Source organism: Clostridium sp. Cult3 (genome assembly GCF_021655115.1).
Classification (GTDB): Bacteria; Bacillota; Clostridia; order Tissierellales; family Tepidimicrobiaceae; genus PPXY01.
The window spans coordinates 1-57,671 of record NZ_PPXY01000019.1; the positions used below are offsets into that span (position 1 = coordinate 1).

Annotated in this window: 53 protein-coding genes and 1 tRNA gene (1 of these 54 running past the window's edge); 12 read left to right on the plus strand and 42 right to left on the minus strand. The window is 33.5% G+C overall.

Annotated features, from left to right (window positions below; all coding sequences use genetic code 11):
• Positions 1-360: 360 nt before the first annotated feature.
• Positions 361-1,737, minus strand: coding sequence for a 23S rRNA (uracil(1939)-C(5))-methyltransferase RlmD (gene rlmD, locus C3E88_RS04140; protein WP_236908900.1), 1,377 nt, complete (start codon positions 1,735-1,737; stop codon positions 361-363).
• A 171-nt stretch (positions 1,738-1,908) separates the two neighbouring features.
• On the opposite strand from rlmD, the gene C3E88_RS04145 reads away from it, so the two are divergent.
• Positions 1,909-2,787 carry an alpha/beta fold hydrolase gene (locus C3E88_RS04145; RefSeq protein ID WP_236908901.1) on the plus strand — a complete coding sequence of 293 codons (879 nt, stop codon included), beginning with the start codon at positions 1,909-1,911 and terminating at the stop codon, positions 2,785-2,787.
• Positions 2,788-2,795: 8 nt separating this feature from the next.
• Here the strand turns inward: C3E88_RS04145 and C3E88_RS04150 are convergent, their stop codons facing one another.
• From C3E88_RS04150 to C3E88_RS04160, 3 genes are read right to left on the minus strand one after another with little or no spacing between them, the layout of a single operon-like run.
• Entirely contained in the window at positions 2,796-4,583 is a 1,788-nt protein-coding gene (locus tag C3E88_RS04150; protein WP_236908902.1) for an ABC transporter ATP-binding protein, read from the minus strand.
• A complete protein-coding gene (locus C3E88_RS04155) occupies positions 4,570-6,384 on the minus strand; it encodes an ABC transporter ATP-binding protein (protein WP_236908903.1) in 1,815 nt (604 codons plus the stop codon). The genes C3E88_RS04150 and C3E88_RS04155 overlap by 14 nt, the downstream gene beginning before the upstream one ends.
• Positions 6,353-7,483, minus strand: a complete 1,131-nt coding sequence (locus C3E88_RS04160; RefSeq protein WP_236908904.1) for an ArsR/SmtB family transcription factor — start codon at positions 7,481-7,483, stop codon at positions 6,353-6,355. The genes C3E88_RS04155 and C3E88_RS04160 overlap by 32 nt, the downstream gene beginning before the upstream one ends.
• A gap of 198 nt (positions 7,484-7,681) precedes the next feature.
• Here C3E88_RS04160 and C3E88_RS04165 point away from each other — a divergent pair, with 198 nt between their 5' ends.
• Complete coding sequence (locus tag C3E88_RS04165) at positions 7,682-8,794, plus strand: M20/M25/M40 family metallo-hydrolase (protein WP_236908905.1); 1,113 nt, start codon at positions 7,682-7,684, stop codon at positions 8,792-8,794.
• 70 nt (positions 8,795-8,864) lie between these two features.
• The gene (locus C3E88_RS04170) at positions 8,865-10,100 is read left to right on the plus strand and encodes an aminopeptidase (protein ID WP_236908906.1); all 1,236 of its coding nucleotides are present in this window, start codon (positions 8,865-8,867) and stop codon (positions 10,098-10,100) included.
• 28 nt (positions 10,101-10,128) lie between these two features.
• Here the strand turns inward: C3E88_RS04170 and C3E88_RS04175 are convergent, their stop codons facing one another.
• From C3E88_RS04175 to C3E88_RS04200, 6 genes are all read right to left on the minus strand, one after another.
• On the minus strand, positions 10,129-10,620 hold the full coding sequence (locus C3E88_RS04175) for an ECF transporter S component (protein WP_236908907.1): 492 nt from the start codon (positions 10,618-10,620) through the stop codon (positions 10,129-10,131).
• A 173-nt stretch (positions 10,621-10,793) separates the two neighbouring features.
• Positions 10,794-12,221, minus strand: a complete 1,428-nt coding sequence (locus C3E88_RS04180; protein WP_236908908.1) for an MATE family efflux transporter — start codon at positions 12,219-12,221, stop codon at positions 10,794-10,796.
• 139 nt (positions 12,222-12,360) lie between these two features.
• Complete coding sequence (locus C3E88_RS04185) at positions 12,361-14,358, minus strand: helix-turn-helix domain-containing protein (protein WP_236908909.1); 1,998 nt, start codon at positions 14,356-14,358, stop codon at positions 12,361-12,363.
• A 54-nt stretch (positions 14,359-14,412) separates the two neighbouring features.
• Entirely contained in the window at positions 14,413-14,826 is a 414-nt protein-coding gene (locus C3E88_RS04190) for a bacteriohemerythrin (RefSeq protein WP_236908910.1), read from the minus strand.
• Between the two features lie 101 nt (positions 14,827-14,927).
• Positions 14,928-15,254 (minus strand): P-II family nitrogen regulator, encoded by a 327-nt coding sequence (locus C3E88_RS04195; protein ID WP_236908911.1) that lies wholly within the window; start codon positions 15,252-15,254, stop codon positions 14,928-14,930.
• Between the two features lie 12 nt (positions 15,255-15,266).
• Entirely contained in the window at positions 15,267-15,968 is a 702-nt protein-coding gene (locus C3E88_RS04200; RefSeq protein WP_236908912.1) for a DUF1538 domain-containing protein, read from the minus strand.
• A gap of 224 nt (positions 15,969-16,192) precedes the next feature.
• Here C3E88_RS04200 and C3E88_RS04205 point away from each other — a divergent pair, with 224 nt between their 5' ends.
• Positions 16,193-16,882: a hydrolase gene (locus C3E88_RS04205; RefSeq protein ID WP_442870633.1), complete on the plus strand. Its 690-nt coding sequence runs from the start codon at positions 16,193-16,195 to the stop codon at positions 16,880-16,882.
• A gap of 41 nt (positions 16,883-16,923) precedes the next feature.
• Here C3E88_RS04205 and megL (C3E88_RS04210) read toward each other — a convergent pair whose 3' ends face one another.
• Both megL (C3E88_RS04210) and C3E88_RS04215 read right to left on the minus strand, forming a co-directional pair.
• The gene (megL, locus tag C3E88_RS04210) at positions 16,924-18,108 is read right to left on the minus strand and encodes a methionine gamma-lyase (protein WP_236908914.1); all 1,185 of its coding nucleotides are present in this window, start codon (positions 18,106-18,108) and stop codon (positions 16,924-16,926) included.
• Positions 18,089-19,018 carry a DMT family transporter gene (locus C3E88_RS04215; protein ID WP_236908915.1) on the minus strand — a complete coding sequence of 310 codons (930 nt, stop codon included), beginning with the start codon at positions 19,016-19,018 and terminating at the stop codon, positions 18,089-18,091. The genes megL (C3E88_RS04210) and C3E88_RS04215 overlap by 20 nt, the downstream gene beginning before the upstream one ends.
• A gap of 129 nt (positions 19,019-19,147) precedes the next feature.
• Here C3E88_RS04215 and C3E88_RS04220 point away from each other — a divergent pair, with 129 nt between their 5' ends.
• Complete coding sequence (locus tag C3E88_RS04220) at positions 19,148-20,461, plus strand: aminotransferase class V-fold PLP-dependent enzyme (protein WP_236908916.1); 1,314 nt, start codon at positions 19,148-19,150, stop codon at positions 20,459-20,461.
• Positions 20,462-20,484: 23 nt separating this feature from the next.
• A complete protein-coding gene (locus C3E88_RS04225; RefSeq protein WP_236908917.1) occupies positions 20,485-20,961 on the plus strand; it encodes a DsrE/DsrF/DrsH-like family protein in 477 nt (158 codons plus the stop codon).
• Positions 20,962-20,996: 35 nt separating this feature from the next.
• On the opposite strand, the gene C3E88_RS04230 is transcribed toward C3E88_RS04225, so the two are convergent.
• From C3E88_RS04230 to C3E88_RS04245, 4 genes are read right to left on the minus strand one after another with little or no spacing between them, the layout of a single operon-like run.
• Positions 20,997-21,656: an ABC-2 transporter permease gene (locus C3E88_RS04230; RefSeq protein ID WP_236908918.1), complete on the minus strand. Its 660-nt coding sequence runs from the start codon at positions 21,654-21,656 to the stop codon at positions 20,997-20,999.
• A gap of 12 nt (positions 21,657-21,668) precedes the next feature.
• On the minus strand, positions 21,669-22,301 hold the full coding sequence (locus tag C3E88_RS04235; protein WP_132028600.1) for an ABC-2 transporter permease: 633 nt from the start codon (positions 22,299-22,301) through the stop codon (positions 21,669-21,671).
• A 4-nt stretch (positions 22,302-22,305) separates the two neighbouring features.
• Entirely contained in the window at positions 22,306-23,160 is an 855-nt protein-coding gene (locus C3E88_RS04240) for an ABC transporter ATP-binding protein (protein ID WP_132028603.1), read from the minus strand.
• A gap of 2 nt (positions 23,161-23,162) precedes the next feature.
• Positions 23,163-23,537, minus strand: a complete 375-nt coding sequence (locus C3E88_RS04245; RefSeq protein ID WP_132028606.1) for a GntR family transcriptional regulator — start codon at positions 23,535-23,537, stop codon at positions 23,163-23,165.
• 225 nt (positions 23,538-23,762) lie between these two features.
• Between C3E88_RS04245 and C3E88_RS04250 the strand changes: the two genes are divergently transcribed.
• On the plus strand, positions 23,763-24,317 hold the full coding sequence (locus C3E88_RS04250) for a biotin transporter BioY (protein ID WP_236908919.1): 555 nt from the start codon (positions 23,763-23,765) through the stop codon (positions 24,315-24,317).
• Positions 24,318-24,370: 53 nt separating this feature from the next.
• Positions 24,371-25,051 carry an NAD(P)H-hydrate epimerase gene (locus tag C3E88_RS04255; protein ID WP_236908920.1) on the plus strand — a complete coding sequence of 227 codons (681 nt, stop codon included), beginning with the start codon at positions 24,371-24,373 and terminating at the stop codon, positions 25,049-25,051.
• 4 nt (positions 25,052-25,055) lie between these two features.
• Here the strand turns inward: C3E88_RS04255 and C3E88_RS04260 are convergent, their stop codons facing one another.
• The 7 genes from C3E88_RS04260 to C3E88_RS04290 all read right to left on the minus strand — a co-directional run bounded on the left by C3E88_RS04260 (position 25,056) and on the right by C3E88_RS04290 (position 31,797).
• Positions 25,056-26,093 (minus strand): HD-GYP domain-containing protein, encoded by a 1,038-nt coding sequence (locus tag C3E88_RS04260; RefSeq protein ID WP_236908921.1) that lies wholly within the window; start codon positions 26,091-26,093, stop codon positions 25,056-25,058.
• Positions 26,094-26,196: 103 nt separating this feature from the next.
• Entirely contained in the window at positions 26,197-27,183 is a 987-nt protein-coding gene (locus C3E88_RS04265; protein ID WP_236908922.1) for a biotin--[acetyl-CoA-carboxylase] ligase, read from the minus strand.
• Positions 27,184-27,288: 105 nt separating this feature from the next.
• The gene (gene fni / locus C3E88_RS04270) at positions 27,289-28,326 is read right to left on the minus strand and encodes a type 2 isopentenyl-diphosphate Delta-isomerase (protein ID WP_236908923.1); all 1,038 of its coding nucleotides are present in this window, start codon (positions 28,324-28,326) and stop codon (positions 27,289-27,291) included.
• Between the two features lie 11 nt (positions 28,327-28,337).
• Positions 28,338-29,285, minus strand: a complete 948-nt coding sequence (locus C3E88_RS04275) for an LCP family protein (protein ID WP_236908924.1) — start codon at positions 29,283-29,285, stop codon at positions 28,338-28,340.
• Positions 29,286-29,361: 76 nt separating this feature from the next.
• A complete protein-coding gene (locus C3E88_RS04280) occupies positions 29,362-29,970 on the minus strand; it encodes a DNA-3-methyladenine glycosylase (protein ID WP_236908925.1) in 609 nt (202 codons plus the stop codon).
• 123 nt (positions 29,971-30,093) lie between these two features.
• Positions 30,094-30,672: a DJ-1 family glyoxalase III gene (locus C3E88_RS04285; RefSeq protein WP_236908926.1), complete on the minus strand. Its 579-nt coding sequence runs from the start codon at positions 30,670-30,672 to the stop codon at positions 30,094-30,096.
• 120 nt (positions 30,673-30,792) lie between these two features.
• Positions 30,793-31,797: a hypothetical protein gene (locus tag C3E88_RS04290; RefSeq protein ID WP_236908927.1), complete on the minus strand. Its 1,005-nt coding sequence runs from the start codon at positions 31,795-31,797 to the stop codon at positions 30,793-30,795.
• 196 nt (positions 31,798-31,993) lie between these two features.
• Between C3E88_RS04290 and C3E88_RS04295 the strand changes: the two genes are divergently transcribed.
• Entirely contained in the window at positions 31,994-33,373 is a 1,380-nt protein-coding gene (locus tag C3E88_RS04295) for an aldehyde dehydrogenase (RefSeq protein WP_236908928.1), read from the plus strand.
• A 54-nt stretch (positions 33,374-33,427) separates the two neighbouring features.
• Here C3E88_RS04295 and C3E88_RS04300 read toward each other — a convergent pair whose 3' ends face one another.
• Positions 33,428-37,711 (minus strand): 2-hydroxyacyl-CoA dehydratase, encoded by a 4,284-nt coding sequence (locus C3E88_RS04300; protein ID WP_236908929.1) that lies wholly within the window; start codon positions 37,709-37,711, stop codon positions 33,428-33,430.
• Between the two features lie 279 nt (positions 37,712-37,990).
• Between C3E88_RS04300 and C3E88_RS04305 the strand changes: the two genes are divergently transcribed.
• A complete protein-coding gene (locus C3E88_RS04305) occupies positions 37,991-38,848 on the plus strand; it encodes a CPBP family intramembrane glutamic endopeptidase (protein WP_236908930.1) in 858 nt (285 codons plus the stop codon).
• An 86-nt stretch (positions 38,849-38,934) separates the two neighbouring features.
• A tRNA-Val gene (locus tag C3E88_RS04310) sits at positions 38,935-39,012 on the plus strand.
• Between the two features lie 43 nt (positions 39,013-39,055).
• Here the strand turns inward: C3E88_RS04310 and C3E88_RS04315 are convergent.
• From C3E88_RS04315 to C3E88_RS04335, 5 genes are all read right to left on the minus strand, one after another.
• Entirely contained in the window at positions 39,056-39,610 is a 555-nt protein-coding gene (locus C3E88_RS04315) for a LysM peptidoglycan-binding domain-containing protein (protein ID WP_236908931.1), read from the minus strand.
• Positions 39,611-39,724: 114 nt separating this feature from the next.
• Positions 39,725-40,486, minus strand: a complete 762-nt coding sequence (locus C3E88_RS04320; protein ID WP_236908932.1) for a LysM peptidoglycan-binding domain-containing protein — start codon at positions 40,484-40,486, stop codon at positions 39,725-39,727.
• Between the two features lie 34 nt (positions 40,487-40,520).
• Positions 40,521-41,438, minus strand: coding sequence for a TIGR01212 family radical SAM protein (locus C3E88_RS04325; RefSeq protein WP_236908933.1), 918 nt, complete (start codon positions 41,436-41,438; stop codon positions 40,521-40,523).
• A gap of 41 nt (positions 41,439-41,479) precedes the next feature.
• On the minus strand, positions 41,480-42,280 hold the full coding sequence (locus C3E88_RS04330; RefSeq protein WP_236908934.1) for a M55 family metallopeptidase: 801 nt from the start codon (positions 42,278-42,280) through the stop codon (positions 41,480-41,482).
• Positions 42,281-42,332: 52 nt separating this feature from the next.
• Positions 42,333-43,619 carry a S41 family peptidase gene (locus C3E88_RS04335; protein WP_236908935.1) on the minus strand — a complete coding sequence of 429 codons (1,287 nt, stop codon included), beginning with the start codon at positions 43,617-43,619 and terminating at the stop codon, positions 42,333-42,335.
• 226 nt (positions 43,620-43,845) lie between these two features.
• Between C3E88_RS04335 and C3E88_RS04340 the strand changes: the two genes are divergently transcribed.
• On the plus strand, positions 43,846-45,054 hold the full coding sequence (locus tag C3E88_RS04340; protein WP_236908936.1) for a DUF438 domain-containing protein: 1,209 nt from the start codon (positions 43,846-43,848) through the stop codon (positions 45,052-45,054).
• 206 nt (positions 45,055-45,260) lie between these two features.
• Here the strand turns inward: C3E88_RS04340 and C3E88_RS04345 are convergent, their stop codons facing one another.
• From C3E88_RS04345 to C3E88_RS04405, 13 genes are all read right to left on the minus strand, one after another.
• Entirely contained in the window at positions 45,261-45,941 is a 681-nt protein-coding gene (locus C3E88_RS04345; protein WP_236908937.1) for a Crp/Fnr family transcriptional regulator, read from the minus strand.
• 16 nt (positions 45,942-45,957) lie between these two features.
• Complete coding sequence (locus C3E88_RS04350) at positions 45,958-47,829, minus strand: heavy metal translocating P-type ATPase (protein WP_236908938.1); 1,872 nt, start codon at positions 47,827-47,829, stop codon at positions 45,958-45,960.
• A gap of 21 nt (positions 47,830-47,850) precedes the next feature.
• On the minus strand, positions 47,851-48,066 hold the full coding sequence (locus C3E88_RS04355) for a heavy-metal-associated domain-containing protein (protein WP_236908939.1): 216 nt from the start codon (positions 48,064-48,066) through the stop codon (positions 47,851-47,853).
• A gap of 119 nt (positions 48,067-48,185) precedes the next feature.
• A complete protein-coding gene (locus tag C3E88_RS04360) occupies positions 48,186-48,992 on the minus strand; it encodes a putative bifunctional diguanylate cyclase/phosphodiesterase (RefSeq protein WP_236908940.1) in 807 nt (268 codons plus the stop codon).
• Entirely contained in the window at positions 48,946-49,485 is a 540-nt protein-coding gene (locus tag C3E88_RS04365; protein ID WP_236908941.1) for a transporter substrate-binding domain-containing protein, read from the minus strand. The genes C3E88_RS04360 and C3E88_RS04365 overlap by 47 nt, the downstream gene beginning before the upstream one ends.
• 243 nt (positions 49,486-49,728) lie before the next feature.
• Positions 49,729-50,928: a methionine gamma-lyase gene (gene megL, locus C3E88_RS04370; protein ID WP_236908942.1), complete on the minus strand. Its 1,200-nt coding sequence runs from the start codon at positions 50,926-50,928 to the stop codon at positions 49,729-49,731.
• A gap of 25 nt (positions 50,929-50,953) precedes the next feature.
• Positions 50,954-51,892, minus strand: coding sequence for a sugar-binding transcriptional regulator (locus tag C3E88_RS04375; protein ID WP_236908943.1), 939 nt, complete (start codon positions 51,890-51,892; stop codon positions 50,954-50,956).
• 200 nt (positions 51,893-52,092) lie between these two features.
• Positions 52,093-53,256 carry an iron-containing alcohol dehydrogenase gene (locus C3E88_RS04380; protein WP_236908944.1) on the minus strand — a complete coding sequence of 388 codons (1,164 nt, stop codon included), beginning with the start codon at positions 53,254-53,256 and terminating at the stop codon, positions 52,093-52,095.
• A 90-nt stretch (positions 53,257-53,346) separates the two neighbouring features.
• A complete protein-coding gene (locus tag C3E88_RS04385; RefSeq protein ID WP_236908945.1) occupies positions 53,347-54,399 on the minus strand; it encodes an S-methyl-5-thioribose-1-phosphate isomerase in 1,053 nt (350 codons plus the stop codon).
• Between the two features lie 112 nt (positions 54,400-54,511).
• A complete protein-coding gene (locus tag C3E88_RS04390; RefSeq protein WP_236908946.1) occupies positions 54,512-55,153 on the minus strand; it encodes an L-fuculose-phosphate aldolase in 642 nt (213 codons plus the stop codon).
• A 100-nt stretch (positions 55,154-55,253) separates the two neighbouring features.
• The gene (locus C3E88_RS04395; RefSeq protein ID WP_236908947.1) at positions 55,254-56,543 is read right to left on the minus strand and encodes an amidohydrolase; all 1,290 of its coding nucleotides are present in this window, start codon (positions 56,541-56,543) and stop codon (positions 55,254-55,256) included.
• A gap of 33 nt (positions 56,544-56,576) precedes the next feature.
• Complete coding sequence (locus tag C3E88_RS04400) at positions 56,577-57,392, minus strand: alpha/beta hydrolase (protein ID WP_236908948.1); 816 nt, start codon at positions 57,390-57,392, stop codon at positions 56,577-56,579.
• 17 nt (positions 57,393-57,409) lie between these two features.
• On the minus strand, positions 57,410-57,671 hold the final stretch of the coding sequence (locus C3E88_RS04405) for an ABC transporter permease (RefSeq protein ID WP_236908949.1). Its footprint extends 671 nt past the window's final position; 262 of the gene's 933 nt are visible here — the last part of the coding sequence; its start codon lies off the right edge, out of view; it ends in the stop codon at positions 57,410-57,412.

A 57,671-nucleotide genomic window follows, 5' to 3' on the forward strand; every position in this document is an offset into this window, starting at 1 on the left:
GTATCCGACTAAGGAGAAAAAATCGCTTGGCTGCGTATTTTAGCGATAGCGATCTTCGCAGCCATTTTTTCTCCGTGTCGTGATACTTCACGAATCTTGTATTGGAGGTGGCGTTCTTCCCCAAATATGTCGGGACTGGGCACATAAGTACGACACCTAATACTACTAATCTTCATCTTCAGTATATCATTAACCTACCATAGTATCAATCAAAATTAACCATTTACTCTTCCTATATCCCCACTTATCCAATGTCATCTGTCAAATGCCCTATTTTTAAGGGTCAAAAAAGGGTGATTTTTCACCGATTTTTGACCCAAATTTCGCCCTCAAGCCACTATATGTTGTGGTCAAGTCTTATTATTTCTCCTCCGAACCACAATACGTCATCAGAATTATACTCTCAACGTGAGGCGTTCTCGGGAACATATCCATTAGCTTCACCTTATCTATTCCATATCCCCTATCCATAAACACCTTCAAATCCCTAACCAATGTAACAGGATTACAGGATACATATACAAAGGTTTTAGGAGCAAAATCGATTATTTTATTTATTGCCTTAGGATTAATCCCATCCCTTGGTGGATCTATTATTATTAGATCAGGGATCTCTTTTAGATTATCCACCTCTTTTAAAACATCTCCTGCAATAAACTCCACATTGTCAAGACCATTTAGCTTGGCATTCTCCCAAGCCATATCTACAGCTTCTTCAACGATTTCTATCCCTATCACCTTTTTAGAAACTGGTGATAATATCTGAGCTATGGTGCCTGTGCCAGAGTATAAGTCGAATACTACATTATTCTTTTCATCTCCAACAAATTCCCTCACTATAGAATACAATTTTTCAGCACCAAAGGTATTGGTTTGAAAAAAAGAGAAGGGGGATATCTTAAACTTCAAGCCTAATATTTCCTCTATTACATAATCCCTACCATAGATTAGATTTAGCTCATCTACTTTAATAGCATCGGCTAAACTATCATTTTTAGTACAGAATATACCTACGATATTCCCTTGAATATCTTCACTCCCAAGGAGCAAATCCTTAAATTCCTCTATATCTATCTCCCCTTGAGAACTAGTTACTAAGTTTATCAATATTTCTCCTGTTGATAAGGCTTTCCGAATTACCAAATGCCTCAATACCCCGGTATGACTTTTTTTGTTATAGTGAGGTATACCTTTTTCTCTAAAATAATTTAGCACTTCCTTAAGTATGACTACAAAATCCTCATCTACAATATTACATCCTGTAACTTCAACAATTTCATAAAATTTTCCCCTTTTATGAAGCCCTAGGGATAAAGGTCCTCCCTTCTCTACATCTCCGAAGGTGTATTCCATTTTATTTCTATATCCTTCTATACGGGGGCTTCCTTCTATTCCTAAATAGTTAAAATCCTTTATATCTTCCCCCTCAAATAATGCAAACACCAAGCTTTCCTTAAATTTTAATTCTTCTTCATAGGTGAGCCTTTGATAGGTACAACCTCCACAGCTCCCAAAATGAGGACAACCTATTTCCCTTTCCATAGGGGATTTATCCAATACCTCAAGTATTTTCCCCTCTATATAATCCCTCTTCTTCCTACCTAAGAGAACCTTAACCCTTTGGCCCTTTATGCCACCTTTACATATGATTCTCTTACCTTCAAATTCTCCTACAGATTTATTTGGAAAGATATTATCTTTAATTTCCATTTCAATTATTTTCTTTTTTCTTGCCATATACTCAACTCCTTTCAAATTATTATACCAGTATTTGTGGGAAAAAATAAATAAAATTTAAACTACCATCTTAGTTTTTTAAAACCATTTAATTTAAAGTTTTAAACTATTTATTTGATATAATGAAACTATAGTAATCAAGTTCATCAGACTCAAGAAAGGGTTGATTAAATGTATGACATTTCCCGAAAGGAAGTAGTCTTTGAAAGAGGCAATGATAATACCCTGTATTTTAATAGTCCCTTTTCCTCTGGAGACAAATATGTAGATAGAGGGAAGGCTCTATTATATGAAGGTCAGGGAAAGGAAGGTATAGTTTTCGTCCATGGATTAGGCAGTAGAAATTTCTATTATCTAAAATACTATCCAGAAAATCTAGTTAAACATGGCTATACCATAATAATGCCAGTACTACCCTACCATTTTGAAAGGATGCCAAAGGATGAGAAGATAGATTTTCTATCTGGTACTGCTGTGGATATTGAAAATAGATTCTATCAATCCGTAGCTGATATACTAGCTTGTGTTGATTACCTAGAAAATAGGGGTATGGAGAAAATACATATAATAGGCTTTAGCTTTGGAGGTATGATAGGCACCATAGCAAAGGCTCTAGATAATAGATTAGATAAGGGTATATTTATAGTTTCTGGTGGAAACTTTTTATACATCACATGGAAAAGCGTTGCTACTAAGGTCCTTAGGGTGCGCTACGAAGACGAGGATAGCTGTAGTATAGAAAGATGCCATAGGCTACATGAGAATTTTGATGATGTAGTGAAGGATTTTACTAAATTAGAAGAACTGAAAGATCTACCAAGCTGCTTTAGATATGATCCATCCCTATTTGCCAAGATGATTAATCCAGAAAATATTTTAATGATAAATGCAGCTTTTGATCCCTTTATACCTAGAAAAGCTTCTAAAGATCTGTGGAACAAGATGGGAAGGCCTAAAAGATATATACTACCTTCAGGCCATTTGACCTCCCATCTGTGGTTTAAAAGGTTTATATTTAAAAAAACCATAGGATTTTTAAAATACCAGTAAAGATGTATTTATGCCATATCCAACTGATAATTCCTCGCTTGAGAGGTAAATAGTTTATAGTATAGAGTATCCTTTTTCTCCATTAGATTAGCATGGCTATCATAATCTGCTACCTTTCCATCCTCTATAAGTAAAATCCTATCACAGAATACGCTACTAGACATGCGATGGGAAATATATATGGCAGTCTTGTTTTCTACCATGGTATTAAAGTGCTCATATATTTCCGCTTCTGCTAATGGGTCTAATGCAGATGTAGGTTCATCTAGTATGATCAAAGGAGCGTCTTTATACAATGCCCTTGCTACGGCTATTTTTTGACTTTCACCACCAGAAAGCTCTATGCCTTCATTATCATAGGATTTTCCTATAAGGGAATTTAGACCATTGGGTAAAGAATTGATTTTTTCTTCTAAACCTACTTCTTCTATTAATTCCATTATGCTTTCATCTTCGCTATATTCTTCACAAGTAATATTCTCTCCAACGGTAAAAGCAAAAAGTTTATAATCCTGAAATATTACAGCTATTTTTTCCATATAGGATTGGTATTCATAATCATATATATTGTATCCATTTACAAGGATCTCTCCAGAATTAGGTTCATAAAGGCGGCACAATAATTTAATCAATGTAGTTTTACCTGCACCATTTAATCCTACTATGGAAATCTTCTCTCCTCCCTTGATATCAAAGGAAATATCTTTCAATACATATTTATCACTACCTGGATATTTAAAGGAGATATTTTTAAAAGAAATAGAATGAATTTCATCTTCCATTTCTAATTTTCCACCATGTTCTCTAGCTTCAGGTAAAGACACAAATTCCATAAATGGATCTAAATATTCCAACATTTGAAAGGTCATGGTTATATTTTCACCTAATTTTGTAGTGGTTTGAGAAAAATTAATTGCTGCATTTACATACATAGTAAAGGAACCTATACTAATTTTTGATCCAAATTTCTCGCTAATAACCCTAAGGCCTACATATCCATAGGCTAGACTTGCTTGTAATACATTAATTATATTATACAAACCTTGAGTTTTTCCAAATCTATTGTAAAATATTTGGAGTTCATCTATTAATTCCTGATTATAATCTATTACCCTTTGAGTTAGCATTGGAGCCATATTATAAAGTCTAATATCCTTTTGAGGTTTATCTTGCCAGCTGAGGCCTAGATAATAGCCATATTTTCTATTAATAGGAATTAGGGATTGGAAAAATTCTTGTTGGTATTTAGCAAAAGTACTATATACCCAAAGATTTAAGCCAATGGTTATTAGCAAAAGTACTACCAATGCCCAAGACAATGAAAATAGTATGGCAATTAAACTAAATATGGTAATTAAATCCCTTATAGTATTGGTAATGCCTACAATTATATTTTCCAATGAATTTTGATTATTAATGGCAAAAACTGCTCTTTCCTTTAAATCTAAATAATAAGGGTTTTCTAAATAGGAAAATTCCACATTCATAATTTTATTAGCCATAATTTGACTCATTTTTTCTTCTAATTTCATTCGACCCATGGTTAGATGCTTTTTCATAAGATTTTCTATAAATTTAAAAATTACATTGGAGATAATTATAGAAGTACCTAAAATTAAAAGAAATTGAGGATCCTTATTTCCCAATAATTCATCTATTAAATATTTAGGTAGTACAATATTTACTATGATTCTAGCACTTTCTAATATGGCATTTACAAATAGTAAAATGATATATCCAGGGGATGCCTCCCAAAAAAGGCTTAAAAATGATTTTAGTTTTTTAAGCTGTTTCAACTGCTTCGCCTCCTTCTTGATAGTATTTACCTTGAATAGTAAACATTTTATGATATTCACCCTGTTTTTTCATTAATTCATCATGTGTACCATATTCTATTAAACCAGTTTTATCAAATAGTGCTATGGCATCACAAAACTTGGTGCTAGATAGACGATGGGAAATATATATGGATGTTTTATTTTCCACTAATTCACTAAAGTCCTTATATATTTCTGCTTCAGCCAGTGCATCTAGAGCAGAGGTAGGTTCATCCATTATTACCATATTTCCATTTTTATAAAGTGCCCTTGCTATGGCCAGCTTTTGGCTTTCTCCACCAGATAATTCTGTTCCATTTTCATCTATGATTTTAAGCATCATTTGATCTAGACCTTTAGGGAAGGAATCTACTTTTTTCTTTAGACCAACTTTATCTAAAACCTTATAAACCCTATCCTTGTCTATATTTTCAGAAGTACAGGCTACATTTTCTGCCAAAGTATAGGCTAAAATATTAATATCTTGAAATACTACAGAAAACATGGAGTAAAGTTCTTTTTTATTGAAATCTTTAATGGGAATACCATTTATTAATATTTCACCTTCGTCTACATCATATAATCCTGTCATAAGTTTCACTAAAGTAGATTTTCCAGCTCCATTTAAACCTACAATGGCTAGTTTTTGACCTTTAGGAATTTTAAGATTTAAGTTTTTAAATATATAATTATCTGTCTTAGGATATTTAAAGCTTACATTTTTAAATTCAATTTCCAATGTATCGTTTTCTATAGCCTTTTTTTCTCCACCAATTTCACCTAAATCAGTATCTATAAATTCGAAGAAATCATGGACATAAAGGGTTTCTCTATGGATAAATGACATATTATCTACTAGTGTATTTAATAAAAAGGAAAGTTGAAGTATTAGTGCTAAATACATGGAGAAATCTGCAATACTCATGCCATTAACTACTTTCCAGATTAATATGCCATATAGTGCAGCTTGATTTATTAATAGTGTAAATAATCCTAAAAATCCTAGTGCAAATTCTTTTTGTTTAATTAAATAGTTTAAGTCTATATATTTTTGAATTTCCTTATTATAATTTTCTAAGACTCTGTTTTTTAAATTATATAATCGTATTTCTTTTCCGAAGCTAAAATCATGAGTAGTTTGATAATAATATCTTTTTCTTCTATGTTGTCGGGATAATTCATTTTTCATGCTATATTCATATTGGCTTACTTTTCTTTGAATCCATAGATTAGTAAATAGATTTAATAATAAAGATAATAAAATCCAAATACTAACTCTACCAATCCAAAGAGAAAATAATATAGAGGTTAGAAATATTGCAGGTGTAGTGAATAGTTTGTGATAAACCCCTTCCACACCATTATTATTACTACTAGTGGCTTCTAAAGCTCTATCGTAAGTTTCATAAAAGCTAGCATCCTCCACATATTTATAATCCATTTCCACCATTTTTTGAAATTGATCTGCTAAATAATTTATTCTTAAGGCCGTGATTTTTGTATCACAAGACATTTCTATATAGCTTTTAATAAATCCTACTATACTGCTAAGGACAAAGAAACTTAAAATTATATAGAGAATATTTTCTAAACTAGCCATACTTCCTAAACTTAATTCTTCTATTAAAAGCTTTGGTAGAAAAATTGAGAAAAATGGGTATATGGTAGCTGTTAAGGTGTAGATGAAAAAGTAAAAATACAGTTTAGGATTTTGAATACTTACATTTTTAATGAGCCTATTCATGGTTTTATGAAATGGATATTTGATTTTTGTTTCCATAATCACTACTCCTTTCTTTTCCTTCACCTATGGATACAATATCTAGAGCTAGAGATCTTAATTTTTCCCCATTGATTTCATAATAAATTCTTTTACTTTTTTCCACATCCATGGTGATGGAAATTAATTCTCTTTTAATTAAGATATCTATATGGTGGGAAATAGTTGCTGGAGTTAAATTTAATTTCTCTGCTAATTGTTGAGTATACATGGGTTCTTTTGCTAAGCTATACATAATATTTAATCTAGTACTATCCCCTAATCCCTTTAAATCTGAAACTAAAGCTTCCTCATGGGAACTATATTTTTCCTTTAATTCTTTAAGGGGAAAGAAGTAAATCCCAACGGAATGACTGAGAATCTCTCCATTGAAATTAGCCGATAATTGATTAAAGGCAAAAATACTTACACTAATATTAGTTTTTTCTACATCAATTGGTTTTGAGGAGAAAAACTCCCACAATATAGAATTCAAATCTTCCATTTCCTTTAATGTCTTTAAAGCATTATTAAAATCATTAGATATAATAGGGTAGTGGGCTTTTAATATAGGTATAGTTCTATCCATAAATTCCTGAAGTTCCATCATAAATTCATACCGGTTTTCATATAGGGAAATAAGCTGTAATTTTTCTTCCGCTGATTTTTCTACATTATCTAATAGTTCTATAAGATGAGATAGGGACTGGATTTCTGCATCATCTTCTAAATCTACAAAAGATTCTCGAAGTATTTCTAGTATTGCATTTTCTACAATTTTTGACTTATCCTCATTAGATAAGAGTTCACTATGTTTTTCAATTTCCATTTGCTTAATAAAGCGAACTAACTCTAAATGATCTTGTTCATCATTTTTATTCAATCTAAATGCAATTTCTAGTTTTAAATATTCGTTGTAAATAGGTAATATTTCTTTTTTTAATGTTTTTTTGTAATCGCAATAAGACTTAAAGAAATCCTTCATTTCCTCTTCAGTTTTCCCAAAAGAATTATGGTTTTCAATTACCTCTTTTTCACTTTCCATTTTAATTTCCAACAGTAAATTTATCACTTCCAATGGCCAAATAGGACAGTCATCTATGTTATATCCTCTAGTCATGAAATCACCTCTTCTATTTTATAATTTTATTATATATTTATATTAGATAGTTGTCAAATATGTTTTACTCTTACCTATATTGTTAGATTATTATATGTGACAAACGGCTTATTCATAATAATTTTGATAATATTAGTTAATCTAAGGAAATTATAATATAATGGATTTGAAACTAAAAAATTAAAGGAGGTAGCTTTTATGATAAATGAGGAAAGATTACTTAATAGATTTTTAAATTATGTCCAAATAGATAGCCCTACAAAGGAGGAACGAGAATTTGCAGAATACCTAAAAAAAGAAATGGAGTCCATTGGACTTGATGTAATAATGGATGATGCTGGCAAAAAAGCCGATAGCAATTCTGGTAATTTAATTGGTAAATTAAAAGGGAATACTTCGGGAGAGACTATCCTATTTAGTGCCCATATGGATACCGTTTCCCCTGGTATAGGAATCAAACCTCAAATTAGAGATGGCATAATATACAGCGATGGAACTACTATATTAGGTGGAGATGATAAGGCAGGTATAGCTGCTATAATGGAAGCATTGGAAACCATTAAAGAAAATTCCATTCCCCATGGAGATATAGAGGTGGTCTTTACCATTCATGAAGAGGGGGGCCTTTATGGTGCTAAAAATTTAGACTATAGCAATCTAGATGCAAAATTAGGATTTGTATTTGATAGTGGTGGAGAACCAGGGGAAATCATAGTTCAAGGTCCTGCTCAAAATAAGATTAATGTGAAGTTTATAGGAAAAGAAGCCCATGCTGGAGTAGCTCCAGAAGAAGGTATTAGTGCTATACAGATGGCTAGTTACGCTATAAACAATATGAATTTACTCAGAATTGATGAAAAAACCACAGCCAATATCGGCATCATATCAGGAGGTAAGGCTACAAATATAGTTACTAAAGAAGTGATAATAGAAGCTGAAGCTAGGAGTTTGGAAGACAAAAAGTTAGAAAAACAAACGGAACATATGGTAAAATGCTGCAAAGATGCAGCAGAAAAGTTTGGTGGAAAAGTAGAGATTGAGGTAGAAAACGCCTATGGTGCTTTTAAGGTGGATACAAAACATAAGGTTGTTAAGATGGTCAAAAAAGCCTGTGAAAACCTAGGCCTAAAACCCTATACTACAACCTCTGGTGGAGGTAGCGATACAAATATATTAAATGCCAATGAAATAACAGCGGTAAATCTAGGCATAGGAGAAAAAAATCCCCACACTTTAGAAGAACACCTCCATATAAAGGATTTGGAAAATGCAGCAAGACTTGCTTTGGAGATAATTAAGGTTTTTGGATAGCTAATACCCTATTTACAATCTCTTTCCAATCCTATAAACTATACTCAAATACATAATTCGAGGTGATTAAATGAAGGATTTCAATATTATGCTAGACGAATACGCAAAGCTTTGCGTAGAAGTAGGAATCAACCTGCAAAAAGGTCAACCATTGGTTATTAATGCTCCTGTAGAAGGGGCGGATTTTGTAAGATTGGTAGCTAAACATGCCTATGCACTTGGGGCAAAAGAAGTTCATGTCAACTGGAATGATGAAGCTTTAATTAAGATGAAATATGAAAATGCACCTATGGAAGTATTTGAAAACTTCCCTAAATGGTATGCTGATGGTTTAGAGGAATATGCTGAAGAGGGAGCAGGATTCTTGTCCATCTATTCTCAGGATCCAGAATTACTAAAGGAAATTGATCCTAAGAAAATTGCAGCCAACAACAGGGCATCATCTATGGCATTAAAAGATTTTAGAAAGTATACCATGAATGATCTAAACGCTTGGTGTGTAGTGTCTATTCCTACTCAAGGTTGGGCTAATAGAGTTTTCCCTGAGGTTTCAGATGAAGAGGCTATGAAAAAACTATGGCAAGCTATCTTCATGGCTACTCGCATGGATTTAGAAGATCCTATCAAAGCTTGGGAAGAGCATCTGAAAAATTTAGAAGAAAAAGTTAATTTCCTAAACGAAAAGAAGTTTAAAAAGCTACACTATAAATCCTCTAATGGTACGGATCTAGAAGTGGAATTACCTGAAGGCCATATATGGGCTGGCGGTGGAGGCAAAAACTCTAAGGACGTTTTTTTCGTAGCCAATATGCCAACAGAAGAAGTATTCACCATGCCGTTAAAGACTGGTGTCAATGGGATAGTCCACAGTACGAAACCGCTAAATTACGGCGGAAATCTAATAGATAATTTTAAATTGACTTTTGAAAATGGGAAAGTAGTAGATTTTGAAGCAAAACAAGGCTATGAAGTATTAAAAGACCTGTTTTCCTTAGATGAAGGTGCTAAACATTTAGGAGAGGTAGCTTTGGTTCCATATGATTCTCCTATATCTAATTCCAATATAATATTTTTAAACACTTTATTTGACGAAAATGCTTCCTGTCATTTTGCCTTTGGTAAAGCTTATCCAACCAATATTGAAGGTGGAGAAAATATGACGGATGAGGAATTAGAAAAAGCAGGAGTCAACGATTCCTTAACCCATGTAGACTTTATGGTAGGCTCTAAAGATTTGTCCATAGTTGGAGAGACTAAGGATGGAAAAAGAATTCAAATATTTGAAAATGGAAACTGGGCATTTTAGACAATAAGGGAGCCAATTGGCTCCCTTATCAATTAAACCCTTCAGTCCTCTTTAAAGCCGTATATAATACAACAGAAGTTATCGCCCCTAGTAATCCCTGCATAATATTCCCTGGAATAGATGCTATGGCCGCCTTACCGTACATAAATATCTCTGGCACAAAATATCCAAAGGCCATGAATACCCCTGCTATAGATGTAGCTATTAGAGGCCTTCTTTGCCCTATTTTAGTTTCCAACAGACTAGCTGCAATAAACCCTTCTAGTCCTTTTACTATAAATGTAATTGGCACATAGTGAGTATATCCTGTTAGCAAGTCTGCCATGGCTGAACCAAAGCCTCCTACTATAAATCCGCCTTTCTTCCCTAATATAAGAGCAGCTAAAAATACCACCATATCCCCTAAGTTTAAATATCCTTCCGTACCAACAGTAGGTATTTGTATAACCATAGTCATTACCGTAGTCAGTGCTATAAGCATAGCGTACCTTACTAATGCCTTTAAGTTATCATTTTTCATTATAATAACCTCCTCCTATAATATGTATGGGTACAGTTTGAAGTTTTGTATTGATTGTATCCATTTATATAGTAACACTTCAGGTACACTTAATCAATGGTTTTTACATTAAAATATAAATAGGCAGGAAATTATACATAATAATCTCCTGCCTAAATCAATATTGTTAAATATTATATGGTATCTTTACCTACTTCTCCTGGTTTATAGGATTCCATAGAATAGCTTTTTTCTAAATCCCTCAATTCTTTTTCTTCTACAATATTATCTAGTTTTTTAAATGCCTTCCTTATCAAAAATATTGAAAAAGTCCCAGAAATAAAGTCTGCTATTGGATAGGACATCCAAACTCCCAAAGCTCCCTTGTGAAGTACCTTTACCAATATCAAAGATATAGGTAACATTACTATTATCTGTCTAAATATAGATAATACAAAAGAAGATCGCGCTTTCCCAATGGACTGATAATAATATATAGATACATAATATATACTTAATATTGGAAATACCGCTATCATAACCCTAAAAGCCTGAGCTGATGCTGATATTAATTCTGGTTCCTTTACAAATAAAGAAATAGCTTCCTCAGCAAAGAACATACCACATAACCACAAAGTTGCTGATGTAATAAAGGCGAATATAATAGTTTCCTTGACCACCTTTTTAAGCCTTTTATAGTTTTTGGCTCCTAAATTATATGCAGCTATAGGTTGCATTGCTGAACTAATACCAAGCATAGTTATAAACATAAACATAGATAGTTTAGAAATAACCCCTAATATAATTACCCCCGTATCTCCTACATGATTTAATAGTAGATTATTCAAAATGGCCAAAAGTATACCATCCTCAGCCTCAACAATGAATGCAGAAAAACCTACAGTTATTATGCCCATCAATACTTCTTTTTTTAGTTTAAAACCTAAAGAAAGATCCAAGGTTTTCTTAACGCCTCTAAACTTATAAGAAGCATATATAAAACCTATAAACTGGGAAACCACTGTTGCTATTGCCGCTCCCTTTACTCCATAAGATAATTTAAATACTAATATATAATCTATAATAATATTTAGAATAGCTCCTAAGGAAGTACTAGCTAGTGTTACCCTTCTATTTCCTAAAGACATCATTATATAACCCATTACAGTCGTCATACATATGAATAGGCTGCCAAATATAACAATAGACAAATATTCATGAGCATAAGGGAGTATATTCTCACTAGCTCCTAGCATGGTTAATATATTGTCTCTAAATATATATACCAATATAATTAAAGGTATCATAATAATAAATACTAATGTAATTCCGCTTTTAATAACATCCCTGATACCTTCGTAATCCCTCTCTCCATTTCTTCTAGCTACAAAGGTAGACGACCCTATAGCCAGCATCATACTAATGGCTGCTACTATCCTCTGAATGGGAAACACCACTACTAGGGCTCCTATGGCATTTCCCCCTATTACTCTCCCCACAAACATGGTATCTACCATATTATACAGTTCGTTTACCAGTAGTGCTATTACAGCTGGTATAGAGAACTTGAACAATAATTTTCCTACGTTCTCCTTCTCGAACATTTTTTCGTTTATTCCCATAAAAAAACCTCCTGTATTTGCTACACATATTATATGGTAACATTTTTAGAAGTTTTTTTCATTTACTGTATTATCCATTGTGGGGTACTAACTTAAGTTTTACATAAAATGTTTTTTTTCAAAAGCTTAACAAAGAACTTTAAATATCATTGTTTTGTACTTTCTCAAAGGTATATAAAACTGCACCACTGTCTTTAATATCACTTACTAAATTATATACTGTACTCTTTTTTCCATAATAAAAAGTAATCTCTGGATGAACATTTTTCTTTAGTAATTCCAATTCCTCTCCATGAAGCCTCGTAGGATTACCTAAGTGAATCCACTTGTCATATATAGAACCAAACCTTTTATTTAATTCATATTTGGTTATCCTATAGTCTTCATTCATATTCAAAATATTGATAGACACCTTTATTGTGCTTCTTTTTTCAAGCCGCTTTTCCTTATATAGATTGGCCTCTTCTATATTCGATGGAGTATATAATAGTATTTGAAAATCCTCTCCTTTTCTAGTTACCAAATATCCTTCTCCTCTATATAAAATATCTTTGCCTAGTTTTGACAAAAACAAGTAAGCATAATAAGAAGGTTTTTTTAAATCATTAGACGTTATTAATCCCTGCCCACCAATAAATGTATCATTAGTAAGAACTGTCTCCTCGCACACCCTGTCTTTTACATTTAAAACTAGATTTATGTTGCTATCTATGTAGTTGTTAAATATATAAGAGGCCATACTAAGTTCATCATACAACTTACAAGTATCTGGCTTAATCAACTTCAATTCCAATTGTCGACTTATGCTCATTATATCCCCTAAAATCCATCCTTCTACCTCTGATGCTCCAAATATGTGGGAAAAATATTCTGTAAAGCCTTTTACTATCTCTTCATCTACATTGTTCGTTAGTATTATCGGTATTATTTCTACCTCTTTTAAAAACATTAGCAGACCTTCTACTTTATTCCAGTTTATAAAACCAGATTCTTTAGCGCCCGATATGCCCATATCTATGGAGAATAGATCCTTTAATATTCCATACTCAAATCCTATTTCCATTTGAACTTCCTTTAATATTCTTTTATTGTTCTCTTCTAATAACAAACTAGCTTCTCCTAGATCTACAGTATTTGGCCTAGTAAAGTATTCCTTAACCTCTTTATCAAAATCCAACTCAAGTTTTGTTATTTTGTCATCATAATTATATCTTTCATAGTCTTCTAAATATTGGGTTAAATAGGGTAAAGCTTTTACTAAGTCAATATAGGTTATTCTTTTCATCTTTTCTAGGGTTTCGTCATCTACCTTGTTTTTATTTCTATATTGAACCGGCGTGCATTTATAATTAAGTTTGAAATGTTTATTGTAATATCTAACATGAGAGAAGCCTACTTCATTGGCAATTTCTGATATGCTTTTGTCCGTATCCAATAATAACTTTGTAGATTCCTGTACTCTAATGAGATTTAAAAAATCATTAAAATTCCTGCCAAAGGTACTTTTAATCTTATAAGACAGATATTGAGTTGTTAAAAATTCTTGCTTCGCTAAATCCTGTAGGCTTACCTTATACATATAATTGTTACTAATATATTTAACTATTCTATGGTATCTTTCTAGTTGAACATCGTCTTCCCTTAAACTTTCCTCTTCATAAAAAAGATAATGGAAGTTGTTTAGCAAGTGATACATCATTTCAAGTAATTGCTCTTCTATTACATCTTCGTAATCATGATGTTTGCTTACTATTTCATAAAACAAAATTGCCAAATATCTTCTAAATACGTAATACTTCTCTCCCTCCTGAATCCCATCAATATCCGAATTAGTGTAAAAAAACACATCCTTTGCATCATCATAGTACTTTTCAAAAAAATTAGGATCTATATTAAATACTAATACCAAATTATCATCATCATTACTTTTTATGCCATGGACTTCATTAGTATTGATGATTTCTATTTCCTTTTCTTTTACCGTATATATACCGGTTTCTATACGCAATTCTATAGTGCCCCTTAGCACAAATAATATTTCAATGGCATCATGCCAATGAATAGGATATTCCATTATATTTACTAGATATATATTTATAGGCAAATCTTTTATATATTTGATGTATTGTTTCCTCATCTATAGCTTCCTTTCAAATTTTATATCTTATATAAATTTAGCCCATTTAATGGGCTAAAAGATTCCTTTATCATTGAGATACTCTTTATATTCAATATCGGTCTTCAATATATGATTTTCTATCCAATTTGCAATAAATATAATTAAATCCATTCCTACTTTTTTCTGTTTTTCATCTACACTTTCCTCATCTATAGACTGAACCTTTGCTATAAATGCATCGTGTTGTTTTTTGTGTTTAAGATATTCAGGATATCCATTTTGTTTCATTAAGTTTTCTTCATATTCAAAATGATAAACAGCATAATCCCTCAAACTATATAATGCATCTATTGTCTCATCATATCTATCCATTCCATCCTTTATAGATACGATATCATAGAGGGAGTTTCCTATTTTAAATAGCTCTTGATGTTGCTCATCTATAGTTTTTATGTTTACACTAAAATTCTCTTTCCATTTAAACATAAACAATACCTCCTACAAATATATGGATATATATATGGTATAATTATATCATAGTAAAAAAGAAAATATATTTGATAAGAGTCTAGATTAGTCTAGACTCTCTATTTTTTTATTTGCTCTCTATGATGTAATCCGACCAATTCGGACACAGGAATGGTAAAAATAATACCTGTCCCTGGTTCTTTAAGTCTACCTGCTTCAATTATGGTATCGTATATTGATCTATATTTGTCCTCTTCACTCAGTATTATAATTATCTCCTTTGAAGCCTCAATATATATGTTAAAAAATTTTAACGCCTCTGATTGTCCAGTACCCCTACCATAGATAATAGTGGCCCCTTTAGCTCCTACTTTTTTGGCTTTATTTACAATCTTATCCGCTCTTCCTCTTTCAACAATAGCAATTATACATTTTACTTCGTCCATATATATCCCTCCTTATATCTTTGTTAGTATACCTAAAGTTAACACCGATATTACAGCTCCAATGGAGGTAAGCCCTACTATGCCAAAACCAGACAGCAATGGGTCTGCACTTTCTATGATCTTTGTTAGACCTATTGCCAAAGCCATGTTTAAGGGAATATTTACAGGGCCTGTTGTAGCACTAGCTGAATCCATAGCAATAGATACAAACTCCTCTGGTGCTAAAAAGGTTAACACCAGTATTGCTAAAAGTAAAGGCACTATAATCTTAATATAGGATATTCCATTTAGTATCTTATATATGCCTATACCCATTCCAGCACCAAATCCAATAGCAACCGCATGGATTAATACCCTATGAGGTATAGCACCAATAGATATCTCCTCTACTTCTAAGGCTAGTGCCTTTAAAGCAGGTTCCACAAGAGTACCAAAATAACCTATTATGAAGGCTATTATTACTATTAACCATTTTCTTTCTAATACTACCAAGTTTTGACCAACTGAATCTCCCAAAGGAAAAAGGCTCATGGAAACACCCTTTAGGAAAAAGTGAAGTCCAAACACGCTTAATAAAAAACCTATGACAAACTCCTTAATATTTTCGATAGGCTTTCTCAATACAACCAGTTGAAAAAAAACGAGTATTGCTGTTAAGGGAAATATACTTCTCACAGTTTCCCACAGAGCACCTAAGTTTTCCAATCCTCTCATATCCTATCGTCCTCCTCATACATTTAGTCTATACAATATAGGCAATACTTTAATTATACTATAGAAATAGTAGATATAAAAGGATTAACTGGTTTTACCATGATTAAGAACCAACTTTATGAAAAAAAAGCAAATATTTATTTATTTATGATTAACTGATATACATTTGGGTAAAAGTAAGTGATAAAATAATCTTATATAGGACTTTTAGCAAGAAGGAGGTTATTAATATGGAGAAAGAAAAGTACATTCCAGAGGTAAAATCCCAGCTGAGATCTAGAATAATAGAGGTTCCTCCTGTAATATATAGGGCTAGTGGAATTAAAGTATTAGGTACTAGAATAAAGTCTTTATTGTTTTCTACGGATGTGGCTATAATTAAAAATACAAATGCAAATTCTATTATTGCAGTATATCCTTTTACTCCACAGTTATCTATAACACAAGCCATATTAGAAGTAGCCCCAGTACCAGTTTTTGCTGGTGTAGGAGGAGGACTTACCACTGGCAAAAGATCCATCGATATTGCTCTTCAAGCAGAGCTGATGGGAGCCTATGGCGTTGTAGTAAATGCCCCTACTTCAACAGATGTAATAAGCAAGATGTATAATAGAATTGACATCCCTATTATTGCTACAGTTGTATCTGAATGTGATGATTATAAAGGGAAACTAGATGCAGGAGCTCGAATATTGAATATATCTGGTGGTCCTAAAACTGCTGCAATCGTAAGGAGAATTCGTAATGAATATGGAAGAGAACTTCCAATAATTGCAACTGGTGGTCCTACAGATGAAAGTATTTTAAAGACCATAGAGGCAGGAGCTAATTCTATCACCTATACACCACCTTCCTCTGCAGATATATTTGCTGGGGTTATGGATAAGTACAGAGATGATAAGGAAAACAAATAAAGCCCAAAATTTGGGCTTTATTCTGTCTCTCGACTATAAACCTATATTATTGCATCTAAGGCCATCCTTAAATCTTCTATGATGTCTTCTGCATCCTCTAATCCTATGGATAATCTAACCAATCCATCAGATATACCGCAAGCCTCTCTTTCCTCCGGCATATATGGGGAATGGGTCATAGAAGCAGGATGTTGGATTAAGGTTTCTGCATCACCTAAGCTTACTGCCAAGGTGCATAGCTTAACTGTATTCATTATCTTTATACCCTCTTCCAATCCCCCCTTTATTTCAAAGGAGATCATTGCGCCAGGTAATTTCATCTGCTTTTTTGCTAATTCATATTGAGAAAAATTTCTAAGTCCAGGATAATATACCTTATCTACAGCTGGATGGGATTCCAAAAATTCCGCCACCTTGGAAGCGTTTTCACAGTGCCTATCCATTCTAAGCTCTAAAGTTTTCAATCCTCTGTTGATTAAGAATGCATCAAAGGGGCTTAATACTGATCCTGTCATATCCTTTATCCCTACAAATCTAACATTATCAACAAAATCCTTCTTACCACATACAAATCCAGCTATTACATCACCATGCCCATTTAAATATTTGGTAGCTGAGTGGACTACTACATCCGCTCCTAATTCCAGTGGCCTTTGAAGATAGGGAGTAGAAAAAGTGTTGTCCACCACTACTAGACAATTCTCTTTTTCATGGGCTATTTTAGAAATAGCTTTAATATCCGATATATCTAAGGTAGGATTAGCTGGAGTTTCTAGATATACTATTTTTGTATTATCCTTCATGGCTTTTCTAACATTTTCCGGATCCCTAGTGTCTACAAAGGTTACTTCTACTCCAAACTTTGGTAGACCATGATTTAAATATGCAAAAGTACACCCATATAAGGTGTGAGCTGCTACTACATGATCCCCTGCTTGTAAAATAGTCCAAAGGCAAGAAGTTATAGCCCCCATCCCCGAACCCATGGATACACAAGCTTCAGCATTTTCCAGTAAAGCTAATTTCTCTTCTACTTGAGTATTGGTTGGATTGCCAAGGCGAGTATACACGTATCCTGCCTCTTCCCCCGCAAATCTCCTTCCCCCTTGTTCCGCAGAATCAAATACAAAAGTTGATGTTTGATAAATTGGTGTAGCTAAAGCCCCTACTTCATTTTTTACATATCCTCCATGAATTGCCTTTGTACTAAATCCCATGTTCTTCATGCTTATCCCTCCTAATAAATTTAAGTGTGCTATTTTGATTTGATTTTTTCAAAAAAGCCCACTTAGTTTCTGTGGTTATAATAGATATTAATATGGCTATACAGCCTATTAAAAACCTTAAAGTAAAGGGTTCTTTTAAAAAAACAAAAGATAACAATCCCCCAAATACAGCTTCTAAGCTTAGTATTATGGCGGCGTGTGTTGAGGATGTATATTTTTGGGCTATATTTTGAACTAGAAAAGCTATTAAGGTGCTAAATATACTTAGATATAATATAGGAAAAATAGCATCCTTAGAAATATTTTCTGCTTTAGCCTCAAAAATAAGTGTAAATATAATGGACAATATTCCGGCTACTAGCATTTGAAGTATGGATAGGATTACAGGATCATGTTCTTTGGCAAAATACCCAATAGCCGATATATGAAGTGCAAAAAATATAGCACATATAAAGGTTAGAAATTCACCATATCCAAATCTTAAATTGCTTTCAAAACTTAATACCCCTATACCAACAAAACAGAGCAAGGCTGCTAACACTTCATATGCATCCGGTTTCTTTTTGCTAATACCCCAATATATAAATGGTACCATCACCACATTGGTTGCTGTTATGAAAGCTTGTTTCCCTGCTGTAGTATATTTTAATCCTACGGTTTGGGTGGCAAATCCCCCAAATAAAAATATACCTATTAAAAAACCTGCCTTTAAATCTTCAATTTTTACTTTTCTAAACCTTTTAAAAAATACCAATGCCATTATTACAAAGGAGATCATAAATCTATAAGCCAATAAATAATAAGGGGTAATGTGGTCTAGGGCATTCTTTGTAACTACAAATCCACTTCCCCAAATAATAGCAACTACCAACAATGAAATATCTGCAAATAAGCTTCTTTTGTTTTCCATCCCTTACCTCCTGATTCTTACTTCTATATCCATTATAATATAATTTTGACCAACTTTACTACCTATTTCAGTAACCTTTTTATTTTCATCAAATATAATGGTATTACCAAATAGAATATAGGTGATTTTATGTATAAAAACTTGGTTTGTGGAACAAATACCTTAATTCCATTAGCAAATGGGATTAAAGTTCCATGTATAAATTTTGATAATGCCGCCACTACTCCCCCCTTTACCTCAGTAATAAAGGAAATCAATAGTTTTTCCCCCTACTATTCTTCCGTTCACAGAGGTGCTGGGTATAAATCAATCCTCTCTTCCCAACTTTATGAAAAGGCAAGGGAGGATGTATTAAACTTTGTTAAAGGCGATAGTAAATATCATACAGTAATATTTGTTAAAAATACAACAGAGGCAATTAATAAACTTTCCTATAGGCTTATAGATGAAATAGGAGATGGCATAGTCCTCTCCACCTACATGGAACATCATTCTAATGATCTGCCTTGGAGATATAAATATAAAGTAGACTATGTCCAAGTAGATAATAAAGGCAGATTATCTCTAGATCATTTGGAACATCTTCTAAAAAAACATAAGGGAAAAGTCAAACTATTAGCAGTAACTGGTGCCTCTAATGTAACAGGGTACTTAAATCCAATACATAAAATAGCAAAACTAGCCCATAGATATGGTAGCAAAATTCTAGTCGATGGTGCCCAATTAGTACCCCATCATCCAGTAGATATGAAATCTGTTGAGCATCCTGAGCATATAGATTATCTTGTCTTTTCTGGTCACAAAATGTATGCTCCCTTTGGTACAGGGGTTTTAATTGGACCTAAAGATACTTTTAGGGAAGGTTATTCTGATCATATTGGAGGAGGTACAGTCAAATTAGTAACACCAAAGGATGTGCTATGGGAAGAGCCTCCACAAAAAGAGGAAGCAGGAACTCCTAATCTTTTGGGAGTAGTAGCTTTAGTACAGAGTATAAAAACATTAAAAGGACTTGGAATGGAAAAAATAGCCTGTTACGAAAAGGAGTTAACTAAATATACCCTTGAAAGGTTGAAGAACATACCTTATATAACCTTATACGACGATATGGATATTGAAAACAAGGTATCTATTATATCCTTAAATATAGATGGACTATATCATGGAGCTGTAGCCTCCATCCTATCCTTAGAAGGTGGCATCGCTGTAAGAAATGGCTGTTTTTGTGCACAACCTTATATACAAAAACTGCTAAATATCTCTCTAGAGGATATGGAAAAGTATAAACAGGATGAAAGTCTATTAAGACCAGGCACTGTTAGAATAAGCTTCGGTCTATATAATAATTATCAGGAAATAAATATTTTGATAGCATTGTTAAACCAGATAGCATACAATAGAAAAAAATATGATTTAAAGTATAAAACTCTCCTTTCTACTTAAAATAGTGGAAAGGAGGTTTTGTTGTGAAGAAAAAGATGAATATATTAATGTTTAGTGGTGAATATGACAAAGCTTTAGCAGCTTTAATCCTAGCTAATTCCGCTTTAGCCATGGAAATGGATGTAACCATGTTCTTTGCATTTTGGGGGTTATTATTGATAAAGGATCCAAATAATATGGATGAGGAAGATAAAACTGCCTATGAAAAGATGTTTGCTAGTATGACGCCTAGAAATATAGAAGATCTTCCACTATCAAAGATGAACTTTGCAGGTATTGGGAAAAAGATGCTAGTCGAGATGATGGAAGAAAACCAAACTCCTACATTAGAAGATTTTCTAAAAGGTGCTCTTAATAAGGGAGCATCTATTAAAGCCTGTAAATTATCCTGTGAAGTTATGGGCTTTAAAGAAGATGAGTTAATTGAAGAGGTGAAGATAGTTACTGCAGAAGAATATTTAAGAGATGCATTGGAATCAAATATCCAATTGTTTATTTAATGAAAGGGAGTTTCTATAACTCCCTTTTCTAATAGTTAGAACTCCCTCGTTCTATAAATTTTTTCGGATATCTTCATAGACATATAGAACATGATCAAAGAAAGTATTAGCACATATATATTTATCCTATTAATATCTATATCAATTATTTTTTCCAAATAGCCTATATTGTTTAATCCCTCCATCAATTTACTTAAAACCGATGGCCCTATTACCATCAGTATCCACAACATGGTATTAAAACTCCTTAGACCTTCCCCCACTTTAAAATAAATTGGATAGTATATGGAATAGAATATCAGGGATATATTAGTAACAAAGATAGCATTCCATATACTCGCACCTTTCCCAGTGCTAGCAATTCCTAATTTCAAAATAATATTGGTAAATATCAACACGGTACCACAACTTATTACAATAAATAGTATTAACGCCATGTATTTTGCTCTAACAATATTTTTCCTATCCATTGGGAGACTATTAAGTATTATTTCACTCTTATACTTATCATCGTATCCATTTGTATATATAACAGTAATAAATATAAGTATAATCATCCCAAAAACGTATAGGAGAGTTGACATTAAAGGATCAGGCATTGTAAGCCCCATAGCCGCAATAAACAGTCCATATATTACTGCAAATATATTGATCTTTCTCGACAATATAAAATCCTTTTTTATTAAATTAAACATCCTACCCCTCCCCTATAGATCCCTATTCTTATATAGTTTCATGGATAGAAATAGGGAGATTATATACATTGCTGCGGAAACATATATCATACCTTTTCCCCTAATAAATCCTATACGGCTTACTAAAGATTTATCTCCCACCGAACCCAAATTTGCCATACCAATGAAAAAAGTAAAAAATACTATCATATGGATTATCTGTGCTATCTTAGGGTCAAATATAAAATACGCTGGATAGACTATAGATGTTAAAATCATAATAATAGGTATAGCCTTGATTATCATCTCCAGATTAAAATAATCCACAGGTTTTATTCCTATTGCATTAATTATCCACAAATAAATCCCAACATACACAATCGTGATGGCCAAATACACAAAACTAGATAAATACTTATAAAAAACCATCTCTTCCCTATTTATCGGCAATGAATGAATAATATATTTAGCCTTACCATTAATATCATGAGAAAAAGATAATATGGAAAGAATATAAGTATAGGCTACTATTATTGCAAGGTAAAGCCATTTTAAATCGTAGGATTCTATTATCAGTAGTAAAAATGGTATATAAAATATTATAAAAAATCTATCTCGCTTGTTTGACCACAATAGCATTAAATCCCTCTTAATAATCCCTAGCATACTCCTACCTCCTCACGCTATAAACCATAATGTCTTCTAAACTTGCTTTTTCTATCAACACCTTATCTCCAAATGTGTTTTTTATCTTGTCTAAATTATTGGTCAATCCTTCAAACCCAACTCTAGTTTCTCTTAATCCAATAAATTGCTTTCTAGTATTTTCATCTAATAGGTCCATACCACCTTTTACTATGGCATAGCTCTCCATCACCCCATCCTTAGACTCTGAAAATACCACTTTTCCCTCATTGATGAAGGTTATATAGTCTGCTATCTTCTCCAAATCCGTAGTTATATGAGTGGAAAAAAATATACTTTTGGTATCATCCTGGATAATGTTGTATAAAATATCCAATATCTCCCGTCTAAATACTGGATCCAACCCAGATGTAGGTTCATCCATGATTATTAAGTCAGCATTATGGGATAAGGCAACAGCTAATGAAAACTTCATCTTCATACCTTTAGATAGAGTTTTGATCTTTACCTTTGGATTTAGATCAAATTCTTTAATATAATAGTTAAACTGCTGTTCATCCCATCTTGAATAAAAGGAGGCTACTATGTTTTTCATTTGATTGATAGTCAAATCTTCATAATAATAATTTTCATCATATACAAAGCCTATTCTATCCTTTATCTCCTTCTCGTATTTTACATGATCCTTACCAAATATATTAATCTCCCCACCATCTTTTTTGAGCAGATTCATTATAAGCTTTATAGTGGTACTTTTCCCTGCTCCATTAGGCCCTATAAACCCCATTATATATCCAGGCTCCAATTTAAAACTAATGTCATCTAAAGTAAAATTTTTGAACTGTTTTCTCAAATTCTTAACTTTTAGAATATAATCCATATCTATACCTCCTCAAACAAAATTTTCAACATTTCCTGTATTTCTTCATAATCTAGTCCTAATAATTTGCTTTCCTCTACTATGTCAAGAAGTTTTTCTTCTACGATTTTCAGTTTTTTCTCTCGCATTAATTCCTTGTTCTGCCCTGCTACAAAGGAACCTTTCCCCTGCATAGTTTCAATAAATCCTTCCTTTTCCAACTCATCGTAAGCCCTCTTAGTGGTTATAACAGATATTTGAAGATCCCTAGCTAATCCTCTAATAGAAGGCAATAAATCTCCTTCTTTCAACTCTCCCTTTAAAATCATTCCCTTGATTTGTTGGGATATCTGTTCATATATAGGTTCATCTGATGAATTAGAAACGATAATCTTCATAGCCATCCTCCTAAGCAAAGTATATAGTGTTTATTATGTATATACTGTATATATAGTCCATATACAGTATAAGCTTATTTTTAAAACTTGTCAATAGTTTAGATGATTTAATATAAATATACTTTGTTAACATGTTTTGTTTTATAGTTGACATTGATTCTATAATTTATTACAATCTTATTGTCAACTTAATATATATATTAGTTTACATATTGGAGGGATCATATGAAAATATCTACTAAGGAAATGGTATTAACTTCTTTATTTACTGCATTAACAGCAATAGGGGCTTTTTTAAGTATACCTGTAGGTAGTGTCCCCATTACGCTACAAAGCTTGTTTGTTATATTATCTGGACTTTTGCTTGGCTCTAGATTGGGAGCTTTATCTCAACTAATCTATGTATTATTAGGGCTTTCTGGGGTTAGAATATTTGCAGGATTTTCTGGCGGACCTCAAACGGTATTTACACCAAGTTTTGGTTTTTTGATCGGATTTATATTTGCAGCTTTTATAGTTGGAAGGATTGTCCATAGTGGTGAAGTTATGGCTTTTAGAAGGATATTTTTTGCTACTCTAGTAGGTACTTTGGTTATATATTTATTCGGAGTTCCATATATGTACATGGTACTCAATCATATAATGGGTAAATCCATCTCCTTTGTAGCAGCTTTGAAAGCAGGATGTATTATTTTTCTACCTGGAGATATATTGAAGGCCTTTCCTGCCTCCTTAGTGGCATCAAAAATACTTCAACGAATTAGCCCTATTAGCCAATAGGCAATTTATAAGCCTTCTTTTTTGATATAATATTGGTGAAGGGAGGTTCATACATGATTACCGTAACTGGAGAAGAGATGAAAACCATCGATAAATATTGCATTGAAAGATTAGGTATTCCTGGAATTGTTCTTATGGAAAATGCAGCTTTAAAGGTAGTTGATAATATAGATTTAAATAAATTCAACAGTTTTACAGTCCTATGCGGTGTTGGAAACAATGGAGGAGATGGACTAGCCGTAGCAAGACATCTCATAGTAATGGATAAAAAAGTAGATATATTTATACTAGGAAATATAGGTAAAGGCAGTCAGGATTTCATGACAAATTACAAGATACTTAAAAATATGAATATTCCCATAGAATATATAGTAGATAAAAGGGATTTAGAGCCATTAAAAGATTCACTGGATAATTCAGATATGGTTATAGATTCCATATTTGGAACAGGCTTAGCCAGGGAAGTTGAAGGTATCTTCAAGCAAGTAATCTCACTAATAAACCAGAATAGTAAATACATACTATCTATAGATATCCCATCAGGTATGGATTCAGATACGGGAGAAACCTTAGGTATATCAATTAACTCCAACAAAACCATCACCTTTCAACTGATGAAAAAGGGATTACTTCACAACAAAAGTTATTCAGGAGATGTAATTGTAGAAACCATTGGAATGCCTAGAATAGCCGTAGACACTATATTGCATAATAGGATAGACCATCAGTACTAATGGTCTATCCTATTATCTCATTTATTTTTAAGGAAGCACATTTTGACAGGTTTATATGTTCGGCTTCTATATTAATTACAGGCCTAGTTAAATCTTTAGGATGGATAAACTCGATTTTACCAACCCTTCCATCGCTTAATTTCACTTTGGAATTTACATATAATTGAGATAAGTTTTTGAAAAATATATTTAATAGTGGTCTACTAAATTTATGAACTCCCATATTATAAAATTCTTCTATAGCATCAAAAGGAGTGCTCTTCTTTTTATAGACTCTCTCCGAAGTTAATGCATCGTAAACATCTGCTATTGCAAGTATCTTAGCGTATAGATTAATCTTCCTTCCTTTTATACCATAGGGATAACCGCTACCATCTTCTCTTTCGTGGTGACTAAGTATAGCCTCCCTAATCTCTTCTGTCAAAAAAGATATGCGTTTTGCTAATATATAGCCATCTATTGTATGTTTTTTAACTACACTAAATTCTTCATCAGTCAACTTACCCTCTTTATTTAATATATTCCTTGGTACTTTAGCTTTTCCAATATCGTGAAGTAAAGCAGCTTGACATAGTTCTCTAGTCCTTTTCTTGTCTAATCCTATCAAATTCCCTAAATATATAGAATATATGGCTACATTTACACTGTGATTATAGGTGTATTCGTCAGTATCCTTAATCCTTCCCGTATATCCAATCATTTGACTATTTTTATTTACTTCAAGGGATAAAATCTTAGAAATACTACCTAAGCTATTTGGATCTACTCCCTTCCCTGCCGCTAGTCTTGTAACTATCTCCTGCATTGCTAAGATACTTTCTTTACAATCTAGTGGGGAACTAGCTCCTGATAAAGGATAATCATCTTCTTCAGATGGATAGATTGGTACTTTATTAATTTTCGACTTAGATAAAAGTTTTATAGCATACATGTTGATTACAGAATTCTTCCCCATTAGCATATTTCCTTCATCATCAAAAATATCTTCTATTAATATTTCATCCAATGCATCTTCCGTCGAACAAAGAGATTTGGTTTCCAACAACTTTCACCACTATTCTAATTTGTTTTCTTTACGACACATGGTATATTTTATCATATTATTACTTAGATTGTTGTTTTCTTTGAATTTTAGTAATAATTACCTACTCTACATATCCCCTTAATCCTCGAACTGAAACCTCACCAGAAAATATACTCTCCCTTTTGCCACCTTCATATTCTACTATTAATTGTCCTTCCTCGTCTATATCTAAAGCCTTACCTATCGTCTCAGTATCTCCCCTTATTATTCGTACTTCCTTTCCTATTATTATGGAATTTTCTCTAGATATATGGATGGATTTAGAAATATCTCCTTCTAGTTTAAATGGAAGATAAAGATCCTCAAAATGATTTAATACCATAGCTAATAGTCTTTTCCTATCTATATCTATACCAGTAATCTCCTTTAATGATGTGGCTTTACTGGCTAATACTTGACTTAAGTCTTCTTCTCCTAAGTTAACGTTAATACCTATACCCATGATTACATAATTTATTATATTTAGCTCACAACTCATCTCTGTAAGGATACCACAGACCTTTTTACCATGGATTATTATATCATTAGGCCATTTTATATGAGACTTTAAACCTATTTGTTTTAATCCTTGATTTACTGCCGCTGCTCCTATCAATGTTAATTTAGCTACTTCTGAAGGGGGCATCTGAGGTTTTAGTATTATGCTCATCCATATACCTTTCCCCTTAGGTGAAACCCAATCCCTTCCTAATCGTCCTTTCCCCCTGGTCTGTTCTTCTGCTATTATGACAGTCCCCTCTCCTTCTTCCATAGCTATTTCCTTTGCCTTTATATTAGTAGACCCTATACTACCAAAATAATGAATATTCCTGCCTATAAAATCCGTAGTTAAATACTCCTCTATTTCTTCTAAGGTGAGTACATCTGGACAGGACAATAGCTTATAGCCATTTTTAGGCATGGATTCAATCTTGTATCCTTCTTCTCTTAATGTATTAATATGCTTCCATACTGCAGTGCGGCTTATACCCAGTTCATCACTAATCTTTTCCCCTGAGATAAAGTCATCCTTGCTTTTCTTTAACATCAATAATGTCTTTCTTTTCATATATGATCACATCCTCAAATAATAGACTATATTCATTATCAATATAATCATAACATAACGAAACCCAACAATAATATATTTTCGTTGGGTTTGAAAAAGATTATATTAAATTTTATCTTCCAGTAAATCCCTTAGATCTCCCTTTACCTTATAGGGAACTCTCTTTAATTCTTCAATATTTTTGCTCCCTGTTAACAACATCAATGCTTTAAGTTTATAGGTCAAATCTTTCATATACCTATTAGCCCTTTCATATCCACCTTCCATTAATTCTTTCAATATTTGTCCGCTTATACCTACCATATCAGCGCCTAAGATTATAGATTTAAGTATATCTAGACTGGTCCTTATACCACCACTAGCTATCAACACTAATTCCTCTGATATACCCCTGCATTGGATTAGGCTAAGGGCCGTTGGAATTCCCCAAGAATATATATCACTAAAATCTATTTGGTCATTTCTTCTATCCTCTATTTCTATAAAATTGGTACCTCCTACGCCTGATACATCTATATATTTTACTCCTGCATCATATAGGCTTTGAGCTATATTTTTTGATATGCCAAAGCCTACTTCCTTTACTATAACTGGTTTTTCTATACTGGATACAATATCTTGTATATTGTTTAAAATCCCCTTAAAATCCCTATCTCCTTCTTTCATAACCAACTCTTGAGCTGGGTTTAAATGGAGTTGGATACCATCGGCTTCTAATAAATCTAGGGAGAACTTTACATCTTCTATGGAGGCATGAGCATTTAAATTAGCTATTACTACCTCCTCTTGTCCCATTATCTCCCTTACTATCTTAAAGGATTCATGACTTTCTTTATCCCTTAAAGCTATGGTTTGGGAACCTACTGCCATAGGAATATTGTATTCCTTAGCTATTTTTGACAAATCTCTATTTATTTCCCGGGAAAATTCTGTTCCCCCAGTAATAGCGTTTATCATTATGGGATAATTTACATTGTTCCCCAAAAATTTAATCCTTGTATCAATTTCTGATAGATTTAACTCTGGGAGAGCATTGTGCTCGACAAATACATCATCAAATAATGTATAATTGATATATCCAGATTTTAAATAATGATCTATATGCTCTTTTTTTCTATCCTTTCTCAAAATATCTTTTTTCATAAAAACCTCTCTTATTCACTTAACAAATATTCTCCAAACAGTTCTTTTACTAAAATTCTCATTTCAGCCTCATCATATAGGAAATAGGATGTAGGGCCTATATACTCACCTTCACCAGGTAGGGTAGCAACTTTCATATTTTCCAGGTCTATTTTTCTTGCTGACATAGCCCCTTTCATCACCGCTTCAAAGGGTACATTGGTGTCTACGTAATCATAATAGGTCTTGACCATCTTAGGTAGAGCCAATAGGTTTTTAGGTTTTAATACCTGTTTAATAAACTCTTTCATAAATATCTGCTGAGCTTTAACTCGCCCCAAATCGCCTTCCTTGTAGGATCTAAATCTTAAATACATTAAGGACTCGTCCCCATTTAATGTTTTTAAGCCTGGATCTAAATGAATATATGGATCAGGGTGACGCATTTTTACAGGTACATCTATTTCCACTCCACCAATAGCATCTACTATACTCTTCACTGCCAAATAATCTACTGTCATATAATATTTTAAATCAATATTCAATAAATCTTTTACCGTTTTTATGGATAGATAGGGCCCTCCGTGAGAATGAGCATGAGTTATTTTTTCTGGATTTTTTCTTCCCCTTATATTAACCCTTGTATCCCTAGGAATGGATAGTAGAGTAATCTCTCCAGTTTTAAAATTATATTTACCTAATATCATAGTATCGGTTCGCATCCCAGTTGGTTTATGACTATTTTCACCTTTTATTTTCTTTTCTTTTACAGCTTTTATGCCGCCTACTCCATCATTATCATCTATACCCATAAGTAAAACCAATATCTCATCTTCATCATCAAATGCCTCTTCTATTCCATCTTCTTCTCCAGCGGAAATGGCTGGTTCTTTGTTAGATAGGTATTTTCCTGCTCCTGCAAACAAAGCAGAAAAACATATTATTGATATAAAAAAGGTAGCCCAAAATTTCTTTTTCATCTTACTAACCTCCAATGTGTACAACCTATAATTTAAATAATACTAGATATGGAGGTGTTTTGCAATGGAAATAAGGTTACAATTTAGATACATAAGGGTTTCCTTCTATATAATATCTATAGGGAAAATCCTTAGCTTCTTCTGCATAGTCTATTCCTATTCTGGTAGTTTCTATGATATTAAATTGCTTTTCCTGCCCCTTTTGCAAATACAACTCATCTCCACATAGGTCTTTTGTATCTAGGGTTTTATCGATATTCAAAGCCATGGATAGCTTTCCTGGCCCATTGGTTAAATTTTTCTTTTGATAATTGCTCAATTGGTCATAGGGCTTCCCAAATCGATTATTAGACATTTCATCTATCCCTACTAAAGGCTCTACAGCTCTTATTAAAACTGCCTCAGGGATCCCCTCCCTTTCAGCTACTATATTGAAACAATAATACATACCGTATATAAGATAAACATAAGCTCTTCCTGGCTGCCCATACATGGTCTCCACTCTTTTGGTCCTTTTCCCTCCATAGGAATGGGCGGCCTTATCCTTAATCCCTAAATAGGCTTCTGTTTCTACAATTTTCCCTTTTAATAATTTTCCATCTACATTATGTACTAAAACCTTTCCTAAAAGCTCTTTTGCCACTGTCAATGTATCCCTACTATAAAAATTTCTATCTAATTTCATATTTATTTTCCACCTTTCATAGATTTTTTGTCGCTGATATATATTCTACCCTAAAATTAAAAAAGGCATATATGTATATATGCCTTTTAAATCCCATCTTCCCTTTTATTTATTATGTTGCTTTTAATTTTTATTACAAATACTATTCTCTACCATATCCAATAGTATATCCCTTCTTAGTTCAGAAGCCTTTTTTTCTCCCACTAGATTTTCTACCAACTCTATTGCAAAATATACTGCTATGGCTGGTCCCCTAGCTGTTATGATGTTTCCATCCTGTACAACCAAGTCTTCCTTGTATACACTTTCCTTTAAATCATCTTCAAAACCTGGATAAGAAGTAACCTTTTTATCCTTTAGTATGCCTACTCTTTGAAATACTATAGGCCCAGCACATATTGCAGCTAGAATTTTTCCCTCTTGATTGAATTCCTTCACTAGCTTTATAACCCTATCATCATCTCTTAAGTTGGTAGCTCCTGGCATGCCTCCTGGAATAACTAGTCCATCATAGTTTTTAATGCTATCTATTTCGTCTATTCTTTTATCTGCTTCTACAGTTATCCTGTGAGCCCCTTGTACATTTTTCTCTTCTATAGAGCAGGTATCTACTATTATGTCCATTCTCCTCAAATAGTCCACTGTGGTAAGGGCCTCTACCTCTTCAAACCCTTCTGCTAACAACAATAGAACTTTTTTCATTCTACCCCTCCTAAAAAATATTCATCTATATTATATCAATAATATAGAAATTTACCAAAAATAAAAAGATGGCATAGTTCCATTTGAATTGAAGGGGTTAGAACTATGCCAATGGTGGGCTTATTTGTGTTCTTCTAATGTGGCTATGGCCTCATTATGAAGTGTTGTTATTTGAGAAAACACATTTTCATCTATTACAAATTGGTTCTCCTCTATAATATCTATATATTTACTAACTATATTGGATGTTACAGTATCTTTAGATTTAGCTAATTTTTTATAGCTAGATAAGACTTCGTCTTTTATCATATTCGTGTCATAATCATATATTGGAGTATTGTCTGATCCTTCTAGATAGAATCTTAAATATAATCCATAAAGTCTTAGTAATTCCTCATATTTTATACCTTCCGGATATTTTATAATATGCTTTTCTACTGTTATTAGCCTTTCACCTAATTCATCGAAGGATATCATGAATGCTGCATCAATTATTGTAGGAAGGTTTGAGTCCATAGCTTTAATATGGATATAATCCTTCATCTCATTTGAAACATATTTATCATAGACTTTTAATGCTTCATAGTCTATTATTGGATAAAAGGCTCCTTCCATATTGATTAATTTATATTTTCCTTGGATTATCTTATCTAACAGCTCTTTTAGATTTCCATTTTTTATTTCTTCTACCTTGCTCTGATCGAAGAATAAATATTTACCTATTTCCTCTTCTTTTTCAGGCTTTAGCTGATAAATACCAGATAAACTTAGTAACTCCGCTTGATAATCTTCCATAAATAGTTGGTCTGTATATTTTTCTATATATTGTTCCTGAACTGCTTCTAATTTTTCAATCATCTCTACTCTTTCTTCTGGTGAAACCTTTTCAATGTTTTCATCTATATATTTTATCAAGTTCATAGGTTCATTGTTGTTTTCAACCATATTTCTAAAATCCTTCATTATACTGTCATTTTTACTTTCTACTACATTTGCTGCTTCCTCTTCTACTTTATCAGCTACTTTATCCTTGTCTGTTTCTATCTTTTTAGAACTGCAGCCAGAAAGGGTCAAAAGTAATACGGCAATTACAATTATTGAAAAAATCTTAGTTTTTTTTCTCATATCCTTACCTCTTTCATTATTTTTATCTCCTACTATTATATCTTAAATATATGGTTTTCGACAATGTTTGGATATTAAACTGCTATTTTTTATTACTTTGTATACCTAATATACCAATTTATCGGTTAAAAGTCGTTACAAATGAGTTACAAAAAATGTTATAATCTATATACAGCACGGATAAGGAGGTGTTCATATGGTTAATAAAGAATATATAGACCTAATAGTGGATAAACAAAGGACTTTTTTTAACCTTAACTCTACTAAGGATGTGTCCTTTAGAGTTGAGCAACTTAATAAGCTAAAAGACGTTATTTTAGAGTATGAAAATATGATAATGGATAGCCTGTACAAGGATTTGGGCAAATCACAATTTGAAAGCTATTCTACTGAGGTAGGTATAGTATTAAGCGAAATATCCTATGCCTTAGACAATATTGGGAATTGGACTAAAGTAAAAAAAGTAAAAACTCCTATAACAAATTTTAAATCTAAATCCTATATATATCCAGAGCCCTATGGCAATGTGTTTATTATTTCTCCTTGGAATTATCCCTTCCAACTTACTATGGCTCCTTTAATCGGGGCAATAGCAGCGGGAAATACTGTCCTTATTAAACCTTCTAGTTCCTCCATTCATACTAGCAAAGTAATGGAAAAGATGATCAACGAAAATTTTCCAGAAGAATTGATTCACCTAGTCAATGTAGATTCAAACTCTGCTAATTATATATTGAATAAAAAATTTGATTATATATTTTATACAGGTAGTGTCTCCATAGGGAAGTTGATCATGAAAAAAGCAGCAGAACATCTAACCCCTGTAACATTAGAACTGGGAGGAAAAAGCCCTTGTATAGTTGATAAGGAAGGGGATATAGACATATTTGCCAAAAGGATCGTATGGGGAAAATTATTAAACGCTGGTCAAACCTGTGTAGCTCCTGATTATGTATATGTCCATAGGGATATAAAGAGTGAATTCATTGAAAAACTTATATACCATATTGAAGAATTCTATGGGAATGATATAAAAAATAATGATGAATATGCAAGGATCATCAATGAAAGACATTTTAATAGACTAAGCTCCTTAATGGATAATGATAAGGTAGTCTATGGAGGATATTCAGATATAGATGATCTCTATATATCCCCTACTATCATGAATAATATTACCTGGGATGATCCAATCATGGAAGATGAAATATTTGGCCCTATTCTTCCCATATTAGAGTATGAATCAATAGTTGAAGTTATAGAGAATATAAAAATGAGACCTCGTCCCTTAGCCCTGTATGTTTTTTCTACCAATTCTAAAGTAGTAGACAAGATAATAAATAGCTTATCCTTTGGTGGTGGTTGTGTTAACGATACTATAATGCATTTGACCAACCCTCATATGCCCTTTGGTGGTGTAGGAAATAGCGGTATAGGTGCATATCATGGTAAGTATAGCTTTGATACCTTTACCCATTATAAAAGTATATCTAATAAAAGTCTTAGTCCAGATATAGACACTAGATACCCACCTTATAAAGGTAAGTTGAAATGGGTTAGAAAGTTATTGAAATAAAATTTATCACCCTAGGGTAGGCATATCACAATACCCTAGGGTGATAAATTTATTCTATCTTTTACCATTATATGCTTTCTGTAAAGTTCTTTTCTTGTGTTGCTTCTCTTGCCTATTTTTTACATTGTCGTGGGCAGTAGAAAGCATTAATTTTATCCTATTCAATTGATTTACTTCGCTAGCCCCTGGGTCATAGTCAATGGCTACTATATTTGCCTGTGGATATTCATCTCTAACGGCCTTTATAACCCCTTTCCCAGTTATATGATTTGGTAAGCAACCAAATGGCTGCACACATACAATATTTTCTGCTCCATTGTGGATTAACTCCAGCATTTCAGCTGTAAGGAGCCAACCCTCTCCATATTGATTACCTATAGATACTAATTTCTCCGCTTCTTCTACCAACTCATATACAGTCATAGGCTCGTGAAATCTTTTGCTCTTTCCTAGAGCCTTCCTCATAGGTTTCCTATAGTGCTCCATATACTTAATGGCTATATCGCCACCAATCTTAGGTAAAAATCCCTTAGATAGATATTTATATTTGTAGGTAGCATTGTAACAACAGTACATTAAAAAATCAGTTAAATCTGAGACAACTGCTTCTGCTCCTTCCTTTTCCAGTATACCTACTATATTGTTATTAGCCATAGGGTGATACTTTACCAATATTTCTCCAACTATTCCTACCCTAGGTTTTACTAGATCCTCATCTATCTCCAATTCATCAAAGTCCTTAACCATCTGGTATATATTATCTTCGTACTCTTTCTTATCCCCTACCCTAACCGCTGTAGAGCATTTTTCCAACCAATGTTCTGCTAATAAATTTGCCGAACCCTTTATCTTTTCATAAGGTCTTACTCGGTATAACAGCCTCATAATAAGGTCTCCATACATTACTGCCATTACACCTTTTCTGGCCATATCCATAGAGTAAGTAAAGCCTGGGTTGGTCTCTATGCCCTGGGCCGATACGGCTATAACTGGTACATTTCCAAAGCCAGCATCTTTTAGAGCCTTCCTAATAAATCCAATATAATTAGAAGCCCTACATACTCCGCCTGTTTGACTCATCAGAACTGATACATTATTCAAATCATACTTGCCTGTTTTTAGTGCTGCTATATATTGACCTACAGTTATTATGGAAGGATAGCAAGCATCGTTGTTTACATATTTTAATCCTTCATCGATGGCTTTGGGATCATAAGAAGGCAAAAATTCCAAATGGTAACCACAGGTATTTAAAGCTTCTTCCAATAACTTAAAATGGATTGGTGCCATTTGAGGTACTAATATGGTATGCTTCTCCCTCATTTCCTTCGTAAATACTATTCGTTCTTCTGGCTCTTGTTTCTTCTCCAGTTTGAATCCTCTCTTTTGCCTTTCCTTTAAAGCTGCATTTAAGGATCTTACTCTGATCTTTGCAGCACCTAAATTGCTTACTTCGTCTATCTTCAATACGGTATATATCTTTTCATAAGCGTGAAGTATTTCTTCTACCTGATCCGTTGTAACTGCATCTAGCCCACAGCCAAAGGAGTTTAATTGTATTAGCTCTAGATTCTCCTGGGTGGCTACAAAAGAAGCTGCCCTATATAATCTAGAGTGATATACCCATTGATCTAAAACCCTTAAAGGTCTATCGGGTTTGGCTAGATGGGCTACTGAATCCTCCGTTAAGACCGCCATACCTAAGGAAGTGATCAATGCTGGTATGCCATGATTTATTTCTGGATCTATATGATAAGGTCTTCCAGCTAGCACTATCCCTCTAATTCCTTCTTCTTCCATATATCTTAATGTTTCTTCTCCCTTTCTTTCCATATCCCTTTTATAAGCCATTAGCTCATCCCAAGCCTTGTCTACAGCTTTTTTTATTTCCCTATTGGAAACTGATAAGGGCTTTAATTCATCTCTAAGTCTCTTCTTCAATCCTTCCTTATCATCAAAGGTTAAAAAAGGATTTAAAAACATTACATCATCATCTTTTAATTCCTCTACATTATGTTTTATTACCTCTGAATAGCCTATTACCACAGGACAATTAACATGGTTATCCGTTTCCTCGTCTTCTCTATGTTCATAGAAGATTGAAGGATAAAATATGAATTTAATATCCTTTTCTAGCAATTCCATAATATGCCCATGGGAAATTTTAGCTGGATAACAAGCTGTTTCGCTAGGTATAGAACTTATCCCCTTTTCATATGTTTCCCTATTAGAATGGCTAGACAGCACTACTCTAAATCCTAACTCCGTAAAGAAAGTATGCCAAAATGGATAATTTTCATATATATTTAGAACCCTCGGTATTCCTACAGTTCCTCTTTTAGCTTCTTCTTCTGATAATGATTTATAGTCAAAAACTCTCTTGTATTTATAATCAAATAGATTTGGAATATCTTTAGCAGCCTTTTCTACTCCTGCACCTTTTTCGCATCTATTTCCTGTTATATACTTTTTACCATCGGAAAATATATTTATGGTCAACAAACAATTGTTTCCACATCTGCCACAATTGGCTCTCTTCGTCTTGTAGCTAAAAGTGTCTAGCTCGTCTTTTAATAGAATACTGGACTCCATACCCTCCACATATCTTTCCTTGGCAATTAGGGCAGCTCCTAATGCGCCCATTAATCCAGGAATATCTGGCCTTACTACTCTTCTTCCTGAAACTAGTTCAAAGGATCTCAAAATAGCGTCACCATAAAAGGTTCCCCCTTGAACAACTATATTTTCTCCCAAGTCTTTTGGGTCCCTTATTTTAATTACTTTTTGAATAGCATTTCGAATTACTGAATAAGAAAGACCAGCAGCTATATCTCCAATGCTAGCCCCTTCTTTTTGAGCCTGTTTTACTTTAGAATTCATAAATACTGTACAACGGGAACCTAGATCTACAGGATTCTCAGCTAAAAGTCCTTCGTTTAGAAAATCCTCTACGGACAAGTTTAAAGAATGGGCGAAGGTTTCTAAGAAAGAACCGCATCCTGAAGAGCAAGCTTCATTTAACAATATACTATCAATTACTCCATCATGGGTTTTCATACACTTCATGTCCTGACCACCGATATCTAGTATGAAATCTACCTCCGGTTGGAAGAATTGTGCTGCTTTGTAATGGGCCATGGTCTCTACTTCTCCCTCGTCTATGTTTAAAGCAGCTTGGATAAACTCCTCCCCATATCCGGTAACTGTGGAATAGGTGATTTTTTGTCCTTCCGGAAGTTTCTGATATATTTCTTTTAATATATCTATGGTCAGATCTAAAGGTTTACCCTTATTGTTCCCATAGTACGTATAAAGAATATTGTTGTCTTCATCAATAAGGATGGCCTTAGTAGTAGTAGAACCAGCATCAATTCCCAGATAGCATCTACCACTATGGTTTTTAATATCCTTGTACGCCATCTTATGGGTTTCATGATCCTTTCTAAATTGTTCCAATTCTTCTTCGTCTTTAAATAGGGGCCTTATCTTTCGAATTTCCGATTCTATAGGCCCTGTTGATTCTATGGCTCTATTTTTCAATTCTTCAAAGCTTATTGCCCTTTCTTCTGTTGAAGAAACTGCTGCACCTATAGCAACAAACAATTGAGAATTCTCAGGAAATATTATTTCATCCTCCTTTAATTCCAATGTTTCTACATATCTATCTCTCAACTCTGGTAAAAAATGAAGAGGCCCCCCTAAAAAGGCTACTCTGCCTTTTATAGGTCTACCACAAGCTAAATTAGATATGGTTTGATTAACTACCGATTGAAATACTGATGCTGCTATATCTTCCTTAGATACCCCTTGATTAATTAAGGCTTGAATATCGGTCTTAGCAAATACTCCACAACGTGAGGCTATGGAATATATGGCCTTGTGATTTGCAGCTAATTCATTTAATCCTTCTGCATCGGTCTCTATTAGTGATGCCATCTGATCTATAAATGCACCAGTTCCTCCAGCACATATACTATTCATCCTTTGTTCTACATTACCCTCGAAATAGATGATCTTTGCATCTTCTCCACCTAATTCGATGACTACATCTGTCTCTGGAATAAATTCTCTAATTCCAGTAGTAGAAGCAACTACTTCTTGTATAAAGGGAATATCTAACCATTTGTGAACAGAAAGCCCACCAGAGCCTGTAACCATAATGGTTACACTTTCGTTTTTAAACCTTTTATAAGCATCTAGTATTACTTCCTTTACGCTATTTCTCACATCGGAATAGTGTCTTTTATAAGTACTGTATATCATCTCATAGGATGAATTTAGTGCCACTAGCTTAACAGTAGTGGAACCTACGTCTAAACCTAAATGTATTCTAGCCATGTCTTTGCAGCTAAGCTGCTCTACCCCCTTATATTATTCTATATGACTATATTAATCCCTTTACATAATTCTTTAGATTAAGTGAATTATAGCATAGTTAATATTAAATTACAAATATTAGAAACAGTTTGTATTATGCTGATATTGTTCAAATCTTTCCATATATTAATACTAAATTTAATTGCCTATTAACTATATATATTCTATCATATCTATAAATAATTGGAGAATATTTCGTTTTCATGTATAATATTTATATAAAAGTATAAGGAGATGTATATGAACAGTAAAGGTTTAATAGAAGAAAAGACAATTTATAAGGTCAATTCCTTTTATCTAGGTGTAGTCCTATGGTCTATATTGGTACAATTCTTACCTATTCCTACTAATTCTTATCAATATATAGCCCTCTTAATACCTATTGGTATATATTTATTTAAAAATAGGGATGAAGCAGAGAGGATTTTAAAGCCTAATTTATTAAACTTGAAAAGTGTAATTATTATATTTATTATTTGGTTTTTGATGTTGCCTATTATTATTTCTATAGTAGAACTATATACTAGACTATTCGGAAGCACTTTTCCTGATATCATAGCAGAAGATTCCCATCCTAGTTTCATAGGCAATCTATTTTTTACTGCTATCACTCCTGCAATACTCGAGGAAATGTTGATGAGAGGTATTATACTAGATGGTTATAGGCACAAGAGTCGATTTGTTGCTGCTTTGGTTAATGGACTTATGTTTGGTATGCTCCATTTAAACTTTTTTCAGTTTTTCCATACCTTTGTAGCTGGATTTGTAGCAAGCTATTTGGTATTTGCAACTAACTCCATATATGCCGGAATCATAGTTCACTTTATTAACAATAGCTTTCCCATATTCATGGATTACCTATCTCCACCAGAACCTAATGTGGATTATACATCTAATCCTAATCTATTGGCTATTATTATATCTATAACTTTTTCTGTAGCAGCCATATCCTTTCTTTTAAAGTTATTAGCCAAAATTAACGGGGTGGAATTGAAAAAAGAATACCATATATCCGATGAAAAAATACTAAACAAGCCATTGATTAGAAGCATAGTTCTGTTTGTTGGATTTAGCACTATTCTAGTACTTGCACTTTGATAATGTACTAAAATAAAGATAAATATACTCTGAAAATATTCTGTTGAATCTATAACCATCTGATGTTATAATATAGTTTAGAGTATGGGCGGTTGGTTCAGTTTGGTTAGAGCGCCACGTTGACATCGTGGAGGTCGTTGGTTCGAGTCCAATACCGCCCACCAAAATTTAAAGGAAAGCCAGAAATTTGGCTTTCCTTTTACATATCTAGAAACAAAATACTACACATCGTCTAGGTATACATATTATTTGACCTACTCGTAGATTGTTTGGATCTATGCCTGGATTGGCATTTATTATCTCTTGAACAGGCACATTAAATCTTTGACTAATAGAAAATAGTGTATCTCCTGCCCTTATAGTATAATAAAATCCGTTGGGACATGGGGGCATAGGCGGTGCCATCTGAGGTATACATATTACCTGACCTATTTGTAAGTTGTTTGGATCTATCCCTGGGTTGGCATTTATTATGGCTTGAACCGATACATTAAACCTCTGACTTAATGCAAAGAGTGTATCTCCAGGCCTTATAGTATATAAAAACCCGTTGGGACATGGAGGTGTTGGTGCCATTCCTGGTATACATATTATTTGACCTATTTGTAAATTATTTGGATCAATACCTGGGTTTATTGCTATAATTGCTGCTACCGTCGTATTAAACCTACGAGCCAATTGAAATAAAGTATCTCCTGACCTAATAGTATAAGCAAAGCTGCCAGCAGGACATCTTTGTTCTATTTCATAGTTTTCCTTCATACTAACCACCTTTCTTTCATATAATTGTCTGCACTATATAATATGCAAATAAAAGATTAGGTGTTAAAATTTTTCGAAAAGAAAAAGGAGCAATAGCTCCTTATAAATTCCCTACTAGAAGGTTGGTATACATATTATTTGGCCTATTTGAAGCCTATTAGGATCAATTCCTGGATTGGCCCTAATTATAGCATCAACACTTACACCAAATTGTTGGCTAATTCCAAAGAAAGTATCTCCTGCCCTTACAGCATAGTAAAATCCATTGGGGCATGGTGGAACTGGTGGCGTTGGAGTCACTGGTCTTGGTATACATATGGTTTGACCTATTTGAAGCCTATTAGGATCAATTCCTGGATTGGCCCTAATTATCTCATCTACTCCCACATTAAACTGTTGACTTAATCTGAATAAAGTATCTCCTGCTTTAATAGTATAGAAGAACCCATTAGGACATGATGGCATAGGTGGTACAGCACCTGGTATACATATCCTCTGGCCAATTTGTAGGTTGTTTGGATTGATTCCCGGATTAGCCCTTATTATAGCATCCACGCTAACCCCAAATTGTTGACTAAGTCTAAACAGTGTATCCCCTGGCCTTATTGTATGGAAAAATCCATTAGGACAACTTGGTTGTGGAGGAGGAGTTGTACCCCTTGGTATACATATTATCTGACCTATTTGCAAATTATTTGGATTGATTCCTGGATTTATCCTCATGATGGCTTCTACGGTAGTGTTATTTATACGAGCCAATTGAAACAACGTATCTCCAGATTTTATGGTATAAGCAAAGCTTCCTGTAGGACATCTTTGCGTGGTTCCAAGTTTATCTTCCATATCGATCACCTTTCTTTCATATTTTCTATGCAATACATAATATGCTAGAAAGGCAAAAGCTGTGAAACTATTTATATTTTAATCCCTGATAAGAATTTTTTCTCTTTAATTCCCTATCTATACCTGAGAGAACCCTTAATTTATCCAAAGACCATCTAGGTTTATACAACAAATCCCTCTTCCCGTCCCCTGTTAACCTATGGATTACCATCTCTCCTGGCAATAGTTCTAAACTATCTACTACTAAGGATATGTATTCTTCCCTACTAAGCATTGGAAAGGGGCTTTTTAAATAGTACTCATATAAATCCGTTTTCCTCTGTATATATAATAGATGGAATTTAATCCCCCAGGTATTGGTATTTGCCACGTGCTTAACAGAGTCTAATATATCTTTCTTGGATTCACCAGGCAGTCCAAATATTAGATGGGTAACTACCTTTATATTTCTAGCTTTTAGCTCTTCTAAAGCCTTATTATAGGTCTCCAAAGGATATCCTCGTCTAATAAATTTACTGGTCCTTTCATGGATAGTTTGAAGACCTAATTCCACCCAAATATAGGTCTTCTCATTTATCTCAGTTAAAAGCTCTAGCACTTCTTCAGATAGACAATCAGCCCTTGTAGCTATAGCTAACCCTATTACTCCATCCTGAGAAAGGGCTTCATAGTATTTATCCCTCAAATCTTCATAGTAAGAATAAGTATTGGTGAAATTTTGAAAATAGGCAATATACTTATCTGTATTCCATTTGTTCGATAAAAGCCTTTTCTGTTCTTCAACTTGATCTTTTATATTTAAAGTTCTAGAGGCTGCAAACTCTCCAGAGCCTTCCTCTCCACAAAAAATACAACCCCTATGGCCAATAGTTCCATCTCTATTGGGGCAGGTAAATCCTCCATCTAAAGATAATTTCATAACCTTTTGTCCAAATTGTTTTCTCAATTCATAATTTAATGTATGGTATCTTTTATCTCCCCACATATATAATCATCCTTATCTGTATATACTTACTAGACACAAAATCATATTAAAAAAGATGTAGCTCTTATTATCTCAAAATAGTCACCAGTTTCAAATAATATACTCTTTGGAGTTTTTTGTATAACACCAGGGTAGAAGGAGTTTTTGTAGGCATTTCCATGAAAGTTGTACTTTATTTCCAAACTAAATCTTTTGGGAAGTTCTACTTTGTTTTTATTAAAATGTCCCTTCAAAGCCTTCTCCATACCATCTTTTATCAACTTTACAGATTTATTGGGATGGATACTCGTAGACGCTGCCCCTTCTCCTTCACTTACTGCTACTGTAACTATATTTTGGTTAAACCTCCTTGCCTCCTCACATATGCCCTTATCTCCACTTAAAAACACAACAGGGACTCCTAAATAAGTAGCCAAATAAGCATGGAGTAAAAATTCACTTAAATATTCTCCATTCAATTTAATATAGTCTATTACGGAGCTATTGATGGTATGGGCTAGTGGATTAGCATTGGAGCCTCCATAAGAATGATATCCTACGAAAGCCACTGCTTCAAAACTTTCATCTATTCCTTGAATCATCTTGTAGGGATGACCACTCCAACCCCTAATAAGGTTAACATTCTCAGGTAGTTTAGATGGATCTATATTTCTCCCTGAACCATGGGCATCCTTTACCAGTATTTCTGTAGCACCTGATACATTAGCTCCTTCACAGGCTGCTGCTACTTCTCTAGTCATCTGTTCTGCAAAATATGGGTATTCTCTAGAGGTCTTCCTTGCTTCCTCCCAATTAGCTATACCAGCTACGCCTTCAATATCTGCACTTATATAGACTTTCATATACAATACACTCCTTTTTTGATTTTTATTATAATCCCTATGTCCTTGTATTTCATCTTTTTTCGTCTTTGATAACTGCTTGAATACACTCATCTTTATTAAAATCTTCATAGAAAGTTGGATCTACTTGTATATGGGGAATTGTCTTCGTCTCCATATTTATAGTACCATCTCGATTTATTCCTAGTTCTCTACTATATCTAATTGCAAATTTGCTATTTGGCAAAAAAGTAATTGGAATTAGTTCAAACACTCTATCTCCACCAGTGGGTTCCCCAACTAGTGTAGCAAAACCTGTATCTTTAGCAAAGGAAGCAAATTTTTCGGAGGATGAAAAGACATTTCTATCCACTAACAAATATATTTTGCCCTTGAAATCTATATCGTCCCCAGGATTATGGCTAACACCCCATGGATTTATGCGGATAGAATAAGTCTTATAAAAATTAAAATCGGTCTTTACTTCTTCTGGAAATTGAGCTAACACTTCTTCATCTAGTTGTTTCATAGTAGTTAAATACGAAGCTCTAAATGGATCATATTTATATCTATGACCATCTTTAAAAAAGGCATAATATTCTACACTTAAAGGTTCCTCCGTTAGTAATTTTACGATATTTTTCCAATAATCGTCTCCCCCTCCACTATTACCTCTTATATCGATAATTAGTTTTTCATAATCTTCTACTTCCTTTAGAAATTCTTTTATCTTAATATAATCTTCCTCAGCAGTATCAAAACTAGCCATCTTATTAATTTTCATATATGCTACTTCATCTTCTATTAATGCTTTTGTTTCTAAAACAGGTTCTTTATATAGTTCAATGCTTTCAATATCACCGTCAAATTGATATCTATACATAACATAGGGACTGGAAAAAGCATCATACCAAGACAAATTTTTAAGAGCATCATTCTGAGAAAAAAATTGATAATAAGATTTGTAGATCCATTTAAAACCTTCACCATCAAAAATATTTACATGACCATTATGTAAATCACCTAGTATTCTATTCATAGCCACATAAAATTCTGCATCATTTTTTGTATTTCTAATCAACCTTTTATATTTTCCTTTATTCCCCAGCCAATCTATTCCATATAGTCTTTCATTTACCTTGAAAAAAGGATAATTCTGTTCTAGAACACCATACAAATACTCAAAATCCTGAAGCTTTTCCCTAGTTGTCAACTTAGCTTCCACTATCCCATAATAAGATGCATCTTTTGCAGTTACATGAAACTCATCTTTGCTGTTATAAATTCTTTCTAAGGTAAATACTGATAATATTATTAATAAAATAATAGCAATGAGTCTTCTTCTTTGTCTTCTAGTCACTTTTGTCCCCCCTTATTCTTGCTTTTATTATAACCTTTATGGTCTTTTGTTGCATCCTTTTTTATCTATTTAATTCTATCAGTTTATTAAAATAATTAAAGGTTAGACTCTATTAACTAAACCTAGCCTTCTATATTGGAATCGAGGATCCTTGTAACCCAGATAATTATTTATTATCAATTTTCTGGGTATTATATTAGATGAATACTATTAAAGGAGTGAAAATATGAGTGAACTTATTAATAATAGAGAGCATAGACAGGAAATATTAAAAGAGGTAATCCGAGAACTTCATGCTGGCAAAACAGTGGAAGAGGTTAAAGAAAAATTTGCCGAGGCAATAAAGGGAGTGACTCCATCAGAAATATCTTCTCTGGAAACTCAGCTAGTAAAGGAAGGGCTACCTATAGAAGAAATCCAGTATCTATGCAATGTCCACGCTGCAGTATTTAAAGGCTCCATAGAGGAGATACATCATCCAGAAACGGTCCCAGGTCATCCCATATATACTCTAAAGATGGAAAATGAAGCTATAGAAGAATTTATCGAGGAAAATATAAAACCCAATCTAGAAAAGTTTAAGCAAGAAGATTCTAAAGAAAATATAAACAACCTTCTACAGGATATCAATTTGCTATTCGATATAGATAAACACTATAGTAGAAAAGAAAATTTAATATTCCCCTATCTAGAAAAATATGGCATCACCGCTCCACCAAAGGTAATGTGGGGGGTAGACGATGATATCCGTGCCTTACTAAAGGAGACTAAATTGAATCTTACGGATTATAAGGGGAATAAAAAAGATATAGTAGAAATAATAGAACATGCCCTCCATGAGATCAAGGAGATGATATATAAAGAGGAAAGTATACTATTCCCTATGGCATTAGAAACTTTAACAGAAGATGAATGGATTAGCATATACAAGGAAAGTGATGAAATTGGCTATGCATTGATAGAGCCAAAAACCCAATGGGAACTAAATAGAATAAATATTTCTGACACTGAGGAAAACTTACCAGAAGCAGGTCATGTAAGTTTTGAAACTGGATTTTTAACTCCAGAGGAAATAAGTGAAATACTAAATTCTATTCCAGGGGATATGACTTTTATAGATAAAAACGATACTGTAAAATATTTCTCCCAAGGAAAAGAAAGAATCTTTGCCCGAACAAAAGCAGTTATAGGAAGAAGTGTACAAAATTGTCACCCACCAGCTAGTGTCCATGTAGTAGATAAAATATTGGAAGATTTTAAATCTGGAAAGAAAGATCATGAAGACTTTTGGATTAAGATGGGGGACTTATACGTCTTGATTAGATATTTTGCTGTAAGGAATAAAGAAGGAGAATATTTAGGAACCTTAGAATTTACACAAAACATAGCTCCAATCAAAGGGATTGAAGGGGAAAAGAGATTGTTATCAGAATAAGAAACATTCTATAACGGGGTAGGGCAGAAAATATAATATTTCTCGCCCTTATCCTCTTGATTTGCCCCTTTGCCCCATAATCTATAGATATATTTTGTGAAAGCTATGAGGATTATAGTTTATTATTGGATAATATAATAAATATAGAAATTACCTATATTCTGTAAAAATCTTTACAATCTATATCCTCACATGTTAAAACCCTACTATACATACCTTAGGCTTTCCTCATCCAGTATAATAATCTTCCTATGTCCTATTAGTTTTATCCAACCCATCTCTTGAAAATAGGATAATTTTCTACTTAAGGTCTCTTGACTCATGCCGATATGGGAAGCTAAATCCCCTTTGCTCATTTTTAGAAGGACTTCTCCCCTATCATCAGCTAAATCTAAAAGGGTTTCGGCAATTCTAGTTTCCACATCATGAACTCCTAGATGCTCTATTAAATTTTCTGCCTTTCCCAATCTTTTACTTAATTCCTCCAACACCTTAAGGGCTATAGTGGGGTATTTTACCATTAGCCCTTTTAGCTTTTCTCCATCTATTATACACACTGTAGTATATTCTAAAGCCTCTGCGTTGTCTGTCAAAGGTTCGTGTACAAATAGGGATAATTCTCCCATAAACTCTCCTGGACCTAATACCCTAATCACTTGTTCTTTTCCCGAATCAGAAAATCTAGTTATTTTAACCTTTCCCTTATGGATTACAAACAAGCTTTCACCTTTGTCTCCAGCCATATATATCATTTCGCCTTTTTCATATTGTCTACTATTTGTTATCCCTGCTACTTCTATCATTTCATCATAGGTCAATGTGCTAAATATAGGGACTATCTCTATGCAAGTCCTCTGTCTTCCTTCACTATTACAACCACAATCCATAGGCCACCCTCCTTGGTTATACGGTAACTTGTCTTTTACCCTTTCTCTTATCACCGTATCCTAAAAGTCTTACTGCGTTAATGATTACCAACAGTACACTTAGTTCATGGATAAGCATGCCGGAGGATAAAAATACTACCTTTCCTAATACTCCTGCTATAAGTGCACCTGCTACTATTATAGCAAAATATATGTTTTGTTTCATATTTTTTACAGTAGCACGGCTTAATCCAATGGCATAGGATAGTTTATTTATTTCGTCAGACATCAATACTACATCGGCGGTTTCCATGGCTACATCGGTACCGGCACCACCTATGGCTATCCCTAAATCTGCAGATGCTAAAGCTGGAGCGTCATTTACTCCATCTCCTACCATGGCCGTTGTCCCGAAAGTTTCCTGTAGATCTTTTAGTTTTGCTACCTTCTCCTCTGGAAGGAGTTCTGCATAGTATTCATCAATTCCTAATTCCTTAGAAATCGCTCTTGCTGCCCTTTGATTGTCCCCAGTTAACATGACTACCTTTTCAATTCCTTGTTTTTTCAAATTCCTGATAAGTTCTTTTCCGTCTTCCCTTACAGTATCGGCAATGGATATAGCTCCTAACATATCCTGTTCATCTGCAATAAATATTACCGTTTGTCCTTGATCTTCTTCATTCCTTACATAGTTTTCCTCTTCTACTGTTACTTTCACGTTATTTTCTGCTAATAGTTTCCTATTCCCTATTAAATAGTAATCTCCATTTATCCTTACCTTCAAACCTTGCCCAGTAATTATCTCTGATTGTTCAGGAGTTTCATTTGTTGACCCAAGCTTTTCCTCTCCCTGGGAAATAATAGCTCTAGCTAATGGATGCTCTGAGTAAGCTTCTCCAATAACAGCTATCTTTAGTAGTTCATCTTCTGTCATACCAAAAGCTTTTATTCTAGTCACCTTAGGCTTACCTTCTGTAAGGGTACCAGTTTTATCAAAGGCTAATACATTTACTTTTCCCAGTTCCTCCATTATCTCTCCGCCTTTAATTAGAACTCCATGTTTGGCTCCATTTCCAATACCTGCTACTATAGATACTGGTGTGGATATAACCAAGGCACCTGGACAAGCAATTACCAGTAGGGTAAGGGATAAAACCAAATCCCTTGTAAATAAGAATAATAATGCTGCTAATAGGATAATAGCTGGAGTGTAGTATCTGGAAAAAGTTTCGAGGAATTTCTGGGTTTTAGCCTTTTTATCTTGGGCTTCTTCTACCATTTCAAGAATCCTTGCAAAAGTTGTATCATCCCCAACTCTATCAGCTTTTATCTTAATATATCCTGATTCCACTATAGTGCCAGAAAATACCCTATCCTCCATCACTTTATCTACGGGAATAGACTCCCCCGTAATGGCTGCCTGATTTACATAGGCATTTCCTTCCACTACAGTGCCATCTACGGATATCTTCTCTCCTGGCTTAACTAATACTATATCACCTTTGATTACTTCATCAGGGGAGATTTCAAACTCTTCCCCATTCCTTATTACTCTAGATATATCTGGGGCTAAATCCAATAATGCCTTTATAGAGGATCTGGTTTTCTCTATAGTCTTAGATTCCAAATACTCTCCTAACATAAATAGAAAAGTTACAGCAGCAGCCTCCCAATATTCTCCTATAAACAATGCCCCAAGTACAGCCAAAGTCACCAATGCATCAATCCCCACTATTTTATACCTTAATGCTGATAGGGCATTTTTCATAATAGGCAGTCCTGCCACAAAGGCTGCAACAATCATGAATATATTTGCTATGGTTATATCTATTGTTGTATTCTTTAATATAAAGGATATTAGGATCAATATCCCTGACAATATTACTCTTTGACCTTTACTAATCCTCACCCTACTCCCCCTCTCTAAAAATTATTTTTCTCCTAATACTTGATAACCTAATCTTTCGATAATAAGTTTAATATCTTCCGATTCTACTATGGATTCATCAAAAGTAACCTTTACCTTACTGGAGTTAAATAGTACTTCATATTTTTCTACTCCCTTAGTCTTTTTTAATGCGCCTTCTATTTTCATGGTACAAGATGGGCATGTTAATGTACTTAGTTTATAAGTTTTTGTTGTCATTTTGCATCCTCCTCATTTTTTAATCATTTCTATTTTGTATCTTTATTATAAAAAATATTAATCCTCATTTCTTTGACCTAAATCAAAAATAAAAAAATCTAGGTTAAATACCTAGATTTTTAGTCCAATAATTTTTCAAATTCCTTTGCTGGAATTGGTTTGCTAAAATAATAGCCTTGGGCTATATCGCAGTCTATTTCTTCTAATATATCCAACTGCTCCTTAGTTTCTACGCCTTCAGCTGTTACCAATATATTGAATTGCTTTGCTAATAATGCTATAGTCCTTGAAATAGCCCTATTCTTTTCATTTTTTTCTATATCCCATATAAACGCCCTATCTATTTTTATTTCATCAATATTCATCTCTTTTAGATAGCTTAAACTGGAATAACCTGTACCAAAATCATCCATAATGACAAATACCCCTAATTCTTTCAACTTGTTTAATACACCTATAGTATATTCAATATCGGATATAGCAGTAGTTTCCGTTATCTCTAATCCAAGATACTCCGGTCTTAACCTTGTTTCAGCCAATATATTTGATACTATATCTAAAAAATTGTAATACTGAAATTGTCTAGCAGAGATATTTACAGAAACTCTCCTAGGCTTATAACCCATTTGGATCCACTTTTTGTTTTGTAGGCAAGCTTCCCTCAACACCCATTCTCCAATAGGAAATATTAATCCTGTCTCTTCCGATAGTGGAATGAACTTATCGGGAAATATCAATCCCCTATTAGGATTATCCCATCGGATCAAAGCTTCCATTCCAACTATTTCCTTACTTCTAATATCTATTTTCGGCTGATAGTATAATAGGAACTCATCATTAGTTACTGCTTGTCTTAATTCATTCAATATAGTTAAGTTTTCATATTCCCTTTTCCCTCTGATTGTATCGAGGAACCATAATTGCAAAAGGAATATTCCTTATCTTGTCCTCATTAATATCTCCCACTTGGTAGGCGACCCTAGCCCCTTTTAGATCTTCTATTCCCTTTATATGTTCTGTATCTTTTCTTATGAATATAGCACTAGAATTGACTATAGTAGATTGAGTAAATAGATACTTACCTTCTCTACTGGGGATTTTAGACATACCTTGAATAACATCTACTCGTTGGTTTTCAAGAGCAATAACTGCATCAGACCACCTCATAGGGATTAATTGTATTTCTATGTCCATAGCTTCACCTATGGATTCCATTACATCTATATTAAATCCCTTATATTTGCCTTTATCATCGATAAATTCATATGGCGGAAAATTGCTATCACCTGCAATTTTTAGTATAGGTTTGTCTTTATCTTCTATGGGTTTATCTACTTTAATATTCTGATAACTATAGAACAATAAAACACAGAGGAAAGCAACCCCAATACTGATAACTATTATCCATGTCTTTTTCATTTGAATTCACCCTTTATAACTATGTAATTAAAAGGTATGTATTATATAATTCAACATATTTTTATAAAATCCTTCTATTTACGATTATTATCAATTGTCATAGTAAAAAGATTTTTATCATCTTAAGCATAGGCACAAATCTAGGCTTTAAAGAAAACAAATTATATAAAAAGCAGGTCAAAAAGCATTGCTCTTTGACCTGTTTTAATTTAATGGGGAGTATTAATATATAAAATTATGATTTTATATCAGTTTATCAAGAGCTTGCTTAAGATCGGTAATTATATCTTCCGCATTTTCTAGCCCTACTGATAATCTTATTAACCCTTCTGAAATACCACTAGCTTGTCTTTCTTCCGGTGTATATGGTGAATGAGTCATGGAAGCTGGATGTTGAATTAACGTTTCAGCATCTCCTAAGCTTACTGCCAATGTACATAATTCCACTGTATTCATCAGCTTTTTCCCTGCTTCTATTCCGCCTTTTACTTCAAAAGCAATCATAGCCCCAGGTAATCTCATCTGTTTTTTAGCTAATTCATATTGGGGAAAGCTCTTCAATCCAGGATACATAACAACTTCTACTGCTGGATGGTATTCTAAAAACTCAGCAACTTTTTGTGCATTTTCGCAATGTCTTTCCATACGTAAATCCAATGTTTTCATACCACGGTTGATTAAAAATGCATCAAATGGACTTAATACAGAGCCAGTCATATAATGTCTTCCTATTGATTTTACTTCATTCATATATTCCTGTGATCCTACTGCAAAACCTGCAATTACATCTCCATGACCGTTTAAATATTTTGTTGCAGAATGAACAACCACATCTGCACCTAATTCTAATGGTCTTTGTAGATTTGGACTACAGTAAGTATTGTCTACTATCACCATACAACCTTCTTTTTCATGGGCTATTTTAGATATAGCTTCTATATCGGAAATTAGCATATTAGGATTAGCTGGAGTTTCCAAATAGACTACCTTCGTATTTTCTTTCATGGCTTTCCTTACATTTTCAGGATCTGATGTATCTACAAAGGTAACCTCTACTCCATAGCGAGTTAAGCCATGGCTTAAAAAATCAAAGGTACAGCCATAAAGTGTTTTTGCAGCAACAATATGATCTCCTGCCCTTACCGCTGCCCAAAGCACCCCTGTAATAGCCCCTATCCCTGAAGCAAAAGAAACTGCTACCTCTCCATTTTCTAATATAGCAAGTTTTTCTTCTACTTGAGTATTAGTTGGATTCCCACCACGTGTATATATATATCCTTCTTCTTCCTCAGCAAATCTTCTACCTCCTTGCTCTGCAGAATCAAATATAAAGGTAGATGTTTGATATATTGGTGTAGCTAAAGCACCATATTTGTTTTTTTCATAACCACCATGTATTGCCTTTGTACTAAAACCTAAACTTTTTAAATCTTCTCTGTTCATATAAAGTCCCCCTAATCTTTATTAGTTAACAATGATAAATCAATCTTTTAGCCATATCGCTATCAGTAATTAATACATCTAAATAATTTCCTCTTAATGCACCTAGAATAGCATCATATTTTTTCTCTCCACCTGCTATTCCTACAACTAAGGCATCATTTTTGTTCTCTAAAATATCATATCCTATTGTCCTATCATAATAATTATGTCTTATGGGATTTCCATCTTTGTCAAACCACCTAAATCCAATATCGCCAACACATCCTTGAGAGAATAGATGTTTTTTGTATTCTTCATTTAAATGTTCTTCCCGGTGTAATTGTGTATCTTCCTTTAGCTCTCCAATTCCAGCTATTATGATATTACACTTTCCCATATTTTCAAAAGTCTCTTTTAAATTGCTATCAGACATAAAGGCATCTTTTATTTTTTTACTTTCTACAATGGCTGGAGCATATAAAATATGGGAGTCACCTCCTAATTTTTTCCCAATGGTCCTTGTTATTTCATCAGCCTGTAAATCAGTATAAGCTATATTTAAACCACCAATTAATTGTACTGCTGACACATTTAATTTTTCATTATAGGAAAGTCTCTTTGCCACCTCAGACAATGTCCTACCCCAAGTTACACCTATCATATCGTCCTTTGTAAGTATGCCTTCTAAATATTCAGCTCCAGCTATCCCCAATGCTCCATAAATTGTATTATCATCTATAGGAGTAATAACTACAGATTGTCTTAAACTAAACTTATCCTCTAATTTGTTTTCCAGTTCAACATTGTATTTATCCATATCGTTAATTTTTATCTGTACTATATTATCTTCTAATGCCCTTTTCAATATTCTATTGACTCTTTGTCTGGACATATTCATTTTTTTTGCAATTTCACCTTGAGTCAATCCTTTTTTATAATAGTAATACGATACCTTTACCATTTCTTTATTTTTATATATTGACATTTTAGTCCCCCCGTTATATTTGCTCACTCAATGTTTATATGTCATAATTTGGTTAATTTATTATAGCATAAAGTAATTTAAAAGACAAAATTCCTTCAAGAATTCTCGCAATGTTCAAATAACTACTTTCTGGGGAAAAAGGGCTATACCAAGATAAACTTTTTACATATGCCAAATTATCCCTTAACAAGGACTCAGTATTATTTCGCCAATTCAAGTATGCCCAATACAGCACTCTTATCAAGCTTTACAAATCTACCTACTGTACCGTTTTTTGTACATTTTTCAGCCATTAACTCAAATTGATCATAGGGAATACCCTCATCTTTTAGTTTTACAGGAATATTGATATCCTTTAAAAATTCTTCAAATCTTTCTATTCCTGTTAAAGCTACTTCTTCGTCTGTTTTTGATTCAGCATCAATATTAAATACATTTTTTGCAAATTGTACAAATCTATCTATATTCTTTTTATACACATATTTCATCCATGCAGGAAGAATCATTGCTAAAGTAACACCATGGGTTGTCCCATAAAGGGCAGTTATTTCATGTCCAATTCTATGACTCGCCCAATCCTCATCTCTACCCAATCCTAGTATTCCTGAATGGGCCATGGTTCCACACAACATTATCTCCGCCCTAGCATTGTAGTCATTAGGATTTTCCAATAATTTATATGCATTTGAAATTACAGCCCTCATAGTTCCTTCACATAAGTTGTCAGTAAGCTCCACATTTTCAGTGTTTGTAAAGTATCTTTCCATTACATGGGACAATATATCCACAGCTCCTGCAAAAGTTTGTCTTTCTGATAGTGTTAAGGTAAGCTCTGGATTTAATATTGCAAATTTAGGTCTTAATAAATCATCTTCAAGACCTAATTTTTGTTTAGTTTCTTCATTAGTAATGATAGTTGCATTACTACTTTCACTTCCAGATGCTGATATAGTCAAAACAACACCTATAGGTAAAGCTTTAGTCAGCGCTTTTCCCTGAACATATAAGTCCCATACATCACCTTCTGCATATACTCCAGCTGCTATAGCCTTAGATGAATCTATTACACTTCCTCCACCTACAGCTAATATAAAGTCGACCTTTTCTTCCTTACATAGCTTTATTCCTTCTCTAACTAAACTTAGTTTAGGATTTGGAGTTACACCAGAAAATTCAACAACTTCAATATCCTTTTCTTTCAAAATTTTCATAATTTGATCATATAATCCTGATCTCTTTATACTACCCCCTCCATAATGAAGAAGTAACTTCTTCACATGTTCAGATAAAGATTCTGTAATCCTTGATACAGAATCTTTGCCAAATACTAATTTGGTAGGATTATAGTAATAAAAGCTATTCAAATTTATCCTCCTCCTCATTCCAATTAGAGTTATGTCTATCATTTGTAAGATATGGGAAAATGATCTTTTCCAATGATGCTAATCTTTTTCCTAGTAATAATCCTCTACTTCCGTCTCAAAATATCTATCCAAATCATATGGTGTCAAAATTCCTTTATCTGTAACAACACCACTTACTAAATGGGGAGGAGTAATATCAAAGGATGGATAATACCCTTTAACGCCTTCCATTGTAGTCTTTATACCTCTAAATTCAAGAACTTGTTGAGGATCCCTTTCCTCAATTTTTACTTGTGAAATCGTCTTGTAATCTCCATCTGGAATTCCAGTTACAAAGTATGGTACTCCGGAATATTTAGCTGCAATTGCTATTTGCAAAGTTCCTATTTTATTTACTATATGACCATCCATACATATTGAATCTGCTGCAGATGTAAATAAATCTATCCCCTTTGTCTGCATGGTAAATGCTGGCATATTATCAGTAATCACAGTAGTATCAAATCCTTGATCATAGGCTACACTAGCTGTAAGTCTAGCTCCTTGCAAATAAGGTCTAGTTTCAGGGCAAAATAGTTTAATGTTTTTATTTCTTTTTTTAGCTTCCTTCAACATCATACCAACTATGGTTTCACCAAAACATTGGGTCATTATATTACCATTGTCCGGGAACATATCAACAAGGTATTCTGCAACAATTCCTATTCGTGAATAACGTTTATTCATAGAAGTAACAGTATGTTCGAAAATAGCTTCATCAACCTTTTTACTATTTTCCATTGCATCATAAGCCACATCTAAACATCTATTAACTACTTGACCCATTCTATTTGCCGTTGTAGGTCTTGCATGTGATAATCTATATGCTGCATCCTTTAAATATTCTTTTTGTTTTTCTTCTGTTAAATCCCTACATTCATAGGCTGCCAATGCCATACCCATTCCTGCAGCTGTATATGGTCCTGCACTTTGAGTTACCATATCTTTAATTGCCCTTGCTACCTCTTCATGGGTAGTACATGTAACAAATATTGTTTCAGTTGGATAAATTCTTCTATCTAAAATTTTCACCTTTCCATCTTCATACCAAGCTACATTTTCATATCTAAGCATAAATGCTAAATCCTTATCTGCGCGTTCCATATATCTCCTACCTTTCTTTTCTTCTTTATCTTGTTTTATTTCCTTTAATTTTTAGAATTTCAGTAATGATCGCTAACATCTTGCCCCTCTCTTTAGTCGATGATTTTATCTATTATTTATATCTATAGGTATTAAATTTTTTCATAACTTCATCCATCTGATCTTGGGATAATAATTTAGGCTCCCCTAATGTCTTTGTTAAATAATATATTTCAGATACAAACTCCAAATGTTCTGCTGTTGAAAATGCCCTTTGAATATTCGTACCTAAGGCTATAAGTCCATGATTTCCTAATAATACTGCATTCCTATTACCTATAGCATCTAAAGCATTTTCGGCTAATTCCTGAGAACCGTAAGTTGCATATTTTGCACATTTTACATCATATCCTGCAAAACCTATGAGATAATGCACTGGTTTTAGATCCCACCCCATACAAGCAATTGCAGTTGCAAATTTTGAATGGGTATGTACAATTGCATTAGCATCCTCCCTGTTTTTATAAAATATTAGATGCATACCTGTTTCACTTGAAGGTTTGAGATTTCCTTCGATTGTGTTTCCATCCAAGTCTACAATAACTATATCCTCAACCTTTGTTTCAAAATAATCTAATCCACTAGGGCTAACTGCAACAAGACCTTTTTCTCTATTGAAAATACTAATATTTCCTCCTGAACCTGTAGTTAAATTGTTAGTAATAAGTTTTTTCCCATACTCAACTACTAACTTTCTTTCCTCTAACATCAGCATTTTAATTTCACCCTACCTTTAAGTTTAGTAAAACTTCCCGATCCTAATTTCTAAACATATGTTCCTTCTCCTGCCATATTATTTGGAATAATCCTAACAACTAGATTTCCGATAGAATTCTTTCTTTTATTCTATTCGTTTCATATATTACTCTTTCACTGTCAATTAACGTAAATTGTCCATCCCTGCATACTATTTTCCCATCTATCATAGAAAGGCAAATATCATCTGATTGAGCTGAAAATATTATATTCGATAACACATCATGTATCGGTTGAAGATGTGGTTTATCCATATCAAACACAATAATATCTGCTCTGTTGCCTACCTTTATAGATCCACAATCATGTCTACCTTGAGCTAAGGCTCCATTAACGGTAGATAATCTCATAATTTGTTTTGTAGTCATAAATTCAGCATCATGGGTAATTCCTTTATTTGCCATGGATGCTAGATGCATTTCTTCTAACATATTAAGATTATTATTAGAAGCTGCTCCATCTGTACCAATGCTGACTTTAATATCCTTCTCCAGCATCTTTTTTATAGGTGCAAATCCGCTTCCCAGCTTTAAATTACTAGAAATACAATGTGAAACCGTAACACCTTTATCATGTAATATATCGAAGTCTTCTCCTTCAATCCAAACACAATGAGCAGCTACTAAAGGTTGGTCTAATAATCCACACTTTTCAAAATAAGCTATAGGAGTATTCCCATGACGTTTTTTACAATCTTCATGTTCTTTTTTCGTTTCAGATACATGGGTATGGATAATCAAATTATTAGATTTAGCATAATCAGCAACCTCTCGTACTAATCTCTCTGTAGAAGTATATTCAGCATGAAGTCCTACGTCTATTTTAATGCGGTCGTCAGTTTCCTTCTTAACTAAATTTATTAGACGGTCAGTATCCCTAAAAGCCTTCAATTCTTTAAATCCAATAGATTCATCGTCAGAAGAAGTTCCATGAGAAATATTGCCTTTTAATCCACTTTTCATTACTCCTCGTATAATATCTTCTATGTTGAAATACATGTCTGTAAATGAAACTACCCCACTTTTTATAAGCTCCATAGCCCCTAAAAGTGTTGCCCAATAACAGTCCTCAGGAGTAAGTCTTGCCTCAAATGGAAACATCTTCTCGAAAAGCCACTTCTGAAGAGGTAATCCTTCACCAAATCCACGTATTAACACCATTGGAATATGACAATGAGTATTGAAAAACCCTGGTAAAGCTACTTTATTCTTACCATCAAAACTCTCTCCACTATAATTGTCTGGAATATCCTTTCCAATATAAGTTATTAGATTACCTTCAGTTATGATATTTATATTTTCTTGAATATCATAATTTTCATCTACAAAAGTTATATCTTTAAATAACATTGCCATCATCCTTTACTTAATATTTATATCAATTTACAATGTCTCATTCCAATCTAACTGGGGGATATCAAACCAGTCCAACACACGTACTATCATCCTATCCCAGAAATCCCAACTATGCATGCCAGGAGACTCTTCATAGGTTATGGGAACTCCCATCTTTGTTGCCGATTCCAAAAAATTACGATTCATAGAGTACAAAAAATCCTCCGTCCCACATGCCTGGAACAATCGGGGAAGAGGACGACCCTCATTAATATTTTTTTGTAAAAGCGCCAAAAGATCCATGTCACTATCAGGAATGTTTTCTAGATCACCATAAATTGTTTTGTAATCCAAATTTGGTATTATACCCTCTTTAAACAACTGATAAGGATCTAGGGCACCAGAGAGAGAAGCTGCAGCACAAAAACGTTCCGGTTGTCTAAGTGCAAGCAACAAGGCACCATACCCTCCCATAGAAAGTCCAGCAACATAAGTTTCCTCTCGCTTAGTGGTAATGGCAGGAAATGTGGCACGAATAAACAAAGGAAGCTCATGACTAATAAATCGCCAGTATCGAGGTCCACAATGCATATCCACATAAAAACTATTTTCCACATAGGGCAATACCAACGCCACACCATGTTCACGTGCATAACGTTCAACACTGGTATATCTAAGCCAGCCCTCTTCATTATCTGTTGCCCCATGTAATAGATATACTACCGGATATGTCCTTTTAGGATTAAACTGGTTCTCAAGACTAACATCATCCTCTGAAAAAAGAAATGGGCCAGGTAATGTAATCACTAATTTAGTTTCAGTTTGTAAAGTAGTCGAAAAATAACTACAATGAAAAATAGGCATCTAGATACCTCCTTCGATTAAAACTTATATTTGTTCTTAACATATGGTTCACCAAATGCACGTGGAAATATGTTTTCGTTTTTCTGCAATGCCATAATAGTAATCGCTCCCACATATGGGATCATCTGAATCAGCTCTGGAGCAATCGTAATAGCAGGATTAAGCTGAAGTTGCATCTGAAGTGCATCAAAAAATCCAAATACAAGGGACATTAATAATATTGACCAAGGCTTATATTTCCCCATTTTTACTGCAACAAAAGCAAGCATCCCTTTTCCA

Excerpts from the sequence above, each read along its gene's own strand:
- rlmD (WP_236908900.1), bottom strand. The coding sequence starts at position 1,737 with ATGGCAAGAAAAAAGAAAATAATTGAAATGGAAATTAAAGATAATATC.
- C3E88_RS04145 (WP_236908901.1), top strand. The coding sequence starts at position 1,909 with ATGTATGACATTTCCCGAAAGGAAGTAGTCTTTGAAAGAGGCAATGAT.
- C3E88_RS04155 (WP_236908903.1), bottom strand. The coding sequence starts at position 6,384 with ATGGAAACAAAAATCAAATATCCATTTCATAAAACCATGAATAGGCTC.
- C3E88_RS04160 (WP_236908904.1), bottom strand. The coding sequence starts at position 7,483 with ATGACTAGAGGATATAACATAGATGACTGTCCTATTTGGCCATTGGAA.
- C3E88_RS04165 (WP_236908905.1), top strand. The coding sequence starts at position 7,682 with ATGATAAATGAGGAAAGATTACTTAATAGATTTTTAAATTATGTCCAA.
- C3E88_RS04170 (WP_236908906.1), top strand. The coding sequence starts at position 8,865 with ATGAAGGATTTCAATATTATGCTAGACGAATACGCAAAGCTTTGCGTA.
- C3E88_RS04175 (WP_236908907.1), bottom strand. The coding sequence starts at position 10,620 with ATGAAAAATGATAACTTAAAGGCATTAGTAAGGTACGCTATGCTTATA.
- C3E88_RS04180 (WP_236908908.1), bottom strand. The coding sequence starts at position 12,221 with ATGGGAATAAACGAAAAAATGTTCGAGAAGGAGAACGTAGGAAAATTA.
- C3E88_RS04185 (WP_236908909.1), bottom strand. The coding sequence starts at position 14,358 with ATGAGGAAACAATACATCAAATATATAAAAGATTTGCCTATAAATATA.
- C3E88_RS04190 (WP_236908910.1), bottom strand. The coding sequence starts at position 14,826 with ATGTTTAAATGGAAAGAGAATTTTAGTGTAAACATAAAAACTATAGAT.
- C3E88_RS04195 (WP_236908911.1), bottom strand. The coding sequence starts at position 15,254 with ATGGACGAAGTAAAATGTATAATTGCTATTGTTGAAAGAGGAAGAGCG.
- C3E88_RS04200 (WP_236908912.1), bottom strand. The coding sequence starts at position 15,968 with ATGAGAGGATTGGAAAACTTAGGTGCTCTGTGGGAAACTGTGAGAAGT.
- megL (WP_236908914.1), bottom strand. The coding sequence starts at position 18,108 with ATGAAGAACATGGGATTTAGTACAAAGGCAATTCATGGAGGATATGTA.
- C3E88_RS04215 (WP_236908915.1), bottom strand. The coding sequence starts at position 19,018 with ATGGAAAACAAAAGAAGCTTATTTGCAGATATTTCATTGTTGGTAGTT.
- C3E88_RS04220 (WP_236908916.1), top strand. The coding sequence starts at position 19,148 with ATGTATAAAAACTTGGTTTGTGGAACAAATACCTTAATTCCATTAGCA.
- C3E88_RS04230 (WP_236908918.1), bottom strand. The coding sequence starts at position 21,656 with ATGTTTAATTTAATAAAAAAGGATTTTATATTGTCGAGAAAGATCAAT.
- C3E88_RS04235 (WP_132028600.1), bottom strand. The coding sequence starts at position 22,301 with ATGCTAGGGATTATTAAGAGGGATTTAATGCTATTGTGGTCAAACAAG.
- C3E88_RS04240 (WP_132028603.1), bottom strand. The coding sequence starts at position 23,160 with ATGGATTATATTCTAAAAGTTAAGAATTTGAGAAAACAGTTCAAAAAT.
- C3E88_RS04245 (WP_132028606.1), bottom strand. The coding sequence starts at position 23,537 with ATGAAGATTATCGTTTCTAATTCATCAGATGAACCTATATATGAACAG.
- C3E88_RS04250 (WP_236908919.1), top strand. The coding sequence starts at position 23,763 with ATGAAAATATCTACTAAGGAAATGGTATTAACTTCTTTATTTACTGCA.
- C3E88_RS04255 (WP_236908920.1), top strand. The coding sequence starts at position 24,371 with ATGATTACCGTAACTGGAGAAGAGATGAAAACCATCGATAAATATTGC.
- C3E88_RS04265 (WP_236908922.1), bottom strand. The coding sequence starts at position 27,183 with ATGAAAAGAAAGACATTATTGATGTTAAAGAAAAGCAAGGATGACTTT.
- fni (WP_236908923.1), bottom strand. The coding sequence starts at position 28,326 with ATGAAAAAAGATATTTTGAGAAAGGATAGAAAAAAAGAGCATATAGAT.
- C3E88_RS04275 (WP_236908924.1), bottom strand. The coding sequence starts at position 29,285 with ATGAAAAAGAAATTTTGGGCTACCTTTTTTATATCAATAATATGTTTT.
- C3E88_RS04280 (WP_236908925.1), bottom strand. The coding sequence starts at position 29,970 with ATGAAATTAGATAGAAATTTTTATAGTAGGGATACATTGACAGTGGCA.
- C3E88_RS04285 (WP_236908926.1), bottom strand. The coding sequence starts at position 30,672 with ATGAAAAAAGTTCTATTGTTGTTAGCAGAAGGGTTTGAAGAGGTAGAG.
- C3E88_RS04290 (WP_236908927.1), bottom strand. The coding sequence starts at position 31,797 with ATGAGAAAAAAAACTAAGATTTTTTCAATAATTGTAATTGCCGTATTA.
- C3E88_RS04295 (WP_236908928.1), top strand. The coding sequence starts at position 31,994 with ATGGTTAATAAAGAATATATAGACCTAATAGTGGATAAACAAAGGACT.
- C3E88_RS04300 (WP_236908929.1), bottom strand. The coding sequence starts at position 37,711 with ATGGCTAGAATACATTTAGGTTTAGACGTAGGTTCCACTACTGTTAAG.
- C3E88_RS04305 (WP_236908930.1), top strand. The coding sequence starts at position 37,991 with ATGAACAGTAAAGGTTTAATAGAAGAAAAGACAATTTATAAGGTCAAT.
- C3E88_RS04315 (WP_236908931.1), bottom strand. The coding sequence starts at position 39,610 with ATGAAGGAAAACTATGAAATAGAACAAAGATGTCCTGCTGGCAGCTTT.
- C3E88_RS04325 (WP_236908933.1), bottom strand. The coding sequence starts at position 41,438 with ATGTGGGGAGATAAAAGATACCATACATTAAATTATGAATTGAGAAAA.
- C3E88_RS04330 (WP_236908934.1), bottom strand. The coding sequence starts at position 42,280 with ATGAAAGTCTATATAAGTGCAGATATTGAAGGCGTAGCTGGTATAGCT.
- C3E88_RS04340 (WP_236908936.1), top strand. The coding sequence starts at position 43,846 with ATGAGTGAACTTATTAATAATAGAGAGCATAGACAGGAAATATTAAAA.
- C3E88_RS04345 (WP_236908937.1), bottom strand. The coding sequence starts at position 45,941 with ATGGATTGTGGTTGTAATAGTGAAGGAAGACAGAGGACTTGCATAGAG.
- C3E88_RS04355 (WP_236908939.1), bottom strand. The coding sequence starts at position 48,066 with ATGACAACAAAAACTTATAAACTAAGTACATTAACATGCCCATCTTGT.
- C3E88_RS04365 (WP_236908941.1), bottom strand. The coding sequence starts at position 49,485 with ATGAAAAAGACATGGATAATAGTTATCAGTATTGGGGTTGCTTTCCTC.
- megL (WP_236908942.1), bottom strand. The coding sequence starts at position 50,928 with ATGAACAGAGAAGATTTAAAAAGTTTAGGTTTTAGTACAAAGGCAATA.
- C3E88_RS04375 (WP_236908943.1), bottom strand. The coding sequence starts at position 51,892 with ATGTCAATATATAAAAATAAAGAAATGGTAAAGGTATCGTATTACTAT.
- C3E88_RS04385 (WP_236908945.1), bottom strand. The coding sequence starts at position 54,399 with ATGGAACGCGCAGATAAGGATTTAGCATTTATGCTTAGATATGAAAAT.
- C3E88_RS04390 (WP_236908946.1), bottom strand. The coding sequence starts at position 55,153 with ATGCTGATGTTAGAGGAAAGAAAGTTAGTAGTTGAGTATGGGAAAAAA.
- C3E88_RS04395 (WP_236908947.1), bottom strand. The coding sequence starts at position 56,543 with ATGTTATTTAAAGATATAACTTTTGTAGATGAAAATTATGATATTCAA.
- C3E88_RS04400 (WP_236908948.1), bottom strand. The coding sequence starts at position 57,392 with ATGCCTATTTTTCATTGTAGTTATTTTTCGACTACTTTACAAACTGAA.